This window comes from Streptomyces sp. URMC 129 (assembly GCF_051386415.1).
Classification (GTDB): domain Bacteria; phylum Actinomycetota; class Actinomycetes; order Streptomycetales; family Streptomycetaceae; genus Streptomyces.
On the sequence record NZ_JBPQTQ010000035.1, the window covers coordinates 1 to 44,736 of the forward strand.

A 44,736-nucleotide genomic window follows, 5' to 3' on the forward strand; every position below is an offset into this window, starting at 1 on the left:
CCCCCCCCCCCCCCCCCCCCCCCCCCCCCCCCCCCCCCCCCCCCCCCCCCCCCCCCCCCCCCCCCCCCCCCCCCCCCACGCCCCACGACCGCCGGGTGGGGCAGGCCCTGATCAGGCGCTGATCGACCGGCGCTCGCCACCGCCGCTGATGGCGATCTTGCGGGGCTTGGCCTGCTCGGCCACCGGGATCCGCAGCCGCAGGACGCCCGCCTCGTACGCGGCGTCGATGCGCTCGGTGTCCAGCGTCTCGCCGAGGAACAGGCGGCGGCTGAACGAGCCGGTGGGCCGCTCGGCGGTCACCACCTCCGCGTCCTCACCGGCGTGCGAGCGGCGCTCGGCCCGCACGGTGAGCACGTTGTGCTCGATGTCGATGTCGATCGCCTCGGGGTCCACGCCGGGGAGGTCCAGCTCCACCACGAACGTGTCCCCCTCGCGCCAGGCGTCCATGGGCAGGGCGGCCGGCCGGGACGCGGCACCGAGCACGTGCTGGGCGAGGCGGTCGAGCTCACGGAAGGGGTCGGTCTGCAGCAGCATCATCGATACCTCCTCGTGTCCGGAACGCGTGCATTACCGACAACACCCTTTATAACTCGGCCCGAGGAAAGTTGACAAGCTCAGGCTCAGCTTCATTGATGCCCTCCTTCCCTCTCCGGCGGCGCCAGGGCGGCGACGGCCGGTCCGGGGCGCCGGATGGACCGCCGCCGGGGCAGCGCCATTCCGGCCGGGCGGGGGCGACGTGCCCGGTCGGCACCCGGTCGGCACCCGGCCGTCGACCAGGGCGCCGTACCGCACGCGCGGCGAACCGTCGCGGCCGGCACCGTGCACCGGCGGCCAGGGGATGAGCAGCGGCGGCGCCACCGTTTCGACGACCGGGAGGCGCGGCGCCACGATCGCGACGGCGGCTGCCCGCCCGCGTACGGCACCGCCAGGCCGCCCGTGTCCGCGCCGTGCCGGGGGCGCCGCCCGATCCGGCGGAAGAGGCCGCACCACAGCACGAGTTCGTGCCGCCGGGACCGGAGCAGCCGGACGGCCTGCCGCCGCTCTCCTCTCCTCCCGGCGCCGTCGCCCGCGCCCCCCCGGCACGGCCGTCCCGTTCAGCAGCGTCGGCAACTCCCGCTCCTTCGTGGCCATCACCGGCTCGGGCCCGGGATGGCGCGCCATCTCCTCGAACAGGGCGGCCGGTTCCTCGCGCGGGTCGCTGCCGCCGCCGTCGTCGTCCGCGACGACGTCCCGGAACCTCGTCAGACTCAGGCCCGGCTCGGTCGATCGCCGGATCCGGGCGAGGCGGACCGTGCCCCGCCGCCCGAACTCCCGGTATCGCGCGGACTCGGGAGGGAGGGGGGGAGGGAGCCGATGCGGGAAGTGCCGCACGGTCCGCGTGGTTCTCCGATGCGGACCAAGCCAACGAAGCAGACGAAGGAGTGAGTTTCCGATGGCTCTGACCCGTGAAGAGCGCGAAGCGTTCCTCGCCGAGCCGCACATCGCGGCCCTGTCCGTGGCCGAGGGAGAGGGGCGGGCGCCGCTGACCGTCCCGATCTGGTACCAGTACGCGCCCGGCGGCGACATCTGGATCATGACCGGCGCGGACTCCCGCAAGGCACGGCTCATCAGGGCGGCGGGCCGTTTCACGCTCATGGTCGACCGTCTGGAGCCGACCATCCGCTACGTCTCCGTCGAGGGCCCGGTGACCGGCACCGCGCCCGCCACCCGCGCCCTGCTGCGGGAGCTGGCGGCGCGCTACCTGCCGCCCGGGAAGGTCGACGGATACGTGGAGTACGCCTGGCGCGACCACGGCGAGCAGGTCGTCTTCCACCTCCGGCCCGAGCACTGGATCGGCACGGACCTCGGCAGCTTGTGACCCCGCGCCGTCCGGCCGCTCACGCCTGCTCGGGCTCCGGCTCGGGCTCGCGGTCCGGTTCGGGCTCGCCGTCCGGGTCGCGCCAGGAGGCTGCTATCAGGGCCCGTTCGGCGGCCGCGAGGTAGACGGCCGTGGCGAGCCACGCCCGCGCGTACCCGTCGGGGTCGGCGCCGACGAGGCGGCCGAACACGTCCCGGCCCCGGCGGTCGGCCTCGGCCGACAGGGCCGCGCACAGGCCGGCGGCCGTGCGCAGCCCCGCGCGACGCAGCGGAGCGCGCGTCCCCGCGCTGTCGCGGCCCGACTCCGCGACCGCCCGCCGCCCGCCCGCGACGGCCAGCTCCACCAGCCGCCGCACCCGCCACAACGGCGCGTCGCCCAGCGGATCCACCCCCGCGCCGCTCATCGCCCCGGCGGCGGGAGCGGTCGGCAGGTGCGCGCCCTCGATGCGGTCGTATCCCAGGTCCGCGTGGCCGAGCCAGGCGTCGGGCAGGCGCAGCGTGTGCGCCGCGCCGGGCACCGGCCCGGCCGCGAGCGGGCGCAGGGTGGCCGCCCGGTCCCGGTCGAGCCGCGCCACGACGCGGACGCACAGGCCGGGGCGGGAGGCGAGCCGGCGCAGGTTGGCCGTGTGGGCCAGGGAGGGGTGGCCGTCCGCCGCGACCAGCCGGATCACCGGACCGGCCGGGGCACCGGCGCGCAGCTCGCGGGCGAGCACCTGATCGCCGGTGGCGCCCGTGATCACCAGGTCGCAGCCGATCGGCTCGTCCGCCGCCCCGCCGCCGTCGTCGTCGCCCGCGAGGAGCGCCGCCACCGCCTCCCCGAGCGGGCGGGCGAACAGCGCGGCCATCGGGCCCTCCCCCCACGGCCGCCCGGGGAGCGGGGTGGCGCGCACGCCGCGGCCCGCGCCGAGGCGGCCCTCGGCGGAGACGGTCGCGCCCGAGATCACCAGCCCGCCGCGGGCGAGCGCGGCGTGGTCGAGCGCGGCGGGGCCCAGCGCGACCGTGGCCGTCGCCGCGCCCACGGCCCGCGCCGGGCCGCCCGGCCGGACGTCGGCCACGGAGAACCAGCGGCCGTCCTCCCCGAGCAGATGCGTCACCACGCCGCCGTAGCCGGTGGCGCTGATCACCGGCTCCCGGCACACGCCGTGGACCCGCAGGCCGCCGCCCGGCCGGTAGGCGCGGCGCGCGGTGCCGATGAGCGCCGGGTCGGGGTCGGCGGCGGCGAGCCGCCCGGTGGTGAGCAGGAGTTCGCGCAGCGCCGACGTCAGGTCGGCCAGCCGGTGACCGTCGTGACGTGCCCGCGCGGCCCGCAGGCCGCGCACCACGCGCAACGCGGCGGCCTCCGCGCGGAGCAGCCCGGCGAGCCGGGCGCTGTGGGCGGCGCGCAGCAACTCGGCCTGGGCGACGGCGTCGGCGGCCGGAACCCCCGCCACCAGCACGGCCGCCGCCGCGGCCCACAGCCCGGCCGCCGCCGCGCAGCGCGCCGCATCCGGCGCCACGGCCTCCGGTGCCGCCCCATCGGCCTGGGTCGGCCGCGCGGCCTCCGGAGCCACCGCGGGAACCGGAGGCTCCCCGTCCCCGTCCGCGACACATCCGTCCGCTGGGCGCTCGTCCGCGTCGCGCTCGTCCGCGTCGCGCTCGTCCGCGACGCGCCCGTCCGCGAGCGGGCAGGCGTTCAGCACGGCGGCCCGGTGCAGACAGCGCGGCGCCAGCAGACACGTGCAGCGCGCCTGACCCGCGTCGGTGATCGCGCCGGACGGGCCGGGAACGAGCAGCACCTCCGCGTCCTCGCCCCACCGCACCCGCAGCGTCCCGCCGTCGGCGGTGACGGGCGCGGCGGCGCACCGTTCGACCGCCGCGTCCAGCCTCTTCCGGAGCCGGGAGGTGAGGCTCTCCACGGCGGCGGCGGCCACGTCCGGGGCCACCGGGGGAAGCGCGGCGTTCATCGGTGGTCTCCCCGGAGACAGTCGCCGACCCAGCGGGCCAGGGCGAGGGGGCTGAGGGCGGCGACGGGCATGCCCGCGGCGGCGAGCTGCCCGGCGACCGGGACGGAGTAGCGCGGGGTACCGGTGTCGTCCAGGGCGGCGCAGCCCATCAGCCGCACCCCGGACCCGGCCAGCGCGCGGACCTCGCCGAGCAGCCCGCCCAGCGGGTGGCCCTCCTCGAAGTCGCTGACCACCACCACGAGCGTGCGGCTGGGCACCGTCACCAGTGAACGGGCGTGCGCGAGCCCGGCCGCGATGTGCGTGCCACCGCCCACCCGCACCTCCAGCAGCAGTGACAGCGGATCACTGACCCGGCCGGTCAGGTCGATCACGTCCGTCGAGAAGGCGAGGAAGTGTGTGGAGAGGGTGGGCACGCCGCCCAGCACGGCGGCGGTGAGCGCCGACCAGACGACGGACGACTCCATCGAGCCGGACACGTCGACCACGAGAACCAGCCGCCAGTCCGCCTCCCGCCGCGACCGCGTGCCGAACACCGGCTGCTCCGGCACGACAACGGTCCGGCCGTCGCCGAGGCGGCGGGCATGGGCGAGGTTGGCCCGCAGGGTGCGCGGCAGGTCGAGCCGGCCGCCGGGCCGCCGGGTCGGGCGCGGCGACGCCAACCCGGTCAGCGCGGGCCGCAGGCGGGTGGCCAGCTCCCGGGACAGCTCGTCCACCAGGCGGCGGACGAGCGGACGCAGCCGGGCCAGCCGCTGCTCGGGCATGCCGCCCGCGAGGGAGAGCACGGACGTGAGCAGCTCCACCGAGGGCCGCACCGAGGCGGGGTCGAGGACGCCGAGCACGTCGGTCCGGCCCCGGTCGGCCGCGCGGGCCAGGACCTCCTCGCGGACGTCCGCGCCGAACAGGGCGTCCAGCTCCTCCGCCCACTCCCGCACGCCCGGGAACGACGCCTCGCGCCCGCCGCCCGCGCCCGCCCGCTCCTCGAAGTCGTCCGCGCCCTCGCCGCGCCCCGACCCGTACAGCTCGTCCAGGGCGTGCGCGTAACGGCGGGCGTCCGGCGCGAGCCGGTCCCTCTCCCGGCCCAGCAGCAGGCGCCAGCGGTCGGCCGGGGACAGCCGCCGGCCGGTCGCCGCCGCCCGTTCCGCCGACTGTCCCCGGGGCGGCCCGGTGACCGGGGCGGGCTCGTCACGAGGGGGTGACGGCAGGCGCAGGGACGACAGCGCCGCCACCGCCGCCAGCCCGGCGGCGTCCGCCTCGGACCACAGGGCGAGGAGCGCGGGCGGCGCGTCCAGCGTCAGGTCCGGCCGGTCCCCGAGGTGGTCGGCCACTTCGCTCAGCAGCCGGTCGCGCGCGGCCGGGGCGAGGGTGTCGAACCCGCCGCGCAGGGCGGGCAGCCGCTCCAGGAAACCCTGGTCGGGCAGCGTGTCCACCCGGTCGAGCAGCGGGCCGAGCGCCGCCGGGGCCGCCTCCAGCAGCGGACCCGCGGCCGTGAGCAGGCCCCGCAGCAGGCCGGACAGCCGACGGCGGCCCTCCGGCGACGCGGCGGTGTCGACCCAGCCCGCGATCCGGTCACCGAGGGCGTCGGCCGGGTCCAGATCGAGGAGGACCCGGGCCGCGAGGGCGGCGCCGCGCACCAGCGGTGCACCCGTGCGGCCGAGATCGGCCAGCGCGTCGTCCAGCCGCAGGCCGAGGCGGTGCTCCCCGGCCCGCGCGCACAGCGCGATCAGCGCCGAGGCGTCCTCGGGCCGGTCGCTCCCGGCCAGGCCGGGCAGCGACCGGACGGCCGCGTCCAGCAGGGTGGCGGCGAGGGCGGCGACATCCGCGCCGCCCTCGGGGGCGAGGCCGGGCAGATGGCCCCGGCGCAGCGCCTCCAGCAGGTCCAGCGCCTCGACCAGCTCCGCCAGGGTGGCGGACCGGGGCAGCGTGGCGGACGCGTCGGCGAGACGGTCGGCCACCAGCTCCGGCAGGTCGCACTCGGCGGCGGCGCGCAGCCCGGCCAGCGTCTGGGCGCAGGTGGGGCCGCCCTCGGCGGCCTCGCGGCGGAACGCCTCGCGCAGCGTCCCGGCGGCGGCCAGCGCGGCGGTGACGCCGCGCACGCCCGCAAGGTCGAGCCGGACCGGCACGGCCGGTGTCCAGGCCAGCCGCCACCGGGTGGTGAGCGCGGTGCCGTCGCCGGTGCCGCCGACCGCGACCGGCTCGCCGTAGCCCGCGCCGCACACCGCCAGCCGGCGCAGCAGGGTCTCGCGGCGCCGGTCGAGCGCCGAGCGCAGCGGGTCGAGCCTGACCTCCCGCGCCTCGGGCCGCTCGGGGCCGGGCAGCCGCAACTCCGCCAGCTCGGCCTCCACGGACGGGCCCAGCCCGGACCGGGGCGCGGCCCGCGTGACGCGGCCACGGTCGGATCCCACCAGCACCGCTTCCAGCGCGGCGGCGAGGGCCCGGCCGCGCCCGAGGGGCTCGCCCTGACCGAGCACGGACGTGACCGCTTCCACCAGCTCGCCACGCCCCGGGGCGGGCAGCCCGCGCAGCCGCGCCAGGTCGCACGCGAGCCGCAGCGTCTCGGCCGCCTCGCCGGTGCCCGCCGTGTGTCCCGCCGCGCGCAGCGCGCGGCACACGTCGGTGACGGCGCGGGCGGCGGCGTCCCGCACCCGGTCCGGGTCGCCGCCCGCGGCGAGGACGGCCTGCTGCCAGCGCGGGTCGCGGATGCCCGCCGGATAGCCGGAGCGGGAATCCAGCAGGCCGAAGGCGTACGGAACGAGCGACGTCACCACGGAGACCGACTCGTCACCGCCGTCGGCACCGCCCGCCGCGCCGCCACCCGCCGCGCTGTCGTCCGACTCCCGGCCGTCCGACTCCCGGCCGTCCGCCCCGGGCGGCGGGGAGAGCAGCGCGGGCGCGTGGAACGCGCCGACGACCGCCGCCACCCGCCCGCCTCCGGCGGCGGCAGCGGCGATGACCCGCCGCATGTGCGCCTCGCGGGCCAGGTCGGACGGCGGGACGCCGCCGCCGCGCTCCGCGTCGCGGCGCAGCGCCCAGCCGACGCCGAGCGCCGCCCGCCGGACCGCCTCCGGCGCGCAGCCGGGGGCCAGGACTTCGACGGCCCGGTCCCACATGTCGTCACCGTCGCGGCCGGTCCCGGCGTCGGCGAGGGCGTCCGCGAACGCGGGACCGCCGCCCCCGCCGCCAGGCCCCTCCCCGTCCGGGGCGCTCACGTCCCAGCCGGGGTCGGACAGCGGCAGGTCACAGCAGATCACGTCGGCGCCCCGGTCCCTGGCCCAGCGCAGCGCGGCCAGCTCGGGGGAGAAGTCCGCGAACGGATAGAAGCCGAGCCGCCCGTCCCGCCTCGTTCCGGCGAGCGCGACGGGGGCGAGCGTGCCGGGGTCGGCCAGGTGCGCGAGCCACGGCCCGAAGTCGGCCGGCAGCTCCACGCAGACGGTGTCCGCGTCGCAGGCGTCGAGCAGGGCGGGCACCACGGCGGCCAGCGCCGGGCTGTGGTGTCGCACGCCGAGCAGGAACGGGCGCGCCGACGCGGCCAGTGCGTCGACGGCGGCCCGCGGATCGGCGCCCCGTGCGCCGTCCGGGCCCTGGCCGCCGCCGTCGCCCGCGCTCGCGCCGGGCGGGCGGGACGGGTGCGGCACGCGGGGTGTGGTGACGGTCACCGCAGGCTCTCCCGCAGCTCCCACAGACGGCGCCAGAGCGCCGAGCCCTCCTCGGCGCGGCGCCGGACGGGACCGTCCCAGTAGCCCAGCAGCCGCGCGTGGTCCGACGCGTCGTCCTTGCGGACGACGCCCAGCAGATGCCCCGGCACCAGATCCAGGACGTCCCCGCCCGGCAGATAGGCGGCGGCCACGCCCAGGGACGCGGCGACCTGCACGGCCTCGGCGGTGGACATGACCGTGCCCGGCCGCTCCACGTCCCAGCCCTCGGCGGACCGGCCGGACCGCAGGTCGCGGAAGACGGTGACGAGCACGTCGAGAACGGAGTCGTCCACGCCGAACGACGCGCCCGCCCGCCGCACGGCGGCCCCGGCCTGCGCGCGCACCAGGGCCGTCTCGGCGTCGGCGTCCGCGATCGGGTGCACCGTCTCGAAGTTGAACCGGCGCTTCAGCGCGGCCGACATCTCGGAGACGCCCCGGTCGCGCAGGTTCGCCGTGGCTATCACGGCGAAACCCGGGGCCGCCGCGACCTGCGCGTCGTCCGTGCCCGCCAGCTCTGGAACGCTCAGCCGCCGGTCGGACAGGATCGACACCAGGGCGTCCTGGACCTCGGGCAGGCAGCGGGTGATCTCCTCCACGCGCGCCACCCGGCCCGTGCGCATGGCGCTCAGCACCGGCGAGTCGACCAGCGCCAGCGGGCCAGGTCCCTGGGCGAGCAGCAGCGCGTAGTTCCACCCGTAGCGGAAGGCGTCCTCGGTGGTGCCGGCCGTGCCCTGCACGGTGAGCGCGCTGGAGCCGCACACGGCGGCGGCGAGCAGCTCCGACAGCATCGACTTGGCGGTGCCGGGCTCGCCGACCAGCAGCAGGCCGCGCTCACCGGCGAGCGTCACCACACAGCGCTCGACCAGCGCCCGCTCGCCGACGAACTTGGCGGGGATCTCCAGCCGCTCGGGCAGACCCTCCTGCGGCCGGGGCAGCCGCAGCGCCGCGCCGCCACTGCCGCAGACGAACGTGACGACCGCGCGCGGGGTCAGCCGCCACCCCGGCGGGCGCGGGCCGTCGTCGTGGGCCGCGAGGAACGACAGCTCGGCGGCATACCGCTCCTCGGCGGGCAGCGTCTGCCGGGCGGGCGGCGCGTCCGCCGGCTCACCGGGCGTGGCCGGAGCCGGGGCCGGGGGCGAAGTCGGAGGCATGGCGAGTCCTCTCGGTGCGGAGTACGGGTGCGGCGGTCTCGGACGTCGGGTTTCGGGCGGCAGGTCTCGGACGGGCAGGACGGCGGGTCTCGGACGGCGGGTTTCCGGCGTCGGGTCTCGGACGGGCAGGACGGAGGAACGGACGGTACGACGGGGACGCGCGGGCCGCCGCGTACGACGGCCGCGCGTCCCAGGGCCGAGCGGTGGGCCCGGCCGGCCGGGTCAGCGGCGACGGCCGCGGCGTATCGCGAGCTCCTCCAGGCGGGGCACGTCGCCCTCCCGGACCCGCTGCCACGCCCGCCGGTACAGATCGGCGGCGGGCTCGCCCGGCACGACCACCCCCAGCGGGGCGGCGACCCTGCCGTCGTCCTGCTCGACCAGCAGGTCGGTCATCGGGAGCTTCCACCGCTCCAGCGGCGCGATCCCCGCCACGCCCGACACCACCCAGCCGCCGGGCAGGAACAGCGAGCGCCCGGCCCGCGTGCGGCTGCCCTCCACCACCAGCCCGGTCGCGGCCAGCTCGGCGCGCGCCGCCCTGAGACGGGCCGGCTTCCAGCCCGTCCAGCGGGCCACGTGCCGGTCGGTCGGGTCCGGCATGGCCAGCAGCATCAGATACAGCGCGGCGGCGTCCGTGCCGAGGCCGTGCTCCCCGGCCGCCTCCGCCACCAGCTCCGGCACCGAACGCGACGGGTCCTGCGGCCACCAGGTGCCGTCCCTGTCCCGCTCGCCCCCGGCCGGGTCGCCCGGGTCCGCCAGCAGCAGCCCGAACCGGGGGTCGCGCACCATGCGCATCGCCGCCTCCGGCGGGAACGGCGGCCCGGCCTCGGCGCGGAGCACCGGCAGGAACGGATCGTTCCCCTCGTCGTCCAGCAGCGCCACCCGGATCGCGGGGGCCGGCTCGTCGTCGTGCGTGGCCATGACGACGGCGCCGTACCGCTCGAAGCCCTCCCCGGTCTCCGTCGGATGGCCGGCCACCTTGCGGAACGCGGGCAGGCTGACGAACCGGCCGAGATCCAGCATCAGCCCGGGAGCGGCCAGCCGGTCCCGCACCGCGGCCAGGGCGGCGGGCAGCGCCGCGCGCATCGCGTCGCCCGCCGGGAGCCGGTGCGCGAGCCAGGCCGCCATCGACACGGTGCCGACGAGGACGTCCGCCGTGAAGCCGGGCACGTCCTCGGTGGGCCAGGCGCGGTCCTCCCTGATCTCCCACTCCAGGTCCCGGACGAGCAGCGGATCACCGGCCGGGTCGAGCAGCGCGGGCAGCCACCTGCCCGCCTCGGGCGTGACGCGGACGGCCTCGCCGAGCACCGCCTCCGGCACGGACGGCTTCCGGCCCACCTCGCGCAGCCACACACCGGCCGCCGCGGCGGCGTCCGGGCCGTCCGTCCACAACCGGGCCGGGCTCTCCGGCAGCAGCGCCGCCACCAGCGCTCGCCGCACCTCCACGGTCAGCGCGCGGAGCTGGTCCCTGGCGACGGCCGCGTCCGCCGCCTTCACCCCCAGCGTCTCCCGCACCCCGGGCGGCAGGAAGCCGCGCCCGTCCGTGTCGAGGCGCGGCAGTCCGGCCACGACCAGCGCGGCCGTGGCCGCGGTGACACCGGTCAGCGCGGCGAACTCCTCGGCGGCGCCCGGGAACCACGGCGCCGGCCCGCGCGCCTCCAGCTCGGTCAGCAGCTCCGCCGCCCGGCCCGCCGCCCCGTCGTCGCCGACCGGCGCGGAGTGCCGCACCACGAAGGGCGCGGGCACCTCGAACCGGCCGGACGGGTCGTGGAACACCGCCCGGAACTCATAGCCGCCGTCCACCGCGGTCGCGCGGAGCAACGCGATCAGCGCGCCGTCGTCGTCCAGCGGGAGCAGGCCGCGCCCGTTCGTATGCGCCCCCGTCCCGGAGAGCCACCGGTCGCGGTCCACGAACAGGGTGAGACGGCGCCAGCGGGCCGGACCCCCGCTCCCCGTGAGCCCCAGCGCGCCCAGCTCGGCGAGGAACGCGGACAGCGCCCCGCGGTCCGCCTCGCCGGTGGTCGCCGCTGCCGCGCGGAACGCGACCGCCGCCATGCCGTGACCGAGCAGCGCGTGCCAGGCCGGCGCGTGCGGCAGCTCCGCTCCGGCCATCCGCGGCGGCCTCGCCGGATCGCCGGGGTCCGGCACGCGGGGCTCGGCCACGGCCCTGCCGATGGCGCGCAGCGTGCTCACGACATACGTGGATCCGCTGTCCCCGCTCCCGCCCGTGTGCCACAGGCCGTCGAGCGCCGCGACCAGCTCGGCGTCGCCGGGACCCGCCGCCTTCTGCTCCTCGGGCGCGCGCCCGCCCGCCTCCAGCGCCTCGGTGAGCCGGGCCGCCGCCGTGTCCAGCGACGCCTGCCGCGCGGCGGCGAAGCGCACCACGCCGGCGACACCGGCCACCAGCGCGTCGTGGGTGACCCGGGGCAGGACGCGGCGGACCTCCTCCCGCAGGGCCTCCTCCGTCACCGTGCCGCCCTTGGCGGCGGCCAGCAGCGCCGCCGCCGTCTCCCGGTCCACGCCGCGCAGCGCGGCCGAGCCCTCCGGGTCGCGCGGGCGCAGGAAGTGCCAGTACCGGCGGGGCGGCAGGATGCGCGTGCCCCGGGCGAACGGGCCCGGCGGGGCGTCGATCCTGGCCGTGGACGTGACGACTCCGTCCGGATCCACCAGCCCCACCGTGTTGTACCCGGCGACCACCGCCCGGGGCCGGTCGTCGCCGGGGAAGAGCACCAGCCCCGACGGCTGGTCCGAACCGGGCGGCACCGTGACCGTGTGCCCCGCGAGGTCCTGCCCGCGCAGCGATCCGTCGGGCAGCCGCACCACGCGCCAGCCGAGCAGGCCGTCCACCGGCGCGCCGCACGGGCCCGGCCCGGCACCGAAGGCCGGCAGCACCCAGCCCGACACGAACGCGCTGCCCCCCGGCGCGTCGCGCGGCGCGTCGGCGAGGAAGCCCGGCAGGCCCCTGCGGTCGTGCCGCCCGCCGGCCGGGTCGTACGCGTACCACCCAGTGGCGGCGCGGTCCGTCTCCCCGCGGACCCACACCCAGTACGAGACGCCGTCACTGATCACCGGCCGCTCGCCGGGCACCGTGGCGTCCCCCCGGTGCAGGATCCCCGCGCCGGTGGCGCGCCCGCCGCCGGGCAGCGGCAGCGTCACCGGGTCCGTGCCCCGGTACCAGGTCATCCTGGTGCCCCGGAACACGGACGCGGAGGCGGCGCGCTCCATCGGGCGCGGCCGGTCGGCGGCGGTGTGCCAGTACCCCTGGACCTGGCCGTCGTTCCGGCGGTCCGCCCAGTACACGAGCAGCTCGCCGTCCACCCAGTGCAGGCCCGGGTCGTCCCAGGTGCCCAGGGCGCCGGCCGGGACGCGCAGGTCGTGGACCAGCGCCGTGCCCTCGGCACCGATGACCCGCGCCTGGTCGCGCCCGGCGACGATCAGATACGGCCAGGCGTCCGCCACGTACAGGTCCTCGACGTGGTCGGCGGGCACCAGCGTGGCCGCCGCCTCGTCCCAGACGGGCCAGCCCAGCTCGTCGAACAGGCCCGCCCGCAGCGTGCGGGCCAGCACCGGAGCCAGATCGGCCGCGGCGGCCTCGCGGGCCTCGTCCTCCGCCAGCAGCAGGGCCTCGCCCGGCAGCCACGCCAGCCTCCTGAGCACGTCCGGAAGCTCCGGCAGCCCGGCCGTCGCCGACCTTCGGGCGACCTCCCGCACCCAGTCGGCCAGCATCGCCCGCCCGCCGGGCGACGCGGCCAGCGTCCGCACGACGTTCGAGCCTGCCTCGTTGAAGCCGAGCCCGTCCGCCGCGACGTGGAACGGCCGGTGGAAGCGCGGGTCGGCGGCCACCGCCACCAGGTCGCGCTGCCCCTCGCCCCGCGCCCACGCGCGCAACGGCAGGCCCTGCCGGTCCTCGATGTCCGCGACCGGGATGTCCAGCGCCAGCAGCAGATCCAGCAGGTCCAGGTCGGCGGAGGCGTCCAGCCGCTCGCCCGACGCGGCCAGCTCCGCGCGCAGCCGGTCCGCCATCCGCTCCACCAGCGCGTACAGCGACGGCAGCCGCTCCTGCCGCCACCACGTCCCCCGCAGCCGGGTGAACCGCCGCAGCCACCCCACGACGCCATCGCCCGGCGGTCGCGTGCCCGTGCCCGCGCCGTCCGCGTCCTCCAGGCCGTCCGCGCCGGTCAGGCCCGCCGTGGCGCCCGTCTCCTCCAGCACCTCCAGCCACAGAACCGGCATCCGCTCGTCGTGGTCCGCGGGCATGATGTCCAGCAGCCTGCCGCGCACCTCCGCGTCGCCCCGGGCCAGGGCGACCAGCGCCGGCCGGTGCGCCACCCACCACGCGGGCGTCGCCCGCAGCGTGGCGGGCAGCTCCAGCAGCTCCGCCAGATACGCCCGCTCCGCGGCGTCGGCGTCCAGCCCCGCCGCCCGCGCCAGCCTGCGCTGCTCCTTGACCATCTGCGGCGAGGGCGGCAGCCCGCCGGCCGTGCGCCGCACGCACAGCCGCGTGAAACGACGCAGTGCCTCGTTCCCGGGCAGCCGCGCGGCCAGCTCCCTCGCGTATCCCGACAGCACCTTCACGGGCAGCGCCCCGGCCAGCGCGAACTCCAGGAAGACGGCGTCCAGCCGCTCCTCGTCCACCTCCAGCCCGTGCTCCGCCTCGGCCGCCCGCGCGCGGCCGAACATCCGCGCCGCGTACGCCGCGTTCTCCACGGACAGGAAGACCCGCCCGGCCTGCTCGTAGAACGTCGGCAGGAAGTGCGGCACCGAGTCGGCCAGCCGCACCGCCAGCTCGGCATACGCGTCCAGCGCCGCCTTCGGCTTCGACTTCGCCTGCCGCGCCACCCGCTCCAGCTCCGGAACGATCGCGAGCGCGTGCTGCCCGTCCTCCGGGTGGTGCGCCAGCACCCACTCCGGGAAGCCGAGCGCCTGCCGCGTCCCCAGCCCGACCACGGCCGGCTCCCCGTCCGGCTCCAGCCCCAGGAAGCCCGCGGCCAGGTCCTCCGCCGCACCCAGCTCCTCCGCGACCAGCCGCACCACGACCCGCCCGTCCAGCGCCGGATGCCGATACCCGCGGGCCGTCAGCGGCACCGCCCGCTCCCCCGCGCCCCGCGTGCCCGGCGGCAGCACCGCCCCGGCCCGCAGCAGCTCCTCGTACCCGCTCACGCGCCCTTCCCCTCCTCGATCACACGCCCCGCCCAGAGCGCCGACGCCATCCGCATCCCCTCCGACCAGGCCACCGGCCCCACGTCGCCCACCCGCAGGGAACGGCCCTCCCGGTCCCGCCACGACAGGCCGCCGGTCGCCACCTGCTCGTCCCAGTACGGATCCCCGATCCACACGGACGCCTCGACGCTCTCCACGCCGTCCCGCACCTGGCACGTGGCGTACCCGCCCGACACCCGGTACCCCAGCGACGAGGCGCGTGCGGCCAGCGCGAACCGGGACGGGAACTTCCCCCCGGCGAACTCCGACACCTCTGTCCGCGTGCTCCCGGCCGGCTCCTCGGGCTTGCGCCAGGTGGCCCGGTGTATCTGCTCGATGCCCTGGGATATCCCCAGCTCCGCCGCGAACTCCCGCAGCTCCTCCAGTTCCGGCAGCAGCACCGGATGCGGCAGCGTCACGGTCTCCGCCGACAGCCGCACGGTCTCGCCGTCGAGATCGACGACCCGCAGCTCGCCGTCCCCGGACGCGTCCCGCAGGAATCCCACGTCCTCCGGCCCGTCCCCCACGACCACGGCGTCCCGCAGCGCGGCCCGCCACGCCTCGTCCGCCCACACCCGGCCCAGCAGCCCGGTCGGCACCGGCAGCGACGACACCATCCAGGCGTCGACCTGCGCCACGCACGCCGCCGCGTGCCGCCCCAGCCACTCACCGAGCCGCCGCAACCGGTCGACCTCGGGGTGATCCCGCAACGCCTTGGGCAACGCCTTCAACCGCCGCCCCGCGGCCCGTCCACTCGTGGCCCTGGCGGCGACCCGTCCGTCCAGGAGGGCAACCTCATACCCCTCACCCGCCGGCACCCAGCCCATGAGCCCCCACCTCTCCCCGCCCGGAAAACGCCCACATCCCCAGCGGAGCCGGAGGGGCCCGGCTCCCACTGAGGAGACGTTGAGAAGGCTAGCGGCGACTACTGACAGTCAACCCACTCCCACCCGGCAACTATCCACAGGCCGGGTATGGGTGACGGATAATCAGGTCGACGTCTCCGCAGGCGCGGCGCTTCCCGGGCATGTCTCGGCGAGGGCGCCCGGAGTCAGATTCGAGGGGCGACCGCAGGAAGGTCGGCCGCTGCCTGGCTGAGTGCCAGCGCCATCACACCACCGTCGCTCAGGCCGACGACGAGGAGATCGTCGGCCTGAGCGACGGAATAGGCGCCTCGGCGGACAGGAATTTCGACCGTCGGTCGCAGCGTGTCGGCAGTCCACAGTCGCACCGATCTGTCGACCTGGCTGGCGCTTGCCACAAGGGCGCGTGGGCCGAGTTCCACAGCGCACACCGAGTTGACCCAGCCGTCGTGGAGCTCCCTGGTTCCCACTAGGCAACCGGTGACCGGGTCCGCGACCCAAACAGAGCCCGCTCCGCCCTCCAAGTCCTCACCGTCGAATTCGTGCCTGGTTACGGCTAGGAGAACGCGTTCGTCGATTCGGAAAGTGCAGAGGGAGCCCAAAGAGGCCCCCGGGATCGCCAAGGAGGCGACCTTTGCCTGGCGGCTCAGATCCCAGAGATCGACAACGCCTCCGTTGAACTGCCCGGGGGAAAGGCCAAATACGCTGGTGAGAATGGCGACGAGACCACGACCCCCGACTTCGAGGCCGCAGACGTCCGATACCAGCCTTTGATCACTGCGAATGGTCTGGATAAGCTCGTCAGTGGACGGCATCCAGACGGATACCTCGTCCGCGTTTTTGTCCGTTGCAGCGAAGACGAGACAAGGACGCCCGTCGACCTCCACCCCGCACAGTCTGCGGATACGAGGTCGGGCCAGCGTCCTGACCACGGCACCAGTACGGGGGTCCCAGACCTGGATGACGCTCTCACTTCTGCCGCTGCTGGCAATGGCCAGACAGACGCGTCCGGCGATCTCCGTTGTGCAAAGACTCTCGATCCGTGCGTGGAGGGTGTCGATACGGTGGAGGATCCTTCCTGTGGCCGCGTCGCGGACGGCTACCGTGCCGACTGCCCCGTTGCCGGCCACGGCCGTCCGTCCGTTGACATCAAGGACACACAGTGATCCGACCCAGTTATCGACGTCGTCCTTCCGGTCGGGATCGGCGCGGCGGTCAAGGTCCCACAGCCGCACGGTGCGATCCTCACCTGCGCTGGCGAGGAACGTCTCGCCTGCCGACTCCCCGGTGCACAACGCACCAACCCAGCCGCCATGGCCCTCCAAACGATGGGTCTTCCGGCCGGTTCTCGGATCCCAGACCAAGACGGTGCCGCTTTCGTCCTGGCCGTAGCCGGCCGCCAGAAGTGAGCGGTCACCGACCTGGACGTTCCGGAGGCAGAAAACAGACCCCTGGCCACCGCGGAGCACCCGGACGGGCTTGCCCGTCAGAGGGTCCCAGAGGGTGACGGTTTGATCGTTCTCTTTGGCATCGCCAGCGGCGAGGAGAGGGCGCCCCTCACAGGACACTGCGGCCAACTCACCGAAACCGCTGCTCCGCGTGAGGAACGTGCGGACGGTCTCGCCGGTTGCCGGATCCCAGAGCCGCACACGGTTGCGGGTGTGATAGCGCCCTGTGAGGAAGGCGAGGAGCGGGCGGCCCTCCACTTCGATGGCGCACAAGCCATTGACCTCGTGGCTCCGGGTCCGGAAGGTCCGTATGACTGTCCCTGTGTCAGGGTCCCAGACCCTCACCCTTCGGTCGCGTCCGGCACTGGCAAGGAGACAGCGCCCCTCCACCTCCACCGTGCACAGATAGTCGATCGCGGCGTCATGTCCTACCAGCGTACGGACCATCTCACCCGTACCCGGGTCCCACAGTCGCACGGCGCCGTCCAATCCGGCGCCGGCCAGCAGCAAGCGGCCCTCTGCCCTCACCGCGCACAGTGCGCCGATCCAGCCAGTGTTGCCCTTGAGGGTGTGGACGGTGTCGCCCGTGGCCGGATCCCAGAGTCGGACGAGATCATCGCTGACACTGGCGAGAATGCCGCAGTCCTCCCACCGAAGGAAACAAAGGGCGCTGACCTTTCCTGTGTGGCCCTCGAAAACGGCCACTTCCTCGGAGGGGGTGGCCGTGGACCATAGAGCCCGGTACGGCGCGGCGATCCCGCTTCTGCGGTACGTCGTTCCCAGGTGCTCCTGCACCTCCGTCACGCTGAAGAGAGCCGCCCGGCCCGATGCCGCGGCATCAATGGCCCGGGGAGTCTGGCGCAGCAGCCGGGCGCGTTCGCGTCCCTTGTCCGTCGTGGCGAGGCGCACCTGTGGAATGAGGCGGCGCAGATCGGCGTGGAGCGGATAGTCGTCCTCCTCCAGGAGGCGGTCGATCATGCCACCTCGGCCTGCGTGAACGGCGAGGGAACGCAGCAGGTAGGCAGGTGCGGCGGCCCAGCCGCCCCTTGCCCCTTCGGTGATGAAGGCACCTGCGAGCGCGCGTTCGTCAGAGACGCAGGACGCCACGTCGGCGCGTGTGGAGCGCAGAGATTCGTTCAGGGCTTGATGGAAAAGCCTGAACGTGAGGCCGTCTGGTCCCCCGCCCGCGCTCTCGAGAAGAAAGTTCGCGGCGGAGGAGCGGGCGAATTCGAAGAGCTCGCTCTTGCTGGGAGTCGTGTCGAAAAGGGCGGTCAGAGCCACTTGCCAGAGAGCCATGGTCAGGCCGGGAGCTTCCGCGTAGGCGAGGGGCGTCAACACCTTATCCGCAGTGAGCGAACCGACGTCCGGCAGCAGGCGTAGATAGTCGCGGAGCGAGGCGTCCACGGTGACGGGGAAAGACATCTCACGCGGATCGACAGCCCACCGATCGTGAATACCATGGGCTCGGGCGACCAGTCCAGCCACAAGGAAATTCGTGTCTGCGAGGCTCGCGATACGTTCCGCCACAGGGAGAGCGACGGCGCGGTCGGCATAAGGGTTGCCGGATCGCCTGTCTCCTTCCATCTGGAGAGTTGCCAGCGCATACGTAGTGAGGTCGGCGGGAGCAGAGAACTCCGGCGCATCGAGGTCCACAATCCGAGCCGCATGTCCGAAGGAGCCCAGCAAGTCCCCGGCGTCGTCACGGCGCCTCGCGCCCACCACCACGTGTACTCCCAGGTCCGCGCATGCCTCCGCCAGGGGCACCACGATGTGATGGATGACCGTGCGCGCCTCATTGGCGGTGTTGGCTTCATCGAGCGCATCGATGACCAGGGTGAAGGGCCGGACGGGCCGATTCCCCAGGGTGACCCGCAGGGAGGGCAGAAGATCGCGGACTTGTCCCGGAAGCGGTGCTGAGGCGGCGCATGCGATCTCCCGGGCTACCTCCAGCGCTGTCTTGCCCTTGGCATGCACCGCGCAGGAGATGGAGCCCACCGGGGCGCGGAGAGCTGTGTCATCGGGAGGCAACGAAGCGGCGACCTCCCGGTCTGCAGTGGTGATGATGCGGCCCAGCACCGCGGACTTGCCAGATCCCGGCGCCCCGGTGATGACGAGCACCTGGCGGCGTGGAGGGGCCGCGATCCAATCGATGATCTCCCGGAGCGCGGCGGTACGGCCTCGGAAGCGGAAACCGCGTTCTGCCTCCGTGCTCACACCGCGAGCGCGCGGGCGCCAATGCCGCTCCGCCTCCGGATCGGTGCCGAGGGACCAACCCCACGAATTCATAGCCATTTCGTCAGCGGCTTCCAGAGACCAGTCGGTGAGCTGGTGAAGCCTCTGGTCCGGCAACAGTCTGGTGATGGCCCGCACCGTGAGGGCGCGCGCGTCCCCCGTCGCGCTGTGCGCCTGGCCTACCATGCCCACGACGGCCTGGTAGGCTGGTGACCACACGGCTGCCCCGCTGTAGCCGCCCCTGACCGGGTAGCGGAGCTCGTTCGTATCGAGGCGTATCCATCCGTATGCGAGAGCTTCGCCCACCGAACCACTCGCGGAGTTGCCGAGCACGCCGTCGGGGAAGCCGAATGACCACCAAGCCGTGCCGACGAGGTCCCCTTCGGCCGGCCGACGCAACCGCGCCGCCAGGCCGCCCCGGATTGTCTCGGCCAGATGGAGTACCGCCACGTCCTGGGTCTCATCGTCACCGTCCGACGGGAGCGTGACCTTGGAGACTTTGATGCGACGGGCCATGAGCTCCTCGGCCTTGGGGAAGACGACCCAGAGCTCGCCGCGCCCGTCCCAGGCTGGCCGCACCACATGGGCACAGGTCAGTACCCGCTCAGTGTCGATCAGGAACCCGCAGCCCAGTGGCCTCATGTCTCGTTCGGTCGGGTGGATGGCGGCTACCCAGGCGTCCCGTCCAGGACGGGGTCCCTGCGATACGGCGCTCATGCCCGAGGTGCGTCCTCGCCCGCGCCAGACCGCGGGTCCCACGTCAGGGTGATCTCGAAGTTGGCTTCCGTCGCTGCCTTCGCCACGATCCAGTTCGCGGAGCCATTCACCTTGAGACCGAACTTGACCTGTACCTGGCCCGGCCGCAGCGCGGCGACCCGTTGCAGTACCGCACGGGCGGCCTCGACTGCGGGGCCGGCGGCATCCCGGACACGGCCAACGACTTCATCCACGGCCACGGGGTGCCAGTCGCCCGCCTGCTCGACCTCGAACCGGACTTCCGTGTCGTCGTCCAGTGCGTATGACACGACCTGTGACGCCATCTTCCCCCCTCGCCTCGTGCTGGCGACGAGCGTACTGGAACAGCGCCGGACCATGGCACGGACCGGCGCGGTCGAGGTTCGGCGCCGACGGGACCAGCGCGCCGCCCCGGCTTATGCCGGACAGCATCGCGCGTACTCTCCACGCCGATTCATCACTGCCTTCGGCGGTTCTAAATATGACAAACGGGCGAGTCGCGATGCCTGAAAAAGGATCAGATAACTGGCTGCAGCACGCCCGCGCCCCCGTCGGAAGGGGATCCCGACTTCCGGGAACGCCCCATGCCGCCAACGCTTCCAGTACGGGCCGGCAGAGTGGTGGGCGAAGCAGCCCTATGGTGGACACATGGGCCAGGAAGTCACCCTCATCTTTCCTTCTCACGCTCAACTGGTGCAGGACCTGAAGTTCTTGCGTCGTCGAGGACTGTTGGCGCTGCGCAGCATCACGCTCCCCGCCCTGCGTGAGGCTGCCGTGTCCTGCGGATTTTGTGCCGATCCGGACGAGGTGCCAAAAGGCGTCGAGGACATGCTCAAGGAGGCCGTGCGGCGTCTGGGCGAGAACGACGCTTTGAGTCAAGCGGCCGCCCACAGCTTCGGGTTGGTGCCGGGGAGCCGGAGTGCTCCCGCGCAGGACCGCCGAAAGGCCGCCGCTCAGTGTTGCGGTGTCGCGGCGGAGACCTTCCGCAAGGAGCGGGAACATCAGGCTGTGAATCAGCTCGCCGAAGCCGTACTGGCACTGTGCAGGGAGCACAGACGCCGAGGGGAGAGCCTCGGGGAACCGGGCACCCTGCGCGGTGCTGTTGGACCCGGCCGCAGGTCCGGACTGGTGCCGCCGCCCGAAGAACGCGTCCAGCGGCCGGGTGCGCTTCCGCACCCACAACGGGACGACCGGGCCGCGCCCTTCGAGATCGAGACCACGATCGTCGGTGTGCCCGTGCCGTTCGTGGTCCACGTATGCCCTGCGGATCTGTTGCGGGACATCGACATCCTGGTGTCCCCGGAGAACGTCTACCTGGAGATGTCGAAAACCTTCAGCGACACCTTTTCCGGGGCGCTCCGCCGGGCGTGCGCGGTGTGGAACGCTGACGGGGAGCTTGTAGAAGATGTGCTCGCGGACGAGCTGCACACCTGGCTACGCCGTAATGCACGTCCGGGACTTCCGGTGAAGGCCGGGACGGTCGCCCCCACGTCACCCGGGGCCATGACCGACCGGGGGATCCGGCGCATCTATCACGCGGCGGTCGCGGTGCCGTTGCCCAACCAGGGCAGTTACGAGGTGTCCCACGGGGACATCGCCCGAGCCGTGCGTAGGTGCTTCGCGCTGGCCCGGGCGGAGCGGAACCACTTCGCCCCGCCGTTGTCCTCCATCTGCTTCCCGTTGATGGGCGCCGGACATGGCGGGCTGGCTCCGGAGGTCAGCGCTGCATGGACGGCATGGGCGGTCCGGGAAGAACTCGACCGCGACCGGGACTGGACTGTCCACCTTGTCATCCGGAACCGCACCATCGCCGAGGCCATCGCCAACCTGGGCGACTCCGCCCACGGATCCTGAGACCGTGCCCTGGCCGCTCCACGAAGATCGCCCCCCCTTACCGCCAAGGGCTTTCACTCGGCCGGTGCGCGGTGCCGCCTACCCTTTTCGGCAGGCACTGTGCGGGTTCAGGCGCTCGAGTCGTGGTGAGTCAGCGGGGCGGGGGCTCGGGTCTCGTCGATACCCAGGTCCATGCGCATGCGCTCGCGGAGTGTCGCGAGACCGTAGTCCCACAAGTCGGTGATCTGAGCCTGTGCGGTGTTGAGGGACTCCTCGGTGGCTCGAGCGCCTTGAGAGAGACGCATCAGCATCCCGTATGTGGTATTCAGCGTCCGGTTCACCGACCGAGCCGCCGCGAGGACAGAATCTGATGCCAGCAACTGGACTTCCGCATAGCAGTCGGCGTGGGCGGTGCGCGCCCGCTGAAGTTCCGCCGTGACTGTTGCCAGGTTCGCCTGCGTTCTCAGTGCGTGCATCTGATCGGTCAGCGCGGCCAGGTACCGGCGAGCGGCCGTATTAAGAGCGGTGTAGCTGATGCGGTGGCTCTGGATGTCGTCGCGTCGCATCTGTCCCTCCCGCTCGATGGCATGATGCTGAGCGAGGCGGTCCAACTCGAGTGCTGCGCATCGACTTGTTTGTCGCTGAGCGAGCATCGCCGTTGCCAGGCTTCCCAATCCGGCGACCACTGTGATGACTAGCGAACTCACTGTCTCCTGCATGCCGTCCTCCGTGCTGAAGTCACCGCTGTTCATGGAATTCCCGCCGGTTCGCTGTCTCATAGGGATCCGGCTGGGCGTTGTCTGGGCAGAAGCTGGGCGACTTCCGTCCGGCCGCACTGTGATGGCTTTCCAACCGGCTTTCGGTGGCCAAGATGGATGCAACCGCGAATTCCGGAGAGGAAGCACATGAAGTCGGGAGCGAGAGGCTCGCTGGCGACGGACGAATCCATGGTGGCACTTCAGCTTCTTCATGACACGGACCCGGTGTCGGCGGCCGGGGCCACGTCACCGCGCACCGTGCCGAGAGAACTGGCCGCACCACGCGTGCCAATTGCCGGGAGCATCACCTGCTGGCTGCTGCCGCGTCTGTCGCCCCGGAGGAAGGCAAAGCATTGAACGCAGAGGAACTTCTGGCGCTCATCGCCGAGCACCGCACCCAGATCAGGGACCGTCTGACGACCGGCGAGTTCCGGCAACTGCTCGAAGCCCTCCAGGAGATGTCCGGGACCGGTGACTACCAGGGCCCGCAGTGCCTTGCTCTGTACCGAGCCAAACAGGCGCTGCTGCCACTGGTATCGGACAGCCCGACACAGATGGTGGAGGACGAAGTCTCCATGACCGCAGCTGTCTCCTCTCGTATCCCCGAGCAGGCGCAGGCACTGTTCGGGCAGTTGGTCGCGCTGGAGAAGGACGACGACGCTACCCAACGGATCATCGCCGCGGCACACAGGCGGCTGCTGTCCGCACCATCGCGCGGTGCCGCCGACCTGGACCCGCGCACCGCCATCGACCCGGTGGCAGCGGGCCTGATCCGGCTCAACGATCCGGAACGCGGGCCCCGATATCCCGACTTCCAGTTCGACCCGGCGGGTGGTGGCCCGCTCGCCGTTGTGCGCCGCGTCAACCGGTTGCTCTGGGCGGACCGGGATCCCTGGGCGGCGGCGGACTGGTGGCTCGGTGGGAACCGCTGGCTGGAGGGCGTACCCGCGGATCTCATCGGGCGGATTCCCGACAGGCTGCTCACGGCGGCGGCCCAGGCCTTTGTCGAGGTGGACTGATGCCTGCTTACGCTCCCCCGGCCCGCCTGTTCCCGCAGCCGACGCGGCTGCCCCCAGGCACCGTTCTGTGGCGGTGCCACCGTACCGTGCGCCCCGTTACCTGCTTCAACCCGGTGCAGGCGCACTCGCACTTCGGCGGCAGCCGCTTCGACGGAACGCTCAGCGACCCGTTCCCTTATCTCTATCTCGCTGCGGAACCGGCGACGGCGCTCGCCGAAGTCTTGCTGCGCTCGCTGGAGTTCGGCGGACCGGCTTGTGAACGCCTGATTCCACGAGCACGTGTGGCCGGCCACTCATTGTCCCGCCTGACGACGGTCGCTCCGCTGGAGATCATTCGGCTCGTCACGGAGGAGGATCTCGCGGCCGTGGCCCAGGACTCGTGGCTGCTGGAGACCGAGGGGGCTGGTTACGCGCAGACTCGTCACTGGGCGCAGGCTCTCCGCCGCAATGCCTCCTGGGCTCAGGGCATGGTCTGGCAGTCCCGCCGTCACCGGCCGCGTCTGGCCTATGTGCTCTTCGGCGACCGCTGCGGCGAGGAAGCACTGAGGGCGGAGCCCGACGTGTCACTCGACCTCGACACCGCAGTGGGCCGATGGAAGGCCAACCAGCTCCTGGCCGGCCTGCGCGCCGCCATCGAAGAACCGGTGATCGACGACCGAGAACCCCGGCACCGTGGTGGCAGCGATGCGCGGCGGACCTCCGGAGAAGACACGCCTCAAGGGGCTGGAGCGCGCAGAGCCGACCACGGGAACATCAACGACGGGATTCTCCACGGCAGCCAGGTCGTCCACAACGGCGACATCCGGGGCGATTACGTCGGAGGCAACAAGGCGAGAACGGTCCACGGTCACCAGGTGGGCTCCATTCACGGCGACAAGCACGGCAGGCGCCCATGAGCGCATGGACCGAGCCCGACAACGGGGACCCTCATATCTCCTACGACGATCCGGATGAGGGTCCGCACAGGGCCGACTGGGCACCCCCCCTCGTCTACGCGCCGTACGGCAACATCAACACAGGAACCGTGCACGGCGGTCAGTGCGCGGAGAACACAGACGCCCACGTAGGTTTCACAGACAGGCGGGTGGTGGCCCACGAGGGGCCCATCTCGGCCGCCGAGATCGCGAGGGCGCGCCGGGGATTCGTGGCACCGGCCTGCTACCCGAAGGCATTGGAGGAACTGGACACCGGCGTTTTGTTCCTGACGGGAGCGCGAGAGTCCGGTGTCCGTACGACGGCACTGAACCTGCTCTATGGCCACAGCCGCGACAGTGCGGTTCTTCGTGCGGTCGACAACGACGTGGACCTGGGCTTCTGGCGGCCGACTCACGCCGAGACCCGCGGCTACCTCGTGGACGGTCTGCGGCCCCAGCACCCTTTGAAACCGGCCATGATCCTTAGCCTTCGGCGCCTGCTGAAGGAAGCGGGCGCCCGCATGGTGATCCTGCTCCCGGATGATCCTGAGCTGGCGCGGAGCCTGGAGCGCGACCTGCACGTCGACCCGGTGCGTTGCGAAGCGCCGTCGCCGCGAGCGGTCTTCGATGCTCGCCTCGTGGCGGAGGTGCCCGAAGCGGTAGACCGGGAACGCGTGCTGGGGCGCCTGGATCCCGATCTCCTCAGCGAGGTCTTGGTGCCCGAGTTGGGCCCTGCCCAAGTAGCCGAACTCGTCACTGCCATCACTGGTTCCGGTGGAGGCGGGGCGGATTCCGTGGACATCCGGTCGCGTCTCAGCTTCCTCGCTGAGGGAGAAGTACCCGCTCTGCTCAAAGACCTCCATGACGATCCGGACGGGCTGGCATTCCTCCTGTCAGCCTGTGTCTTCGAAGGACGTGATCACCGGGTCGTCATGGAACAAGCGGAACGGCTCCTCACGCGGGCGCAGGGGCGCCTGCACTCGGTACTGCCGGTGACCGGGAACTGCACGAGCGTGGAGGATGCCGACCAACGGCCGGAGCAGCAGCGCCCGAATCCGCAATTCGTCTTCCGGAGGCCCCTTCAGGATCTGCTACGGGCCGTTCGGGCCCAATGCGCGCCCAAGGAGAGCAGGATGGGGTCGGCCTACAACTACATGGTGTCACCCGTGCGGTTCACCAGACATGGGCAGGCGGAAGCCGTACTCAGATATGTGTGGCGCCAGTACGGGGACCTATCCGGGCTCCTGGCGGACTGGATGGGCGATGTCGCGTATGAGAAGGAGTTGACCCAGCCCGTGGGCCGCGTCATGGGGGTGGCGGCAAGCTGGGGTGGCGGCCGGAGGGCGCTGTGGCACATTACGACCCTCGCGAAGTCCGATCACCGAAGCAGGCGAACAATCGCCGCCTATGCGCTGGGCACGGCAGCGGAGGATCCGGCGCTGGCCTCGCAAATCAAGTACCGGCTGCGCGAGTGGAGTTCGGCGCAGAGCTGGCAGCTTCGATCCACCGTCGGGTACGCCTGCGGTGCCGACTTCGGGCTCTCGCGGCCGGATCTCGCGATGCGGCTGCTGCGGCGACTCCCGAGAAGTCCGGACCAGGAGCAGGAGAACGTCGTCCGGTCCGCGGCACGTACTGCTCTGCGAGATCTTTTTCTGTCCGGAAACCAGTCGGCTGTCCTGCGGCGCTTGGCCGAGTGGACCGGCAGTAGGGGCTATGAGGGGCAGTTGGCGGTCGAAGCCTTCCCTCATCTGCTCAGGGGTTCCGCGTGGTTCCACCAGGAACTGCTGAACGGCGGCCAATCCGCACGGCAGATCACCGACCTCGTTCGCCGGGCATTGGACGACGACGACACGTTCGAGAGGACCTGTGAATACCTGCTCCGGTGGTGCGGCATGGCTGTGTGGAGCGAGCAGCAGCGTACGGCCGTCGAGGCACTGCTCGGCACGCTCGCGCAAGAGAAGCGGCACGGCGTCCTGCGTCTCTTCGTCGTGCTCGATCGCCATGAGAACACGGAACTGGCCGGGCGGCACATCGCCCACCACACGCTGGCCACATGGCGCATCGGCGGCGACTCGATCCGACACCACTGCTGCCGAGCTCCGTACATGCCGGGGAGGACATGGTGAAAACGGAGACCGACCGCCCCATCTCCACCAGGGCTCCCCGTGCTCCCTGGCTCGAGATTCTGCGGCAACGCTGGTTCGGCGCATCTGACCGCGCGCTGGTGCTGGAACACCGGGATGGCGCATTTCGCGTGCTGCGCCCCCGGACGATCGCGGAAGCTGTGGCTTCCGGTCGCCCGAGGCCGCGGGGCCGTTGCGAAGCAGCCTTTCACGTCCGTGTCGGCGAGCGGTCAGGAGAGCTGCCCTTCGCCCTGCCGACCGAGCACGGGACTGTGGCGATGGAGGCGTGCGTGCTGTGGTGGGTCCATGACCCGGTGCAGGTCGTCCGCACCCGCACCGCGGACGGCTGGGCGGCGGTGTGCCGGAGCCTTGAGGGGCGCCTGCTCCAACTTGACCGTGCACATACCGCCGAAGGACGCCGACTCGACGCGACAGAAGTCATGAGCCACCTCTCCGGGCCGCAGCGGCTGTCCGACTCGGGCCTCTCCTATCGGGTCACCGAGGTCCGCTCTGCCCCGGAGAAGGCGGAACTGCGACTCGGCCCGGCGCCGGCTGCCTGGCTTCCGTCCTCTTGGCCGACCAGTCGCCGTGCGGATTACGAGTTCTGCCTGCAGACCGTGCGGAGCGGACCGGTTTCCCTGGCCGCGCTCTGGCTGTTGGGACATCCGTACGAGATCCGCCACGTGCTCGACTGGGCGGTGAGCCACTATGACCTCATCAGGGACGCGACCAGGTGGGAGGACACCACCGCCCGGTTGCTCGGCAACCTGCCGGACGAGGAAAAGCAGGAGCTCTGCCGAGTGCTCTACGACTGGATGCACGGCCTCGGACGGTACGTCCCGCCGCTCTGTGTCCGGCAGATGAGCAACAGCGCGGAGTCCTGCCAGGCCGGCGGACGGGCCGGAGGCGACACGGACCCCCGGCCGACGGGACGCGGACAAGCGCGCTGCACCTTCCATGACGCGGCACCGAACCCAGGCGATACGGAGCTTCCGGCGCCTTCCGCCGCGATCGACCAGCAGGGTGACACGACGGTTCCCCTGCAGTAGCTAGGTGAGGGAGAAAGACCCATGGGACTACTCAGGTGGGCCGGTACTTTCGACGCGATCGAGGACCATGTCGCAGAGGCGACGTCTGGACTGCAACTTCTCATCAATGCCCCAAATGACGGGCATGAATTGCTCCTGACCCCCACGGAGTGCCGAACGGCACTGTATGACGTCCCGGCAGACGCATCGATGCGGACAGCTATGTGGCGGTACGTCATCCGCTCGGCGCGGCTGGAAGAGACACCCGAGCGGCGATGGCGACTGTGTACGGTCTGGATGGCCATCCCCGGGCTGCGTCGGACCGCATTCCGGGTGAGCAGTCGGCTAGGAGCGGATCGCCGAGACATCGAGGCCGAGATGGTCTTGGCCGTCCTCGAAGAGCTCCATGTACTCGATCTGGACGCTCCGGACCCCGGCCTCTCTCTCCTCAGGGCAGCGCGTCGGCGGGGCTGGGAAGCGGGCAGGCGCGCCCTCGCCGAAGTCGCCGTCGAGGACGTCGAGGTCGCGTCCCGCAGGCTCGAACGAGCGGGTGGGCGTGTGGAGTTCTACGCCTCTGCCGACTGCCGGAGGGAGCTGACCGTTCCTCTGCGAGTCGTTGTGTCCAGGAAGAAGGTGGAGGGCGACTCCATGACGTCGTTGGCTCAGTGGCTTCTTGTCACACCTCATGTGAGGCCGGGGCCCATGCTCGGAAGGCTCCCCCTCGGAGGCGGTAAGGAATGGCGATGACGAAGCTCAGCCGATCACCCCTCACCTTTGGTGAGATCTTCGAGCTCCCGGTCACCATCGATGTCCGCACCGCGGCTCGTGCCTTCGGTGTGTGCCCTGCCACAGCCTACAAGCTGATTCGCCTCGGTGCCTTCCCCTGCGAGTTCCTTCGTATGGGCCACCGCTACCGCATCCCGACCGCGTCCGTCATGCGAGCCCTGGGAATCGAGGAGAGGCCGATCTACGCGGCCGAACCGGAACAACACGGCGTCCTCGCCCCCGAGCCCGGCTGAACCACCGGGGGGCGGCGGGTACTTCCTGCCCGCCGTCCCCCGGGCAAGGAGAAACCATTGCTGAGCGAAAACTGCTCCCTGCATATCGCCGAGTATGCCGAGATTTCCACCACCGAAGCATGCGCTCTCGGCGTCGACTACGAGCGCATGTGCGCCATGTGCGCGGTCATGCCGCACCCTGCGGGCTGGGGTCTTCTTCACTGCCGTGAGGAATCCGAGGGAAGGCGCGTCACCCTCGCGACCTCCGACGTGGCCCATCACCGCATGCTCGCTGCCACCATCGATGCCGCCAAGGGAACTCTCATGGAAGAGAAAACTCGCCGCTTGCTCGGCCGGACCGGTCCTGCCGGTTATGCCTATGCCCGGGACGGATGGCCCGATGACTGGGCCCGCGACCTGTCTCACGATCCGCTCCCCTGGCACGCGATCAGTGGCGGGCAGATGCAAAAGGTGGGCAGCGCACGCGTATTCCACATCACGCCGGAGGGCGCTTCCGAAGGCGACGTGATCTTCATGATCGACGATCGCCGTGCGGCATGGACTATGCTCTGCCCACAAGATCGAGGCGGCACCGTATATTACGGGGAGAACGTCATGGTGAGTGCCAGCTATCCCCGAGTCCAATGGCTTGCCGCGTCATGGGTGGCCGTGCAGCCCGGCTGGCCCCTGCGGAATGTGAAGCCGTACATCGTGGTGTAGGGAACAGGCCGCTCCGCCGCCATGGCACGAGCTTTTGACAAACCGGCGACGCTGCAGCGCATGACCAGAGTGGCGAACTATGACTGAAGAACCACCGGATTCGAGCGCGAACCTGCCTGATGACTGGCTTGCGCGCAGAGTGAAAGCCCTGGCCTGCACTGCGCCGCTCCAAGCCCTGGAGGAAAACAAACGCAGCCTGGGCCGCCTTGCCGCAGAGCCCTACCAGATGGTGGAGTTGGCGTTGCACACCATTGACCAGGTCGCCATCATCGTGGTCTTCAACAGTGGAGCCGAACACGACACGGTGATCAAACGGGTCGGTAAGTTTGCCACGGTACAGGCGCCGGAGCAGCAGGAAGCGGAGCACGGTGAGGTCGCGGCATGGGTCCTGCGCAAGCTGATCGACATTGGCCATCGACCGGGGAAATCACATGGCAGTACGGGCGGATCGACACGTAGGGTGCCTACAGTCGCCACGAATTCGAGTTCAAGCTGATCACTGAGCATTCCACACGGGACGGGCGCATCGTCCTGCGTGTGACCGGCGAGGCTATCAATGTACTCGTGGGCGCGCTCGATACCGATGGGGAATCAGCACAAGATCGCCGCAAGGCGCAAGCTCGAGTACCTCATCAAGCGCAGGCGACTGGAGGACGCGAAACTCGTGGCGGAACAGGCACGATACCGAACTGTGCCGTACGGAGAGCATTCGCGGCAATACCTTGAGGTCACAAGACGCGATGCGCGGAGGGTCGACTGGGAGCACGAGGTGTCCAGGTTGCTTGAAGAGGCGCTCGACCATATCGAAGGGCGATACCGGCATGAGAACACGATTCTCTCGACCATCACCGCGCACCGCGACGAGACACCTGACCACTGGCAGGGGTGGTTCGGCTGGCGCGGGCGATACATCACTGCGCTCGGAAGCGGCCGAAACCGGCGTCTCCCCCGAGGACGAGCAATTGGCGACGCGTTCGGCGCGTTCGGGTACCAGGCGGTGCTTCCCGGGCTCGGAGAGTACGACAGGACCGAGCAAGATGCCGCAGGAGCTGCGGCCCTGGTCGACGGGCCCCGCTCTGACCGGTGACGTCGTGGTAGTCATGTGTTTCGCGGGCCACGGCCATGTGAAGGGGCGCGACCGGGACCACCTGCTGTGCTGGGATTCCGGCCAAGAAGGCCTGGCGACCACCGCGCTGGCCACGGCAGACCGGACACGTATCGTATGCAGGGATGACTGCGGCACTTCATCAGTCTGCGTCGGAGCAGGGGCCGTACTTCAGCGGGCGGATCCGCGTGCTGTCCGCACTGGTGGCCTGGCTCACAGTAGAGGACGGCGATGGCAGAGCGGAGAACTGTCACCGGGAGCCCTGGCTGCGGCAAGTCAGCGGTTCCGGGCAGGAGCGTGGCGCTGTTTCGTTGCCCTGGCACGTCGGAGGAGAGGCGAAAGTCCGAGGCGGGTCCATGAACTACCGATCGAGTTTCACTCTGCTGCGCCACCTTCAGGATACCCGGGAGCTGACGAACGTTCCCGGTGTTCGGCACCACGTCGACAAAGCGGTCGCGTTCATCGCCGGTGGAGGAAGCGGCAGAAAATACGGCAGTGGGCCTTCGCTCGTCCGCCACCTGAACGACGCTGCCCAGGCGGCCGTTCTGCACCAGGAGTGGGAGCTGGCCCAGCGGCTGCAGAGGTTCGCGGCTTACGCGTCCGGGGAGATGCCGCTCGCCGTACTGGACATGTACTACGACCCGGAAGCGAAGGAACGGCAGGAGCGGTACATGCGCCACCTGGCGGGGCTGGGCAGTCGGCAGGCCGTCGCCAGTCTGGATGTGCTGATCAGTGCATGTCCCGACGCTACGGCCGCCGACGCCCGTGACTTCTTCCTGGGGGTGGCCCGCGCCGCTGAGCATGTCGTCATCGGTTCCGGGGACGGCGGGGTCGCGCTGTCGTCCCGCGACGCCGATCGTCTGCTCTGGCTCGGCAAGATGGAGCTGGCCGTCAAGAATCTCCCCAGAAGCGCCTCCCCGGAAGCGGCCGACTTCCTGGACGACCTGATCAGCGCCCCGGACGCGGGACTCCTGGCGCAGCTCGTCGAACTACGGGCGCGGCGGGCGAGTCTCGCCGCGCTCCGCGCCGCTGTGAACTCCCCGGACAGCTCGGAAAGCGATCTCCACGCGTGTCTCAAAAATCAGGAATGGATTTTCGGCGGTGCGTACACCGGTGAGTTGGTGCGTCGGCGGTACACCGCCGACGCCATCCTTGACATCCCGCTGCTGCGCGGGGACGGCTCCCTGCACGTCGTCGAGCTGAAAAAGGCCCGCGTGCCCTCCCTCGTGGTGCGCCCCGGAGGGCACCTCATGCTCGGCGCCCAGCTGCATCGGGCCGTCTCCCAGGCCCAGAACTACCTGCGCTCGCTGGACGAGAACCGTTCCGCCATTCTGCACGAGCACGGCATCGACTGCCGCCGGGCTTCCGCCACGGTGGTCATCGGCCACCCTCGTTACCTGCGGGGCGACTTCTCCGCGCAGGAAGTGGCCGACACCATCCGGACTTACAACAGCCACCACGCAAGGATCCACGTGATCACTTACCAGATGCTTCTGGAATCCGCCGAAAGGATGCTGGCCCTCACCGTCGGCTCCGAAGACGGCCAACCGCGGACAACCGAGGAGAACGAGTGAGCGGCATGACCTTTCGGCAGGCGATCGGCGACCTGTGCGGTGTCGAGATCGACGCGAAGACCTACGTCGGCTTCTTTGTCAACGACTGCGGTGAGTACCTGGTCTTTACTCAGAAACCCGGGGAGAAGAGCGCCACGCTTTACCACAGCGACGCCGACTGGGAACCGCAGCTGGTGTCCCAACACTCGATCAAGGTCGGTGCCGTCATGCCCGGGGCCATCACTGTCGGTGACCTCATCATCCACCAGGCCGAGGCCTCATGGCTGTCCGCCTGCCTGGACGCGACGACCTGGCATCGAGGGGGCAGTGCCGCGAAGGGCTGACATGCCCCCTGCTCGATGCGGCGCTTCGCGCGAGCGCTGTGACGCGGAACGCCGGATCAGTACGCGCTGTCGACGTTGTCCATCGAGCCGTAGCGGTCGGCCGCGTAGTTGCAGGCCGCGACGATGTTGGCGACCGGGTCGTACAGGTCGTTCGCGGTGCCCTCGACGTGGTAGGCGTCGAAGGTCGGCTGTATGACCTGGAGCAGGCCCTTGGACGGGATGCCGTTGATGGCGTTGATGTCCCAGGTGTTGATGGCGTGCGGGTCGCCGCTGGACTCGCGCATCACGTTGCGGTGGATGCCCTCGTACGAGCCGGGGATGTCGTGCTTCTTCATGATGTCGAGCGCCTCGCGGATCCAGCCGTCGAGGTTGTCCGGGTACTCCGGCTCGGCGGCGGCCTTGACCTCGGCCGCCTCGGCCTGAGCGTTCAGCGCGTCCTGCTGCCCACCGAGCACGTCACCCAGCGTGCCGAGCACGAAGCTGTCCGCGTCGGCGCGCGCGGTCGGGGACGAAGCGGCGTCGACGGCCACGGGCTCGGCGGCCGAGGCGGGGGCGCCCGGGACGAGCGAGATGGCCAGAGTGGCGGCACCGGCGGCGGCGACGCCGGCGATCGAGACCTTGCGGGTCTTGGTCGCGAACATGAAGACGTACCTCGTTCTCAATCGGGGTGAATGCCACGAATGCGGCAGGTTGGTCAGTGTGAACGGTGGCGGCGTCACCCCACAAAGAGGTGACATACGACCCCGCCTCGTAGCCGCCGGCCCGCCCCGCCCGGATCCGCCGCGCCGCACCGGTCAACGGCCGCCGACTCTCCTAAGCCGCCTCGTAGGTGACCGCCCTCACGTGCCCGGCCTCACACGTCGCCACCCCACCGTGATCGACCTGTGGCGGAAGGTGCCCGGAATGGTGACCCACCGTGTCCGCCGCACCCTGAAGTGTCACCGCCTCCGGCGGAAATCCATTGCCCGCCGACCGCGCCGGATGCGAGCGTGATCGCGTGCTGAGCGAACCGCACCCGCACTTCCACGGCTGCGTCCGCCCCCCGGACCTCCTTTGGCACCTGGCCACCACGAGCGACACCGTCCTCGGGGACTGGCACGAAGGGGAGATGGCGGGCCGCCTACGGCACCGTGCCACCCACCCGGCAGGTCGTCGAACGGTTCCGCCGCGGTGACGCCGGCGCGGCGGCGGACTTCGAGAAGCTCTTCGTCTTCGGCGACGACGACGCCGGTACGTTCGCCCGCTTCCAGGTCAAGGCCAACCTGCTCTGGGTCGCGGCGGCCGGGGCGGCGACGCCGACCCCCGGCATCCGCGCCGATCACGCCCGGCAGGACCTCGCGCACGCCGAGTTACGGATCGGCGCCGACATGCTGCCGTCCCTGTCCGGCGGCAGCGGCACGGACGTGATCGAGCGCTTCGCCGTCACCCTCGACCGCCGCGGGACCCCTGGACCGGCTGGGAACGCGTCCAGGAGCTGGCCAGGGGGCCGCACGGGCACGTCCTGACCGGCATCGACTTCTCCGGCGTGGAGGAAGGCCGCCCGCCCAAGGACAAGGCCGCGTTCTTCGCGGCGGCACGACTTCGACGCCGTCCACCCCGAGCGCGCGCTCGCGATCGTCTGCCACGTGGGCGAGAGCCGCACCGGCAACGGCCTGGAGAGCACGATCCTCCGGGTGCGGGAAGCCACCGGACCCGGCGCCCACCGGCCGGGTCACGCCATCGCCCTCGGCGTGGACCCCCGGATGTACGGCGCGCACACCCGCGAGCAGTCCGTGGCCGAGCGCAGGGACCAGATCGCCCACGACCTCCGCCACCGGGACGGGCTGCGCGACTGCGGCGTCCCCGTCGACCCGCCGTCCCTGCGCGAGGAACTGGCCCGCCTGGCGCCGCTGCCCGGCACCGCCACCCTCGTCGTCGCCTACGACGGCCCCCGGCTCGACGAGGTCCGCCGGCGGCAGCGGTACGCGATGCGCCGGGTGCGCGCCTCCGGCTCCGTGATCGAGGTCTGCCCCACCTGGAACCGGCGGATCGGCGGCATCACCGACCCGGCCTGCCACCCCGTGCACCGCTTCCTGTCCGCCGGCCTGACGGTCGCCGTCTCCTCCGACGACCCCGGCCTCTTCGGGACCACGCTCGCCGACGAGGTCGACTGGGTCTGCCACCACACGGGCGGCGGCCCGGACCTCCGCGACCACCTGATCGGACCGGCCTGGCACAGCCGCTCCGAAGCCCTCACCGGCCGCGTTCCCGGCCCCGCTCCCGTCACCGGGTGAGCGGCGTCAGGACGCCGAGGGGGGCGCCGGTGGCGGCCCGGGCGGGCTCGGTGCGGCGGTGCGCGACCGGGTGTCCGGGGCCGTCGTGGGCTTGGCCGCGAAGAACCACCGGTTGTCCGCCAGGGCGTCGTTCCGCCGGAGCCGCGGGCCGCGTCCGTGGCGGCGGGTGAAGGCGAAGGGGGTGTGGACCGAGGTGGACCAGCCCCGGCTCGCCAGGTCACCGGCGGAGTCGGGCCGCGGGTCGCCGTCGAACAGGGCGTGCAGGTCGATGCCGAGCTGGCGTCGCGTCGCGGAGTAGATCGGGTCCTCGCGGACTTCCGGCGACCTGGCGCCGAGCTTCACCTCGAACGCGAAAGCGCTGCCCCCCGCACTCAACCGGTCCACGACGTCGATGAGGCGTCCCTCGGCGGCACGGGGGAGATAGAGCAGCAGCCCCTCGGCCAGCCAGGCCGTCGGGGCGTCCGGGGCGAAGCCGGCGCCGGTCAGCGCCCCGGCCCAGTCGGCGGCCAGATCCGCCGCCACGGGCACACGCGTCGCCCTCGGGGCGGCGGACAGCCCGCCGAGGACCCGGTGCTTGAAGTCCAGCACCTCCGCCCTGTCGATCTCGAAGACCACGCAGCCGGACGGCCAGCCCAGCCGGAACGCCCGTGCGTCCAACCCCGCCCCGAGCACGACGACTTGGCGGATCCCGGCCCGGACCGACCGGAGGAGGAAGTCGTCGAGGACCCTGGTCCGCAGACCGAAGTAGCGCCCCAGGCGCCCCCACAACGGGTTCGCGTCCCCGTCCGGCACCTCGCGCGGGTGAACGGGCCAGCCCGCGGACGCCCGCGCGGCGCGCACGAAGTGCTCGGCGTAGACGTCCCGCGCCAGGGCGTCGGGGCGGTGGGTCTCGATCGCCCGCGCCGCCGCGACCATGAGCGCGGTCAGTCCGACTCCGCCCTCCACACCGGTGTTCCGGCGCGCCATGTCGACCACGTGTCCTCCCCGGGGGCGAACCGCGCCCACGACGTCAGCTGCTCGTGGGTCGTGACCCGCGCACCGTACACAAGGCTCATGAACCGCAGGATCTCCTCGTCCGGCAGATGCAGGCTCCTGGTGCAGTCCCGCAACACCGTTATGTGGAAGCCCTTCTGGAACGCCGTCCGCGCCGTGGAGTCCACGCACACGTCGGTGTACAGACCCGCGAACACCAGGTGCCGGGTGCCCCGTTGGACGAGGTACTGCTCGAACCCGTCGCCGAGGAACGCGTCGAAGCACGCCCGTTTCGTGAAGACCCGTTCGTCCGGCTCCGGCGACACCTTGTGGAACCCGGCTCCCCACGACCCCGCACGGCACTTCGGCCGCTTGCCCAGCGCCAGGTCCCGGCTCCGCCAACTCGGCCCCTGGTAGGCGACATCGCCGAGGAACCGGACGAAGACGACCTCCACCCCACAGCCCCGCGCCAGGTCAACGGCTCGCGCGGCGTTGGTCGTCACGGTGTCCAGCACCTCGGCGTCCGCGCAGAAGTCGTTCTGCAGATCGATGACGACCAGCGCGGTACCGTCCCCGGCGGTCATGCCCCGGCGACCGGCATGGCACCGACGGCAGGCGACCCGCCCCGCGCACGCGGCTCCGGACCCGGCTGCGGGCCGGGCCGCACGGCGTCGAGGAGCGCGTCCACCACCGCGGTGGTGGAGGACCGCCCGCCCAGGTCCGGGGTCAGGATGCCCCGGCCGCCCACCGTCGCGAGAGCCCGCTCCACCGCCCGCACGGCGCCTGCGCAGCCCGCGTACCGCTCCGCGATCGCCGCCGCGGCCCGCACGGTCGCCAGCGGATTGACCGTGTCCGTCCCCTCCAGGTCGTCGGCGGAACCGTGCACCGTCTGGTACTCGACCAGGCCGGCCACGTCGGGGTGGAGGTGGACGTTCTCCGTGTAACGGCTCTCCTGCCGCTCTCCGCAGAGCCGGTCCAGCAGGATCACGTGCATGATGTCGGCCCACTCGTTCCCGGCGATGAGCACGGTGCGCGGGGCCGGACCGTGCGCGACGAGATCGCGGTTCACCGTGTCCGGCTGGAACAACCGGATCTCCACCCCGTGCCGGGCGGAGATCTCCGCCACCCACGCGTCGAGTGCGCCGTCCAGCAAGTGGAACTTGTAGGCCATGAGGACCGGGCCGATCTCACCGTCGGGCCACTCCTCCCGCGCCTGCCGGAGCGCGAATGCGACGACCTTCTCGGTGATCTCCCGGCTGAACGACATGGTGCGGGTGACCAGGCCGGGGGAGTGGTGGTTCTCGCCGGTGTAGAAGCCCTGGGCCTCGTCCCGGACCAGCAGCAACGACGTGCCACCGGCGGCGAGAACGTCGACCTTGACCGCCTGGAGGCGCTGCCGGACGAGGTACAGGGACTGGGCGTTGATCGCCGTACGGAAGATCGCCGGGGTGCCGAGGCCCGCCTGCGTCCGGCAGAACCGCTCGTAGTGCTCGGCGTCCTCCCGCGTGATCCCGCGGATCCGCTCGGCACCGCCGCCTTCTGCCTTCAGCGACACGTACGACTGATAGATCCGCGGGGACCGCACGATGTCGATTCCGGCGGCGTACATCTGGGCGAGCCCGCCCAGAACCCGTTCGAAGACGGCCGCGATGTCCGTTCCCGTTCCTCGGCCGACAGCGAGTCCGATGACCGGTTTCACCATGCTCCTTCGTCGTCGGAACGCGATCTCAGACGGCCGGGCCCCCGACGAGGCGGTCGCCCGGAATTCCGGCCTTCTCCGGGCTGTAGTAGTCCCTGATCCCGGTGGCCCAGGTCGCCACCCCGATCTGGTCGGCGCCGGACGGGCCGAAGGCGTCGAAAAGCGCGTCGATATTGGCGCGTTCGAAGCCGATCGCTGTCATCAGGGCCACAAAGGCGGGACGGTCGATGAGCCCGTCGCCGTCCGCGTCCCCGAGCGCGGCGAGCGACTCCGCGAAGTCGCCGATCGTTTCGCCGAAACGCTCCGGGGACAGGACGCAGGCGACGAATTCGTCGAGGGTGACCCTGCCGTCGCCGTCGGCGTCCAGCTCGGCGGCCACGGTCGTCCAGTACCGGCGGAAGGCGGCCAGCATCGCCTGCTTGGCGGCGTCGTCGGAATCCGGTGCCGCCTCGACGACGCGACTGCCCATCAACGTGAAGTCGCCGGCCTCCAGAGATCCGTTCCCGTCGGCGTCGAGCAAGGAGAAAACGAGCCTGACCCGGTCGATCGCCTCGGTGCGCATGGACCAGCCACCTCTCTCTTTTGTGCCGCGCGGCACGGCAGGGGCGCGGCCGGAAGCCCCGGGCCGGTGCGCGGTTCCCGGATTCCGGTTCCCGGATCCCGTTGACGTCTTTCACTATCCGGACGGCGACCGATCCGCGAGGGAAAAAGTCGCAGAATTAGCCCGAACGAGGGAACCGTGCCGGAACAAGCCGCGGCCCACCGACCACGCGACGGCACACGAGCGAGACGTGTCCCTCGGCCGGCAGACCGGCGGTCAACGGCTAGGGTCCGCTCCATGCCACCGCACACCTACGTCGACGTCATGATCATCCTGGAGCGCGAGGGCCGTATCCTGCTGGCCGAACGCGCCCACACCGGCTACGCGGACGGCCGGCTCAACCTGCCCAGCGGCAAGGTCGATCCCGGCGAGAACGTGACCGAGGCGGCGGTCCGCGAGGCCCGCGAGGAGATCGCCGTGGACATCGACCCGGCCGCCCTCCGCCCGGTCCACGTCATGCACTACCGCAACCCCGAAGGCCAGGCCCGCGTCGGCTGGTTCTTCGCCACCGCCCACTGGCACGGCGAACCGGTCAACGCCGAACCCCACAAGTGCGCGGGCATCTCCTGGCACCCCGCCGACCAACTCCCCGCCCACACCGTCCGCTACAACGCCCTCGGCATCACCCACTACCTGAAGGGCGCCCCCTTCTCCACCCACGGCTGGTGACCCCGCTCACCGTGAACGAAGGCCCGGCCGTGGACGGCGGCCGGGCCTTCGTCCAGCCCGGTGAGTGAGCGGCGGTCCGCACATCGTCACATCGTCCACGGTCGCGGCACGCTGAGCCTCGACACCGGTGACGGCGCCGGACCCCCGCCCACCTCCGGCCGGGGACAGGTCCCGCCGTGTGCCGAACCGCGGCCGGGGGATCAGCCGGTGGCAGCGCCGAACCACGTGGGCAGGTGGCTGAGCAGGTCACGCTGGTCCTCGCCGACCCATGCCACATGGCCGTCCGGTCGCAACAGCGCGGCGGGGACGTCGAGTTCCTCGCTGGTGTCGACGACGTGGTCGATCCGATCCGCCCAGCCCGCGACCGAGAGCCGGCCGGTCTGGTCGAGCAGCAGCCCGCGGCCGTCGTGCATCAGCCCGTAGAGGCGACCCCGCTTCAGCCCCACGTCCCGCAACCGCCGGCCGAGCAGTTCATGTCCCTCGCCGAAGTCGTAACGAACCGCGATGGCGCTGATCTTCTCGATCAGATACCGGTTCACCTCCTCGAAGTCCATCAGTTCCGCGACCAGTCGGCGCACCGACCGGGCACCCGGCTCGGGGGACAGCAACTGCATCTGCGCGCGGGCGTTGTCGAGCACGGCGGCGGCCACCGGGTGCCGTTCGGTGTGGTAGCTGTCCAACAGCCCTTGCGGCGCCCAGCCGTTGACGGCGGCGGCCAGTTTCCAGCCGAGGTTGAACGCGTCCTGGACGCCGAGGTTGAGGCCCATCCCGCCGGTCGGCGGGTGGATGTGCGCGGCGTCGCCGGCCAGCAGCACCCGGCCGGTCCGGTAGCGCTCGGCCAGCCGGGTGGCGTCCCCGAAACGGGACAGCCAGCGCGGCGAGTGCACGCCGAAGTCGGTGCCGCCGATCGCCCGCAACCGCCGCTTGAACTCCTCCAGGGTCGGCGGGACCGTGCGGTCCCGGGCCACCCCCTCGGCGGGCACGATGACGCGGTACAGCCCGTCCCCGAGGGGTATGGCGCCGAACAGCTTCTGCGTCCTGCGGACTTCGGCCACCACGGCGGTCAGCGTCTCCGGCGGCACGGCCACCTTCATCTCGCCCAGCAGCGTCTCGACCCGGGTCGGCTCCCCGGGAAAGCCGACACCGAGCAGCTTGCGCACCGTGCTGCGCCCGCCGTCGCAGCCGACGAGGTAGCGCGAGCGCAGCCGCGTGCCGTCGGCCAGTTCGGCGGTCACCCCGTGGTCGTCCTGGCTGAGCCCGACCAGTGCGCAACCGCGCCGGATCTCGGCGCCGAGCCCGGCGGCGTGCTCGGTCAGCAGACGCTCGGTGACGCTCTGCGGGATACCGAGAACGTACGCGTGCGCCGTGTCCAGCCGGTCGGGCCACGGCTTGTCGATACCGGCGAAGAAGCCGCCGACGGCGTACTGCTGGCCGAGCGCAAGGAACCGCCCCAGCAGGCCGCGCTGGTCCATCACCTCGACACTGCGCGCGTGCAGGCCGAGCGCGCGGGACTGCCCGGTCGGCTCCGCCTCCTTCTCCAGCACCAGCACGCGCACACCGTGCAGCCGCAACTCGCCGGCCAGCATCAAGCCGGTCGGCCCCGCCCCGGCAATGATCACGTCGATCACGAATGCCCCCCATTCCCACGAGAATTGCTTCTTCGGCCGGTCGGCCGGTCGGCCGGTCGACCGCTCGGCGCGACGCAGACGCAGGCAAAGGCGCACGTACGTCACGAATCCCTGATTTCCCCAGGTTCCGGCCTCGGCCGCCGATTCTGCGGCACGACCGGGGCCTTGCCGCAAGCCCCCCAGTGCGCTATACGTTGAGAGTGGCAAGGAGTGGGCAACCTCCTTGCCTTCGCTTTTTGTTGTCCGCTGTGGACGGTCCTGCACCCTTTGCGGACCTTTGCGGACGGGGCCGGTTCGACTCCCGCCGAAAGGTCGGCGAGCGCGGCTGCCCCAGGGCAGGTGCTGGAAGCCGCCCGGGAAGGCGCGGCCAAGGAGGACGGCGGCCGGGTCGTCCCCAGGCCCAGGGCTCGGCAGTCCGGCCAGGCCAGGTAGGTGGCCGGGCCGGCTGGTAGCGCACGGCGGGAAGAGGTCCGGCCAGCAGGTCTGCCGTCCAGGCCCTCGGCGAAGCGGTCCTGGCCGGCCTGGTAGCGGACGGCCTCGTACCGGCCCCCTCCGCCTCGTGGACACGCGCCCCTGCCCGCCGCCGCGAGCCCTTGATCCCGGGGCCTCGGCCGCCGGTGGGAAGCCGCACGACGAGGGCCCCGGCCGTGGATGGCGGCCGGGGCCCTCGTTCGGTCCGGTGAGAGCCGGACGGAGGATCCGGGCTTCGAACCCCCCGAGCGTCACGGCGGGGCCCGCCCCGGGGCCTGCCTGAACGGGCCGGAGACCGGGACGGCCCGTGACCGGCTGTCGCCGCTAGCGCGCCTTGCGTCGAGCCGTACCCGTGTCCGAGCCGGACGCCTGCGCATCCTCGGTCAGGAAGGTCTCGTTCTCCCCGAAGTCCGGGGCCTGGAAAGGGGTGTCCGTCGGAGGCAGCGACGCCGCGGCGGCATAGCGGGGCGTCCTTTCCGGAGCGGAGAACAGGGAGGTCAGGTCGATGAGAGGTCTTCCAATCCGTTACAGGGTCGTGAGCGGAGCAGCGGTCCTACAGCTTGGTCATCTTGGCGTACGGACTCAGGATCCGCTCTCGCAGCGAACCGAAATCGACGAGCACCGCGATTCCGTCCTCGAGGCCGATGACCCGGCCCAGGCCGTACACGTCGTGTGTGACCTGGTCGCCCACGGCGAACTGCTCGGGAGGCAGTGTGACCGGGGCCTTGAAGGGGCTGGTGGGCAAGTAGCGCTTCGGCGCAGCTGACGTTGTCATTGAGACCAGTATGCGCCTGGGTGTCTCCGTTCGCGACGGTCATCCGTGTCCCTCTTCGGCACGGGCCCTGACCACCACCACCGCGTGGCGAGCGACGCGGCGCCCGCGCGGCTCTGACCTGCGACATATCCCCCCGGGCGGCCCGGGAACACGCCGCCCCTCCAAACCCCACGACAGCCCCGTTGGGCCACCGCGCCGGGCCCCCCGGCTCCCGCCGACGCACGCGCACGGCCCGCGGCACCCGCGGCACTCGCGGCGCGAGCGCAAGGCTCGGGGACGCGCTCCGGGACACCGAGCCCGACTGAGACGGACAACGAAGGCCCCGGCCGTGGATGGCGGCGGGGCCATCGGCCAGCCCGGTGAGAGCCGGGCGGAGGGTACGAGATTCGAACTCGTGAGGTCGGGTGCGCACCCAATACGCTTGCCGACTGTCCGTAGGGAGTGTCCGGGGGGCGGTCGCCTGTGTTCTGGCCCGTGGGGGAGCTGCCTGGACGGCGAACCGCGGACGGGGCCGAACGCGGGCGAACCCAACTGGAACCGCGACTGGCGACTTCCTCCTGGCTGCCCCCTGGGCTGCGCTTGCACCCGCCGAGACAGCATCGGTACCGCGATCCCGTGGTCGGCTGTCGGGGAGCGTGTCGCTCAGTCCGTGGTGAGCTTGGCCAGGACGCGCCGGAGGGAGCGGGCGCGGTCGCTGCCCGTCGGCAACTGGGGGAGGAGAGCGTGCAGTCTGCGTACGACGCCCATGGGTACCTGGTCCGACCCCAGCTCATCGACGGCACGTCCGAGGACGTTGAGGCCCCAGTACCTGAGGAAGGGCAGTTGCTCACGCAGAACGGCATCGACGAGCGGGCCGAACGCTCTCGTGTCCGGGAGGGCGTACAGGCGGGCGAAGACGGCCAGGCGTGTGCCGGGATCCTGGGATGCCAGCATGGCCGGGACGTCCAGGGACGGGAGGGCCGAGGTCACTTTGAGCAACTCGGCGAAGATCCGTTCCTGTTGGGCGGTGCGTGCCTGGCCGCTGGGCACGGTGTCCCGCAACTGTGTGTACTCGGCCGCGAGACGCTCCATCGCCGCCTGCGCTGCCGGGACGTCCGCACGGTTTCCAGCCCAGTCGGTGCCGGCCGCGGCCAGGGCAACACGAGCGGTTGCGGCTGCGTCGTCCATCTCCTGATCCAGACGCGTGGTCCGTTCTTCCGCCGCTTCGATGCGGTTCTCCAGCCGCCGGTACTCGAACCGGGGGCCGCCGGGAAGCTCGATGCTGTCGAACACGCCACCCAGCCAGGGAACGATCGCGACCAGGAGCAGCAACACCGTGATCGAATCGATCGCGAGGCCAGGCCAGAGCACATGCGCCACGGCCAGGGCGGTGGCTGCGCACGACACCGCAACGGCTATGCCGTGCCGACGCTTCCGCCGGGGCGCCCCCTCGCCGCCGAGCCCCTCACGCTCCCCCTCGCTCACCCGCCCCAGCATGCCAGGACCATGGGGAAGGCACCGCGTCCCGCTCGTGACTGGATCGTGGTCTGCGTCACGCGGTGCTCAGCGCGTTCGCCGAGTTCACGTGGACCACTGACGGAGATTCTGATCGTCCTGCCGCCGCTGGGGAGGTGCCACCCTGACGGGGCACCGGGCGTCGCACGGTCGGCGCCCGGGTGATCCCCACTGCTGGCCGCCACGGGGCGAGTTGCGGTGAGTCCTTCAGCAGGTCGTCGGTCTTCACCTGGAGCGCGGTGGCGACAGCGTCCAACTCTGTCCTCACACCCTCACGTCGGACGCCCTCGTCCCGTGTGCGCAGCGGAACCCCTGGCACCGATCAGTTAGCCTCCGGTCCATGGAGACGATTCTGTGCGGCGCCGAGGTGACTCTCCGGACCGCCGTGCCCTCCGACGTTCCGGCGCTGGCCGCCATCCGGGCGACGCCGGAGGTGTACGCGCGCTGGCGCGGCGACACGGATCTCGCCGCCGAGGTCGCCGGCGACCTCGCCGATCCCGGGGTCAGCACGCTGGTCATCGAGTGGGACAGCCGCACGGTCGGTGCCATCCAGTGGGGCGCCGAAACCGATCCGGACTACCGGCACGCGAACATCGACCTCTATCTGGACCCGGCGGTGCACGGGCGGGGCCTGGGCACCGACGCCGTCCGCACCCTGGCCCGGCACCTCATCGCCGATCACCGCTTCCACCGCCTGGTGATCGATCCGGCGGCGGACAACGCCGCCGCCATCCGCTGCTACACCAAGGTCGGCTTCCGCCCAGTCGGCATCATGCGCGACTACGAACGCGGACCGGACGGCAGCTGGCACGACGGGCTCCTGATGGACCTGCTGGCCGATGAGCTGACCGCCCACGATCACTGACCCCTTGGGGTCGATCATCCAGAGCGCACGGCGGTTGCCCCGAGCGCCCGGGCCCCCCGTCGCTCAACTCAAGTGCTTGCTCCCGGATCCGGTACGTCAGCCGGGTCATCGACATCCCGGCCGCGCCAAGCGCCACTGGCCGGCCCGGACTTCGCGGGACAGCATGCGCGGCTGACGCGCGGACAGCGACACGCCCCGGTCGACCGGCGACGGCCCGTCCGCTGCCCGCCGTTGGCGCCCGCACCTGGCCGGGGGCGATCACACGACGGGACCGGTCCGGCCGGAAAGCGGCGTTCAGCTCCGCCACGGCGCATGGTGCAGGCGGTCCCGCACCCCTGCCCCGTTCCGGTCCCGCAGCCGCCGCCGGCACGTCATGCCCGGCCCGGAGGCCAACTCCCTGGCCGGGTATTCCCCTTGGATGCCTTGCGGAGCACGTACAGAATCCCGCACAGCACCTGCCGGTCCGGCACCGGGCTGTGCCCCGGGGCACCGGAGCCTCCCCCAACATCCCATTCACCGGCCGGACACGGCGACCAGGAACAACTCACCTTGTTCGTGAGGAAATCCAAGAGGCGGTTAGGCAGACGCCCTCCGGCAAAGACCCTCGACCGTTCACGGACGTGAGCTGCGCGAGCGGGCCCCTCGGCGGTACCCGTTCCGGTGGCGTCGAGCTGCCGCAGAGACTGGGCGCATTCGGCCGCCCCGGGGCCTGTGGCGGGAGGTCCGGGATACGGGCTCTTCTGCGAGCCGTGTGTGACCGGCCCGCAGCCGGGCGTCGCTGTCCTGTTCGAGGTTGCGCCCCCCGGCCGGTGCGGGGACCAGGTGTTCGGAGGTTCCACCAACCGCCCACGCCACCTCCCGCGGCCGACTGGCCTCCCTCGCGGAGGCACGCGCCGATCCCAAGCCGCCGGATCGCACCAGCGGTGCGAACGGCTGAGCCCGACCGCCGCGCACAGACGCCGACCGTACCTGGGCAGTGCCTGACCCGCACCGCCGACCGCCGCACGCCCTCGTGGCCCGGCGGCGGCCCGCGGCTGTCAGGAAGCGGCCAGCGCCGCGGTCGGGCGGGTTACCTGCACCTTGTTGGGCGCCTCCGGGTTGGCGGTGCCTGCCAGTACCGTGCCGACCGCCTCCACCTCGGACTCCTCGGACCGGGTGTAGACGGTGGCCGGGTGGCCGTCGAAGCCGAGGAGTTCGGAGGCCACGGGCCAGCCGACCAGCGCCGCGTCGTCCAGCTCCGGGGCCGGCGGCAGTGGTTCGAGGATGCCGATCACGGTGAACCTCTCATCAACGATGACCACCTGAGTTTCCAGGCCGGTCCGCGTGATCCCGAGCCGTTCGGCCGCCGACGCGCCCAGCACCACGGTCGGGTGGCCGGGCACGGATCATCGACGCGATCATGGGCTGGGAGCCCGGCAAATCCGCCCGCATGCGCCGCCGCTACCAGCATCTGACCGGACGGGTGCTCAAGGACACGGCCGACAAGATCGGCGGCCTGCTCCGGGCTGCGGAGGGCGAGCCGCCCGCCGCCTGATCGAGGCGACTGCAACTGAAACTGCAACTACACACACCGAAGGCCCCGGCCGTGGATGGCGGCGGGGGCCTTCGGTCAGCCCGGTGAGAGCTGGGCGGAGGATACGAGATTCGAACTCGTGAGGGTGTGAACCCAACACGCTTTCCAAGCGTGCGCCCTAGGCCTCTAGGCGAATCCTCCGCCGGACACCTTACAGGGCCGCGGTCGGTGGTCGCGAACCGCTGGGTGTGGGGAGGGGGGTGG

The 44,736-nt window shown here is 72.0% G+C and carries 36 protein-coding genes, 1 tRNA gene and 2 pseudogenes; 18 read left to right on the top strand and 21 right to left on the bottom strand.

The genetic code is table 11. The annotated features are described in order from the left end of the window. Nucleotides 1-111 precede the first annotated feature (111 nt). On the bottom strand, nucleotides 112-537 hold the full coding sequence (locus ACSNOC_RS10045) for an Hsp20/alpha crystallin family protein (protein ID WP_436746965.1): 426 nt from the start codon (nucleotides 535-537) through the stop codon (nucleotides 112-114). An 895-nt stretch (nucleotides 538-1,432) separates the two neighbouring features. Here ACSNOC_RS10045 and ACSNOC_RS10050 point away from each other — a divergent pair. Beyond that, nucleotides 1,433-1,858 carry a pyridoxamine 5'-phosphate oxidase family protein gene (locus ACSNOC_RS10050; RefSeq protein WP_436746966.1) on the top strand — a complete coding sequence of 142 codons (426 nt, stop codon included), beginning with the start codon at nucleotides 1,433-1,435 and terminating at the stop codon, nucleotides 1,856-1,858. A 19-nt stretch (nucleotides 1,859-1,877) separates the two neighbouring features. On the opposite strand, the gene ACSNOC_RS10055 is transcribed toward ACSNOC_RS10050, so the two are convergent. The 7 genes from ACSNOC_RS10055 to ACSNOC_RS10085 form a co-directional block, all read right to left on the bottom strand. Further along, entirely contained in the window at nucleotides 1,878-3,800 is a 1,923-nt protein-coding gene (locus ACSNOC_RS10055; protein WP_436746967.1) for a hypothetical protein, read from the bottom strand. After that, nucleotides 3,797-7,330 (bottom strand): DUF5682 family protein, encoded by a 3,534-nt coding sequence (locus ACSNOC_RS10060; protein WP_436746999.1) that lies wholly within the window; start codon nucleotides 7,328-7,330, stop codon nucleotides 3,797-3,799. Before ACSNOC_RS10060 ends, ACSNOC_RS10055 begins: the two co-directional genes overlap by 4 nt. A 119-nt stretch (nucleotides 7,331-7,449) precedes the next feature. Continuing rightward, entirely contained in the window at nucleotides 7,450-8,643 is a 1,194-nt protein-coding gene (locus ACSNOC_RS10065; RefSeq protein WP_436746968.1) for an ATP-binding protein, read from the bottom strand. A 222-nt stretch (nucleotides 8,644-8,865) separates the two neighbouring features. Next, a complete protein-coding gene (locus ACSNOC_RS10070) occupies nucleotides 8,866-13,800 on the bottom strand; it encodes a DNA-binding protein (protein WP_436746969.1) in 4,935 nt (1,644 codons plus the stop codon). Further along, complete coding sequence (locus ACSNOC_RS10075) at nucleotides 13,797-14,666, bottom strand: DUF4132 domain-containing protein (RefSeq protein WP_436746970.1); 870 nt, start codon at nucleotides 14,664-14,666, stop codon at nucleotides 13,797-13,799. The genes ACSNOC_RS10070 and ACSNOC_RS10075 overlap by 4 nt, the downstream gene beginning before the upstream one ends. A 224-nt stretch (nucleotides 14,667-14,890) precedes the next feature. After that, the gene (locus ACSNOC_RS10080; RefSeq protein WP_436746971.1) at nucleotides 14,891-19,024 is read right to left on the bottom strand and encodes a trypsin-like peptidase domain-containing protein; all 4,134 of its coding nucleotides are present in this window, start codon (nucleotides 19,022-19,024) and stop codon (nucleotides 14,891-14,893) included. A gap of 71 nt (nucleotides 19,025-19,095) precedes the next feature. Then, the gene (locus tag ACSNOC_RS10085) at nucleotides 19,096-19,422 is read right to left on the bottom strand and encodes a CU044_2847 family protein (RefSeq protein WP_436746972.1); all 327 of its coding nucleotides are present in this window, start codon (nucleotides 19,420-19,422) and stop codon (nucleotides 19,096-19,098) included. A gap of 343 nt (nucleotides 19,423-19,765) precedes the next feature. Between ACSNOC_RS10085 and ACSNOC_RS10090 the strand changes: the two genes are divergently transcribed. Next, nucleotides 19,766-20,971: a macro domain-containing protein gene (locus ACSNOC_RS10090; protein ID WP_436746973.1), complete on the top strand. Its 1,206-nt coding sequence runs from the start codon at nucleotides 19,766-19,768 to the stop codon at nucleotides 20,969-20,971. Between the two features lie 107 nt (nucleotides 20,972-21,078). Here the strand turns inward: ACSNOC_RS10090 and ACSNOC_RS10095 are convergent, their stop codons facing one another. Beyond that, nucleotides 21,079-21,702 (bottom strand): hypothetical protein, encoded by a 624-nt coding sequence (locus ACSNOC_RS10095; RefSeq protein ID WP_436746974.1) that lies wholly within the window; start codon nucleotides 21,700-21,702, stop codon nucleotides 21,079-21,081. Nucleotides 21,703-22,061: 359 nt separating this feature from the next. Here ACSNOC_RS10095 and ACSNOC_RS10100 point away from each other — a divergent pair, with 359 nt between their 5' ends. The 11 genes from ACSNOC_RS10100 (at nucleotide 22,062) to ACSNOC_RS10150 (ending at nucleotide 31,512) form a co-directional block, all read left to right on the top strand. Then, nucleotides 22,062-22,727, top strand: a complete 666-nt coding sequence (locus tag ACSNOC_RS10100) for a hypothetical protein (RefSeq protein WP_436746975.1) — start codon at nucleotides 22,062-22,064, stop codon at nucleotides 22,725-22,727. Next, nucleotides 22,727-23,623 carry an RES family NAD+ phosphorylase gene (locus ACSNOC_RS10105; protein WP_436746976.1) on the top strand — a complete coding sequence of 299 codons (897 nt, stop codon included), beginning with the start codon at nucleotides 22,727-22,729 and terminating at the stop codon, nucleotides 23,621-23,623. Before ACSNOC_RS10100 ends, ACSNOC_RS10105 begins: the two co-directional genes overlap by 1 nt. Beyond that, complete coding sequence (locus tag ACSNOC_RS10110; RefSeq protein WP_436746977.1) at nucleotides 23,620-25,767, top strand: hypothetical protein; 2,148 nt, start codon at nucleotides 23,620-23,622, stop codon at nucleotides 25,765-25,767. Before ACSNOC_RS10105 ends, ACSNOC_RS10110 begins: the two co-directional genes overlap by 4 nt. Further along, a complete protein-coding gene (locus tag ACSNOC_RS10115) occupies nucleotides 25,761-26,813 on the top strand; it encodes a hypothetical protein (RefSeq protein WP_436746978.1) in 1,053 nt (350 codons plus the stop codon). Before ACSNOC_RS10110 ends, ACSNOC_RS10115 begins: the two co-directional genes overlap by 7 nt. 21 nt (nucleotides 26,814-26,834) lie before the next feature. After that, nucleotides 26,835-27,539: a hypothetical protein gene (locus ACSNOC_RS10120; protein ID WP_436746979.1), complete on the top strand. Its 705-nt coding sequence runs from the start codon at nucleotides 26,835-26,837 to the stop codon at nucleotides 27,537-27,539. Further along, nucleotides 27,536-27,811 (top strand): helix-turn-helix domain-containing protein, encoded by a 276-nt coding sequence (locus ACSNOC_RS10125; protein ID WP_436746980.1) that lies wholly within the window; start codon nucleotides 27,536-27,538, stop codon nucleotides 27,809-27,811. Before ACSNOC_RS10120 ends, ACSNOC_RS10125 begins: the two co-directional genes overlap by 4 nt. 57 nt (nucleotides 27,812-27,868) lie before the next feature. Beyond that, on the top strand, nucleotides 27,869-28,510 hold the full coding sequence (locus ACSNOC_RS10130; RefSeq protein ID WP_436746981.1) for a hypothetical protein: 642 nt from the start codon (nucleotides 27,869-27,871) through the stop codon (nucleotides 28,508-28,510). A gap of 79 nt (nucleotides 28,511-28,589) precedes the next feature. Beyond that, nucleotides 28,590-29,006 carry a hypothetical protein gene (locus ACSNOC_RS10135; RefSeq protein ID WP_436746982.1) on the top strand — a complete coding sequence of 139 codons (417 nt, stop codon included), beginning with the start codon at nucleotides 28,590-28,592 and terminating at the stop codon, nucleotides 29,004-29,006. 87 nt (nucleotides 29,007-29,093) lie between these two features. Next, nucleotides 29,094-29,597: a hypothetical protein gene (locus ACSNOC_RS10140; protein WP_436746983.1), complete on the top strand. Its 504-nt coding sequence runs from the start codon at nucleotides 29,094-29,096 to the stop codon at nucleotides 29,595-29,597. Nucleotides 29,598-29,971: 374 nt separating this feature from the next. Further along, complete coding sequence (locus ACSNOC_RS10145) at nucleotides 29,972-31,189, top strand: Shedu anti-phage system protein SduA domain-containing protein (protein ID WP_436746984.1); 1,218 nt, start codon at nucleotides 29,972-29,974, stop codon at nucleotides 31,187-31,189. A gap of 5 nt (nucleotides 31,190-31,194) precedes the next feature. Continuing rightward, a complete protein-coding gene (locus tag ACSNOC_RS10150; protein WP_436747000.1) occupies nucleotides 31,195-31,512 on the top strand; it encodes a hypothetical protein in 318 nt (105 codons plus the stop codon). A gap of 56 nt (nucleotides 31,513-31,568) precedes the next feature. Here the strand turns inward: ACSNOC_RS10150 and ACSNOC_RS10155 are convergent, their stop codons facing one another. Next, a complete protein-coding gene (locus ACSNOC_RS10155) occupies nucleotides 31,569-32,153 on the bottom strand; it encodes a transglycosylase SLT domain-containing protein (RefSeq protein WP_436746985.1) in 585 nt (194 codons plus the stop codon). Between the two features lie 489 nt (nucleotides 32,154-32,642). On the opposite strand from ACSNOC_RS10155, the gene ACSNOC_RS10160 reads away from it, so the two are divergent. Next, nucleotides 32,643-33,017 (top strand): hypothetical protein, encoded by a 375-nt coding sequence (locus ACSNOC_RS10160; RefSeq protein WP_436746986.1) that lies wholly within the window; start codon nucleotides 32,643-32,645, stop codon nucleotides 33,015-33,017. 120 nt (nucleotides 33,018-33,137) lie between these two features. Continuing rightward, entirely contained in the window at nucleotides 33,138-33,785 is a 648-nt protein-coding gene (locus ACSNOC_RS10165; protein WP_436746987.1) for a hypothetical protein, read from the top strand. Nucleotides 33,786-33,791: 6 nt separating this feature from the next. Here the strand turns inward: ACSNOC_RS10165 and ACSNOC_RS10170 are convergent, their stop codons facing one another. The 4 genes from ACSNOC_RS10170 to ACSNOC_RS10185 are packed head-to-tail and all read right to left on the bottom strand — an operon-like array spanning nucleotide 33,792 to nucleotide 37,018. Then, nucleotides 33,792-34,760 carry a class I SAM-dependent methyltransferase gene (locus ACSNOC_RS10170; protein ID WP_436746988.1) on the bottom strand — a complete coding sequence of 323 codons (969 nt, stop codon included), beginning with the start codon at nucleotides 34,758-34,760 and terminating at the stop codon, nucleotides 33,792-33,794. Continuing rightward, nucleotides 34,709-35,341, bottom strand: coding sequence for an isochorismatase family cysteine hydrolase (locus tag ACSNOC_RS10175; protein ID WP_436746989.1), 633 nt, complete (start codon nucleotides 35,339-35,341; stop codon nucleotides 34,709-34,711). Before ACSNOC_RS10175 ends, ACSNOC_RS10170 begins: the two co-directional genes overlap by 52 nt. Next, nucleotides 35,338-36,459 carry an isocitrate/isopropylmalate family dehydrogenase gene (locus ACSNOC_RS10180; RefSeq protein WP_436746990.1) on the bottom strand — a complete coding sequence of 374 codons (1,122 nt, stop codon included), beginning with the start codon at nucleotides 36,457-36,459 and terminating at the stop codon, nucleotides 35,338-35,340. Before ACSNOC_RS10180 ends, ACSNOC_RS10175 begins: the two co-directional genes overlap by 4 nt. A gap of 25 nt (nucleotides 36,460-36,484) precedes the next feature. Further along, nucleotides 36,485-37,018 (bottom strand): EF-hand domain-containing protein, encoded by a 534-nt coding sequence (locus ACSNOC_RS10185; protein ID WP_436746991.1) that lies wholly within the window; start codon nucleotides 37,016-37,018, stop codon nucleotides 36,485-36,487. A 276-nt stretch (nucleotides 37,019-37,294) separates the two neighbouring features. Here ACSNOC_RS10185 and ACSNOC_RS10190 point away from each other — a divergent pair, with 276 nt between their 5' ends. Beyond that, nucleotides 37,295-37,726 (top strand): NUDIX hydrolase, encoded by a 432-nt coding sequence (locus tag ACSNOC_RS10190; protein ID WP_436746992.1) that lies wholly within the window; start codon nucleotides 37,295-37,297, stop codon nucleotides 37,724-37,726. Between the two features lie 200 nt (nucleotides 37,727-37,926). Here ACSNOC_RS10190 and rox read toward each other — a convergent pair whose 3' ends face one another. The 4 genes and pseudogenes from rox to ACSNOC_RS10210 form a co-directional block, all read right to left on the bottom strand. Next, nucleotides 37,927-39,354: a rifampin monooxygenase gene (gene rox / locus ACSNOC_RS10195; protein ID WP_436746993.1), complete on the bottom strand. Its 1,428-nt coding sequence runs from the start codon at nucleotides 39,352-39,354 to the stop codon at nucleotides 37,927-37,929. 1,024 nt (nucleotides 39,355-40,378) lie between these two features. Next, nucleotides 40,379-40,600: a hypothetical protein gene (locus tag ACSNOC_RS10200; protein ID WP_436746994.1), complete on the bottom strand. Its 222-nt coding sequence runs from the start codon at nucleotides 40,598-40,600 to the stop codon at nucleotides 40,379-40,381. Nucleotides 40,601-41,242: 642 nt separating this feature from the next. Then, on the bottom strand, nucleotides 41,243-42,064 hold the full coding sequence (locus tag ACSNOC_RS10205) for a hypothetical protein (RefSeq protein WP_436746995.1): 822 nt from the start codon (nucleotides 42,062-42,064) through the stop codon (nucleotides 41,243-41,245). A gap of 193 nt (nucleotides 42,065-42,257) precedes the next feature. Continuing rightward, nucleotides 42,258-42,362 (bottom strand): annotated as a pseudogene (locus ACSNOC_RS10210) (IS982 family transposase); the annotation flags it as partial. Nucleotides 42,363-42,434: 72 nt separating this feature from the next. Between ACSNOC_RS10210 and ACSNOC_RS10215 the strand changes: the two are divergent. Then, nucleotides 42,435-42,959, top strand: coding sequence for a GNAT family N-acetyltransferase (locus tag ACSNOC_RS10215; RefSeq protein ID WP_436746996.1), 525 nt, complete (start codon nucleotides 42,435-42,437; stop codon nucleotides 42,957-42,959). 192 nt (nucleotides 42,960-43,151) lie between these two features. Here ACSNOC_RS10215 and ACSNOC_RS10220 read toward each other — a convergent pair. Next, a pseudogene (locus tag ACSNOC_RS10220) lies at nucleotides 43,152-43,444 on the bottom strand (IS5/IS1182 family transposase); the annotation flags it as partial. A gap of 552 nt (nucleotides 43,445-43,996) precedes the next feature. Beyond that, on the bottom strand, nucleotides 43,997-44,341 hold the full coding sequence (locus tag ACSNOC_RS10225) for an ABC transporter permease (RefSeq protein WP_436746997.1): 345 nt from the start codon (nucleotides 44,339-44,341) through the stop codon (nucleotides 43,997-43,999). A gap of 17 nt (nucleotides 44,342-44,358) precedes the next feature. Here ACSNOC_RS10225 and ACSNOC_RS10230 point away from each other — a divergent pair, with 17 nt between their 5' ends. Beyond that, complete coding sequence (locus ACSNOC_RS10230) at nucleotides 44,359-44,493, top strand: hypothetical protein (protein ID WP_436746998.1); 135 nt, start codon at nucleotides 44,359-44,361, stop codon at nucleotides 44,491-44,493. 95 nt (nucleotides 44,494-44,588) lie between these two features. On the opposite strand, the gene ACSNOC_RS10235 is transcribed toward ACSNOC_RS10230, so the two are convergent. After that, nucleotides 44,589-44,673, bottom strand: a tRNA-Ser gene (locus tag ACSNOC_RS10235). Between the last annotated feature and the right edge of the window lie 63 nt (nucleotides 44,674-44,736).

Coding starts and splice junctions, on each gene's coding strand:
- ACSNOC_RS10045 (WP_436746965.1), bottom strand. CDS start 537: ATGATGCTGCTGCAGACCGACCCCTTCCGTGAGCTCGACCGCCTCGCC.
- ACSNOC_RS10050 (WP_436746966.1), top strand. CDS start 1,433: ATGGCTCTGACCCGTGAAGAGCGCGAAGCGTTCCTCGCCGAGCCGCAC.
- ACSNOC_RS10055 (WP_436746967.1), bottom strand. CDS start 3,800: ATGAACGCCGCGCTTCCCCCGGTGGCCCCGGACGTGGCCGCCGCCGCC.
- ACSNOC_RS10065 (WP_436746968.1), bottom strand. CDS start 8,643: ATGCCTCCGACTTCGCCCCCGGCCCCGGCTCCGGCCACGCCCGGTGAG.
- ACSNOC_RS10075 (WP_436746970.1), bottom strand. CDS start 14,666: ATGGGCTGGGTGCCGGCGGGTGAGGGGTATGAGGTTGCCCTCCTGGAC.
- ACSNOC_RS10080 (WP_436746971.1), bottom strand. CDS start 19,024: ATGAGGCCACTGGGCTGCGGGTTCCTGATCGACACTGAGCGGGTACTG.
- ACSNOC_RS10085 (WP_436746972.1), bottom strand. CDS start 19,422: ATGGCGTCACAGGTCGTGTCATACGCACTGGACGACGACACGGAAGTC.
- ACSNOC_RS10090 (WP_436746973.1), top strand. CDS start 19,766: ATGGGCCAGGAAGTCACCCTCATCTTTCCTTCTCACGCTCAACTGGTG.
- ACSNOC_RS10095 (WP_436746974.1), bottom strand. CDS start 21,702: ATGAACAGCGGTGACTTCAGCACGGAGGACGGCATGCAGGAGACAGTG.
- ACSNOC_RS10105 (WP_436746976.1), top strand. CDS start 22,727: ATGCCTGCTTACGCTCCCCCGGCCCGCCTGTTCCCGCAGCCGACGCGG.
- ACSNOC_RS10110 (WP_436746977.1), top strand. CDS start 23,620: ATGAGCGCATGGACCGAGCCCGACAACGGGGACCCTCATATCTCCTAC.
- ACSNOC_RS10115 (WP_436746978.1), top strand. CDS start 25,761: ATGGTGAAAACGGAGACCGACCGCCCCATCTCCACCAGGGCTCCCCGT.
- ACSNOC_RS10120 (WP_436746979.1), top strand. CDS start 26,835: ATGGGACTACTCAGGTGGGCCGGTACTTTCGACGCGATCGAGGACCAT.
- ACSNOC_RS10125 (WP_436746980.1), top strand. CDS start 27,536: ATGACGAAGCTCAGCCGATCACCCCTCACCTTTGGTGAGATCTTCGAG.
- ACSNOC_RS10135 (WP_436746982.1), top strand. CDS start 28,590: ATGACTGAAGAACCACCGGATTCGAGCGCGAACCTGCCTGATGACTGG.
- ACSNOC_RS10140 (WP_436746983.1), top strand. CDS start 29,094: ATGGGGAATCAGCACAAGATCGCCGCAAGGCGCAAGCTCGAGTACCTC.
- ACSNOC_RS10145 (WP_436746984.1), top strand. CDS start 29,972: ATGAACTACCGATCGAGTTTCACTCTGCTGCGCCACCTTCAGGATACC.
- ACSNOC_RS10150 (WP_436747000.1), top strand. CDS start 31,195: ATGACCTTTCGGCAGGCGATCGGCGACCTGTGCGGTGTCGAGATCGAC.
- ACSNOC_RS10155 (WP_436746985.1), bottom strand. CDS start 32,153: ATGTTCGCGACCAAGACCCGCAAGGTCTCGATCGCCGGCGTCGCCGCC.
- ACSNOC_RS10175 (WP_436746989.1), bottom strand. CDS start 35,341: ATGACCGCCGGGGACGGTACCGCGCTGGTCGTCATCGATCTGCAGAAC.
- ACSNOC_RS10180 (WP_436746990.1), bottom strand. CDS start 36,459: ATGGTGAAACCGGTCATCGGACTCGCTGTCGGCCGAGGAACGGGAACG.
- ACSNOC_RS10185 (WP_436746991.1), bottom strand. CDS start 37,018: ATGCGCACCGAGGCGATCGACCGGGTCAGGCTCGTTTTCTCCTTGCTC.
- ACSNOC_RS10190 (WP_436746992.1), top strand. CDS start 37,295: ATGCCACCGCACACCTACGTCGACGTCATGATCATCCTGGAGCGCGAG.
- ACSNOC_RS10200 (WP_436746994.1), bottom strand. CDS start 40,600: ATGACAACGTCAGCTGCGCCGAAGCGCTACTTGCCCACCAGCCCCTTC.
- ACSNOC_RS10215 (WP_436746996.1), top strand. CDS start 42,435: ATGGAGACGATTCTGTGCGGCGCCGAGGTGACTCTCCGGACCGCCGTG.
- ACSNOC_RS10230 (WP_436746998.1), top strand. CDS start 44,359: ATGGGCTGGGAGCCCGGCAAATCCGCCCGCATGCGCCGCCGCTACCAG.